50 protein-coding genes, 1 tRNA gene, 2 rRNA genes and 1 riboswitch are annotated in these 52,157 nt (G+C 49.8%); of the genes, 36 read left to right on the top strand and 17 right to left on the bottom strand.

Annotated features, from left to right (window positions below; all coding sequences use genetic code 11):
- From AC6R03_RS03200 to AC6R03_RS03210, 3 genes are all read left to right on the top strand, one after another.
- Positions 1-2,209 (top strand): 23S ribosomal RNA (locus AC6R03_RS03200); the annotation flags it as partial.
- An 85-nt stretch (positions 2,210-2,294) separates the two neighbouring features.
- Positions 2,295-2,410 (top strand): 5S ribosomal RNA (gene rrf, locus AC6R03_RS03205).
- A 56-nt stretch (positions 2,411-2,466) separates the two neighbouring features.
- Positions 2,467-2,543 (top strand) — tRNA-Asp (locus AC6R03_RS03210).
- A 566-nt stretch (positions 2,544-3,109) separates the two neighbouring features.
- Here AC6R03_RS03210 and AC6R03_RS03215 read toward each other — a convergent pair.
- Genes AC6R03_RS03215 through hemC form a run of 4 tightly spaced genes read right to left on the bottom strand, consistent with a single transcriptional unit; the run spans position 3,110 to position 7,206 of the window.
- Positions 3,110-4,288 carry a heme biosynthesis protein HemY gene (locus tag AC6R03_RS03215; protein ID WP_500632133.1) on the bottom strand — a complete coding sequence of 393 codons (1,179 nt, stop codon included), beginning with the start codon at positions 4,286-4,288 and terminating at the stop codon, positions 3,110-3,112.
- A complete protein-coding gene (locus AC6R03_RS03220) occupies positions 4,288-5,517 on the bottom strand; it encodes a uroporphyrinogen-III C-methyltransferase (protein WP_500632134.1) in 1,230 nt (409 codons plus the stop codon). The genes AC6R03_RS03215 and AC6R03_RS03220 overlap by 1 nt, the downstream gene beginning before the upstream one ends.
- Complete coding sequence (locus tag AC6R03_RS03225) at positions 5,517-6,263, bottom strand: uroporphyrinogen-III synthase (protein WP_500627796.1); 747 nt, start codon at positions 6,261-6,263, stop codon at positions 5,517-5,519. Before AC6R03_RS03225 ends, AC6R03_RS03220 begins: the two co-directional genes overlap by 1 nt.
- A gap of 4 nt (positions 6,264-6,267) precedes the next feature.
- A complete protein-coding gene (gene hemC, locus AC6R03_RS03230; protein WP_500632135.1) occupies positions 6,268-7,206 on the bottom strand; it encodes a hydroxymethylbilane synthase in 939 nt (312 codons plus the stop codon).
- Positions 7,207-7,562: 356 nt separating this feature from the next.
- Here hemC and AC6R03_RS03235 point away from each other — a divergent pair, with 356 nt between their 5' ends.
- Positions 7,563-10,091 (top strand): class I adenylate cyclase, encoded by a 2,529-nt coding sequence (locus AC6R03_RS03235; protein WP_500632136.1) that lies wholly within the window; start codon positions 7,563-7,565, stop codon positions 10,089-10,091.
- 61 nt (positions 10,092-10,152) lie between these two features.
- Here the strand turns inward: AC6R03_RS03235 and cyaY are convergent, their stop codons facing one another.
- Positions 10,153-10,467: an iron donor protein CyaY gene (cyaY, locus tag AC6R03_RS03240; RefSeq protein WP_334555618.1), complete on the bottom strand. Its 315-nt coding sequence runs from the start codon at positions 10,465-10,467 to the stop codon at positions 10,153-10,155.
- 75 nt (positions 10,468-10,542) lie between these two features.
- Here cyaY and lptM point away from each other — a divergent pair, with 75 nt between their 5' ends.
- The 6 genes from lptM (at position 10,543) to yigB (ending at position 15,209) form a co-directional block, all read left to right on the top strand.
- Entirely contained in the window at positions 10,543-10,659 is a 117-nt protein-coding gene (lptM, locus tag AC6R03_RS03245) for an LPS translocon maturation chaperone LptM (RefSeq protein WP_420378243.1), read from the top strand.
- Positions 10,660-10,726: 67 nt separating this feature from the next.
- On the top strand, positions 10,727-11,980 hold the full coding sequence (gene lysA, locus AC6R03_RS03250; protein ID WP_500632137.1) for a diaminopimelate decarboxylase: 1,254 nt from the start codon (positions 10,727-10,729) through the stop codon (positions 11,978-11,980).
- Between the two features lie 10 nt (positions 11,981-11,990).
- Complete coding sequence (dapF, locus tag AC6R03_RS03255; protein WP_500632138.1) at positions 11,991-12,821, top strand: diaminopimelate epimerase; 831 nt, start codon at positions 11,991-11,993, stop codon at positions 12,819-12,821.
- A gap of 42 nt (positions 12,822-12,863) precedes the next feature.
- Complete coding sequence (locus tag AC6R03_RS03260) at positions 12,864-13,574, top strand: DUF484 family protein (protein ID WP_500632139.1); 711 nt, start codon at positions 12,864-12,866, stop codon at positions 13,572-13,574.
- Entirely contained in the window at positions 13,546-14,493 is a 948-nt protein-coding gene (gene xerC / locus AC6R03_RS03265; protein WP_500628062.1) for a tyrosine recombinase XerC, read from the top strand. The genes AC6R03_RS03260 and xerC overlap by 29 nt, the downstream gene beginning before the upstream one ends.
- Positions 14,490-15,209: a 5-amino-6-(5-phospho-D-ribitylamino)uracil phosphatase YigB gene (yigB, locus tag AC6R03_RS03270; protein ID WP_500632140.1), complete on the top strand. Its 720-nt coding sequence runs from the start codon at positions 14,490-14,492 to the stop codon at positions 15,207-15,209. Before xerC ends, yigB begins: the two co-directional genes overlap by 4 nt.
- Before the next feature lie 21 nt (positions 15,210-15,230).
- Here the strand turns inward: yigB and AC6R03_RS03275 are convergent, their stop codons facing one another.
- Both AC6R03_RS03275 and AC6R03_RS03280 read right to left on the bottom strand, forming a co-directional pair.
- A complete protein-coding gene (locus AC6R03_RS03275; protein ID WP_500632141.1) occupies positions 15,231-15,830 on the bottom strand; it encodes a tRNA-uridine aminocarboxypropyltransferase in 600 nt (199 codons plus the stop codon).
- On the bottom strand, positions 15,827-17,380 hold the full coding sequence (locus tag AC6R03_RS03280; RefSeq protein ID WP_500632142.1) for a COG3650 family protein: 1,554 nt from the start codon (positions 17,378-17,380) through the stop codon (positions 15,827-15,829). The genes AC6R03_RS03275 and AC6R03_RS03280 overlap by 4 nt, the downstream gene beginning before the upstream one ends.
- Positions 17,381-17,418: 38 nt before the next feature.
- Here AC6R03_RS03280 and AC6R03_RS03285 point away from each other — a divergent pair, with 38 nt between their 5' ends.
- Positions 17,419-17,892: an EVE domain-containing protein gene (locus tag AC6R03_RS03285; protein ID WP_500632143.1), complete on the top strand. Its 474-nt coding sequence runs from the start codon at positions 17,419-17,421 to the stop codon at positions 17,890-17,892.
- Here AC6R03_RS03285 and AC6R03_RS03290 read toward each other — a convergent pair.
- Both AC6R03_RS03290 and AC6R03_RS03295 read right to left on the bottom strand, forming a co-directional pair.
- Complete coding sequence (locus AC6R03_RS03290; RefSeq protein ID WP_500632144.1) at positions 17,889-18,716, bottom strand: Cof-type HAD-IIB family hydrolase; 828 nt, start codon at positions 18,714-18,716, stop codon at positions 17,889-17,891. The genes AC6R03_RS03285 and AC6R03_RS03290 overlap by 4 nt on opposite strands.
- A gap of 183 nt (positions 18,717-18,899) precedes the next feature.
- Positions 18,900-19,910: an alpha/beta fold hydrolase gene (locus tag AC6R03_RS03295; protein WP_500632145.1), complete on the bottom strand. Its 1,011-nt coding sequence runs from the start codon at positions 19,908-19,910 to the stop codon at positions 18,900-18,902.
- A gap of 79 nt (positions 19,911-19,989) precedes the next feature.
- On the opposite strand from AC6R03_RS03295, the gene rhtB reads away from it, so the two are divergent.
- From rhtB to AC6R03_RS03330, 7 genes are all read left to right on the top strand, one after another.
- Complete coding sequence (rhtB, locus tag AC6R03_RS03300; RefSeq protein ID WP_334555606.1) at positions 19,990-20,607, top strand: homoserine/homoserine lactone efflux protein; 618 nt, start codon at positions 19,990-19,992, stop codon at positions 20,605-20,607.
- 23 nt (positions 20,608-20,630) lie between these two features.
- Complete coding sequence (locus AC6R03_RS03305; RefSeq protein WP_500632146.1) at positions 20,631-21,857, top strand: EAL and HDOD domain-containing protein; 1,227 nt, start codon at positions 20,631-20,633, stop codon at positions 21,855-21,857.
- A 150-nt stretch (positions 21,858-22,007) separates the two neighbouring features.
- Positions 22,008-22,349 carry a metalloregulator ArsR/SmtB family transcription factor gene (locus tag AC6R03_RS03310; RefSeq protein ID WP_487902831.1) on the top strand — a complete coding sequence of 114 codons (342 nt, stop codon included), beginning with the start codon at positions 22,008-22,010 and terminating at the stop codon, positions 22,347-22,349.
- 49 nt (positions 22,350-22,398) lie between these two features.
- On the top strand, positions 22,399-23,400 hold the full coding sequence (locus tag AC6R03_RS03315) for an ArsJ-associated glyceraldehyde-3-phosphate dehydrogenase (RefSeq protein ID WP_500632147.1): 1,002 nt from the start codon (positions 22,399-22,401) through the stop codon (positions 23,398-23,400).
- Positions 23,401-23,412: 12 nt separating this feature from the next.
- Positions 23,413-23,901 (top strand): cyclin-dependent kinase inhibitor 3 family protein, encoded by a 489-nt coding sequence (locus tag AC6R03_RS03320; protein ID WP_500632148.1) that lies wholly within the window; start codon positions 23,413-23,415, stop codon positions 23,899-23,901.
- Positions 23,902-23,965: 64 nt separating this feature from the next.
- On the top strand, positions 23,966-25,186 hold the full coding sequence (arsJ, locus tag AC6R03_RS03325) for an organoarsenical effux MFS transporter ArsJ (protein ID WP_500632149.1): 1,221 nt from the start codon (positions 23,966-23,968) through the stop codon (positions 25,184-25,186).
- A gap of 99 nt (positions 25,187-25,285) precedes the next feature.
- Positions 25,286-26,299, top strand: a complete 1,014-nt coding sequence (locus AC6R03_RS03330; protein ID WP_500632150.1) for an acyltransferase — start codon at positions 25,286-25,288, stop codon at positions 26,297-26,299.
- On the opposite strand, the gene AC6R03_RS03335 is transcribed toward AC6R03_RS03330, so the two are convergent.
- Positions 26,296-26,625, bottom strand: coding sequence for a DUF2500 domain-containing protein (locus AC6R03_RS03335; RefSeq protein ID WP_334555599.1), 330 nt, complete (start codon positions 26,623-26,625; stop codon positions 26,296-26,298). The genes AC6R03_RS03330 and AC6R03_RS03335 overlap by 4 nt on opposite strands.
- Before the next feature lie 260 nt (positions 26,626-26,885).
- Between AC6R03_RS03335 and AC6R03_RS03340 the strand changes: the two genes are divergently transcribed.
- The 3 genes from AC6R03_RS03340 to AC6R03_RS03350 all read left to right on the top strand — a co-directional run bounded on the left by AC6R03_RS03340 (position 26,886) and on the right by AC6R03_RS03350 (position 29,494).
- A complete protein-coding gene (locus AC6R03_RS03340; protein WP_487902836.1) occupies positions 26,886-27,254 on the top strand; it encodes a DUF4145 domain-containing protein in 369 nt (122 codons plus the stop codon).
- A gap of 938 nt (positions 27,255-28,192) precedes the next feature.
- The gene (locus tag AC6R03_RS03345; protein WP_500632151.1) at positions 28,193-28,816 is read left to right on the top strand and encodes a lysoplasmalogenase; all 624 of its coding nucleotides are present in this window, start codon (positions 28,193-28,195) and stop codon (positions 28,814-28,816) included.
- 93 nt (positions 28,817-28,909) lie between these two features.
- On the top strand, positions 28,910-29,494 hold the full coding sequence (locus AC6R03_RS03350; protein ID WP_334555596.1) for a YhgN family NAAT transporter: 585 nt from the start codon (positions 28,910-28,912) through the stop codon (positions 29,492-29,494).
- A gap of 94 nt (positions 29,495-29,588) precedes the next feature.
- Here the strand turns inward: AC6R03_RS03350 and AC6R03_RS03355 are convergent, their stop codons facing one another.
- The gene (locus AC6R03_RS03355) at positions 29,589-29,861 is read right to left on the bottom strand and encodes a DUF1145 domain-containing protein (protein ID WP_500632152.1); all 273 of its coding nucleotides are present in this window, start codon (positions 29,859-29,861) and stop codon (positions 29,589-29,591) included.
- A gap of 27 nt (positions 29,862-29,888) precedes the next feature.
- Positions 29,889-30,494, bottom strand: coding sequence for a 16S rRNA (guanine(966)-N(2))-methyltransferase RsmD (gene rsmD / locus AC6R03_RS03360; protein WP_487902837.1), 606 nt, complete (start codon positions 30,492-30,494; stop codon positions 29,889-29,891).
- Between the two features lie 207 nt (positions 30,495-30,701).
- Here rsmD and ftsY point away from each other — a divergent pair, with 207 nt between their 5' ends.
- From ftsY to glpG, 6 genes are all read left to right on the top strand, one after another.
- A complete protein-coding gene (gene ftsY / locus AC6R03_RS03365) occupies positions 30,702-31,889 on the top strand; it encodes a signal recognition particle-docking protein FtsY (RefSeq protein WP_500627813.1) in 1,188 nt (395 codons plus the stop codon).
- A 30-nt stretch (positions 31,890-31,919) separates the two neighbouring features.
- Positions 31,920-32,597 carry a cell division ATP-binding protein FtsE gene (gene ftsE / locus AC6R03_RS03370; protein WP_500632153.1) on the top strand — a complete coding sequence of 226 codons (678 nt, stop codon included), beginning with the start codon at positions 31,920-31,922 and terminating at the stop codon, positions 32,595-32,597.
- On the top strand, positions 32,584-33,552 hold the full coding sequence (gene ftsX, locus AC6R03_RS03375) for a permease-like cell division protein FtsX (RefSeq protein ID WP_500627814.1): 969 nt from the start codon (positions 32,584-32,586) through the stop codon (positions 33,550-33,552). Before ftsE ends, ftsX begins: the two co-directional genes overlap by 14 nt.
- Positions 33,553-33,719: 167 nt before the next feature.
- On the top strand, positions 33,720-34,577 hold the full coding sequence (gene rpoH / locus AC6R03_RS03380; RefSeq protein WP_500632154.1) for an RNA polymerase sigma factor RpoH: 858 nt from the start codon (positions 33,720-33,722) through the stop codon (positions 34,575-34,577).
- 419 nt (positions 34,578-34,996) lie between these two features.
- Positions 34,997-35,320 (top strand): thiosulfate sulfurtransferase GlpE, encoded by a 324-nt coding sequence (glpE, locus tag AC6R03_RS03385; protein ID WP_334555589.1) that lies wholly within the window; start codon positions 34,997-34,999, stop codon positions 35,318-35,320.
- A gap of 23 nt (positions 35,321-35,343) precedes the next feature.
- Positions 35,344-36,183, top strand: a complete 840-nt coding sequence (gene glpG, locus AC6R03_RS03390; protein WP_500632155.1) for a rhomboid family intramembrane serine protease GlpG — start codon at positions 35,344-35,346, stop codon at positions 36,181-36,183.
- A 69-nt stretch (positions 36,184-36,252) separates the two neighbouring features.
- Here glpG and AC6R03_RS03395 read toward each other — a convergent pair whose 3' ends face one another.
- Positions 36,253-36,660, bottom strand: coding sequence for a flagellar basal body-associated protein FliL (locus AC6R03_RS03395; protein WP_500632156.1), 408 nt, complete (start codon positions 36,658-36,660; stop codon positions 36,253-36,255).
- Between the two features lie 165 nt (positions 36,661-36,825).
- Here AC6R03_RS03395 and AC6R03_RS03400 point away from each other — a divergent pair, with 165 nt between their 5' ends.
- Both AC6R03_RS03400 and ubiA read left to right on the top strand, forming a co-directional pair.
- Complete coding sequence (locus AC6R03_RS03400; RefSeq protein ID WP_500632157.1) at positions 36,826-37,368, top strand: chorismate lyase; 543 nt, start codon at positions 36,826-36,828, stop codon at positions 37,366-37,368.
- Positions 37,365-38,219 (top strand): 4-hydroxybenzoate octaprenyltransferase, encoded by an 855-nt coding sequence (ubiA, locus tag AC6R03_RS03405; protein WP_500632158.1) that lies wholly within the window; start codon positions 37,365-37,367, stop codon positions 38,217-38,219. The genes AC6R03_RS03400 and ubiA overlap by 4 nt, the downstream gene beginning before the upstream one ends.
- Positions 38,220-38,309: 90 nt before the next feature.
- Here the strand turns inward: ubiA and plsB are convergent, their stop codons facing one another.
- On the bottom strand, positions 38,310-40,748 hold the full coding sequence (gene plsB / locus AC6R03_RS03410) for a glycerol-3-phosphate 1-O-acyltransferase PlsB (protein WP_334555584.1): 2,439 nt from the start codon (positions 40,746-40,748) through the stop codon (positions 38,310-38,312).
- Positions 40,749-41,055: 307 nt separating this feature from the next.
- Here plsB and lexA point away from each other — a divergent pair, with 307 nt between their 5' ends.
- The 3 genes from lexA to dinF all read left to right on the top strand — a co-directional run bounded on the left by lexA (position 41,056) and on the right by dinF (position 44,003).
- A complete protein-coding gene (lexA, locus tag AC6R03_RS03415; RefSeq protein ID WP_500632159.1) occupies positions 41,056-41,676 on the top strand; it encodes a transcriptional repressor LexA in 621 nt (206 codons plus the stop codon).
- 125 nt (positions 41,677-41,801) lie between these two features.
- Entirely contained in the window at positions 41,802-42,614 is an 813-nt protein-coding gene (locus AC6R03_RS03420) for a class I SAM-dependent methyltransferase (protein ID WP_500632164.1), read from the top strand.
- Between the two features lie 42 nt (positions 42,615-42,656).
- Positions 42,657-44,003, top strand: coding sequence for an MATE family efflux transporter DinF (gene dinF, locus AC6R03_RS03425; RefSeq protein WP_487902845.1), 1,347 nt, complete (start codon positions 42,657-42,659; stop codon positions 44,001-44,003).
- A gap of 80 nt (positions 44,004-44,083) precedes the next feature.
- Here the strand turns inward: dinF and sthA are convergent, their stop codons facing one another.
- A complete protein-coding gene (sthA, locus tag AC6R03_RS03430; protein WP_334555581.1) occupies positions 44,084-45,484 on the bottom strand; it encodes a Si-specific NAD(P)(+) transhydrogenase in 1,401 nt (466 codons plus the stop codon).
- Positions 45,485-45,776: 292 nt separating this feature from the next.
- On the opposite strand from sthA, the gene fabR reads away from it, so the two are divergent.
- Together fabR and AC6R03_RS03440 are read left to right on the top strand one after the other, a co-directional pair.
- Positions 45,777-46,418, top strand: a complete 642-nt coding sequence (gene fabR / locus AC6R03_RS03435; RefSeq protein WP_334555580.1) for an HTH-type transcriptional repressor FabR — start codon at positions 45,777-45,779, stop codon at positions 46,416-46,418.
- The gene (locus AC6R03_RS03440; RefSeq protein WP_500632160.1) at positions 46,418-46,789 is read left to right on the top strand and encodes a YijD family membrane protein; all 372 of its coding nucleotides are present in this window, start codon (positions 46,418-46,420) and stop codon (positions 46,787-46,789) included. Before fabR ends, AC6R03_RS03440 begins: the two co-directional genes overlap by 1 nt.
- Before the next feature lie 63 nt (positions 46,790-46,852).
- Here AC6R03_RS03440 and trmA read toward each other — a convergent pair whose 3' ends face one another.
- The gene (trmA, locus tag AC6R03_RS03445; RefSeq protein WP_500632161.1) at positions 46,853-47,962 is read right to left on the bottom strand and encodes a tRNA (uridine(54)-C5)-methyltransferase TrmA; all 1,110 of its coding nucleotides are present in this window, start codon (positions 47,960-47,962) and stop codon (positions 46,853-46,855) included.
- A gap of 166 nt (positions 47,963-48,128) precedes the next feature.
- Positions 48,129-48,325, top strand: a riboswitch (cobalamin riboswitch).
- 51 nt (positions 48,326-48,376) lie between these two features.
- Here trmA and AC6R03_RS03450 point away from each other — a divergent pair.
- Both AC6R03_RS03450 and murI read left to right on the top strand, forming a co-directional pair.
- Complete coding sequence (locus AC6R03_RS03450; protein WP_500632162.1) at positions 48,377-50,248, top strand: TonB-dependent receptor domain-containing protein; 1,872 nt, start codon at positions 48,377-48,379, stop codon at positions 50,246-50,248.
- A gap of 161 nt (positions 50,249-50,409) precedes the next feature.
- Entirely contained in the window at positions 50,410-51,210 is an 801-nt protein-coding gene (gene murI, locus AC6R03_RS03455) for a glutamate racemase (protein ID WP_500632163.1), read from the top strand.
- On the opposite strand, the gene AC6R03_RS03460 is transcribed toward murI, so the two are convergent.
- A complete protein-coding gene (locus AC6R03_RS03460; protein WP_334555558.1) occupies positions 51,167-51,631 on the bottom strand; it encodes an RNA recognition motif domain-containing protein in 465 nt (154 codons plus the stop codon). The two genes, murI and AC6R03_RS03460, sit on opposite strands and share 44 nt — an antisense overlap.
- Positions 51,632-52,157 lie beyond the last annotated feature (526 nt).

Here is a 52,157-nt window from a genome sequence, read left to right on the forward strand (position 1 = left end):
ATGGGCAGGTTGAAGGTTGAGTAACATCAACTGGAGGACCGAACCGACTAATGTTGAAAAATTAGCGGATGACTTGTGGCTAGGGGTGAAAGGCCAATCAAACCTGGAGATAGCTGGTTCTCCCCGAAAGCTATTTAGGTAGCGCCTCGGACGAATACTACTGGGGGTAGAGCACTGTTAAGGCTAGGGGGTCATCCCGACTTACCAACCCTTTGCAAACTCCGAATACCAGTAAGTACTATCCGGGAGACACACGGCGGGTGCTAACGTCCGTCGTGGAGAGGGAAACAACCCAGACCGCCAGCTAAGGTCCCAAATTATAGCTAAGTGGGAAACGATGTGGGAAGGCTTAGACAGCTAGGATGTTGGCTTAGAAGCAGCCATCATTTAAAGAAAGCGTAATAGCTCACTAGTCGAGTCGGCCTGCGCGGAAGATGTAACGGGGCTAAGCTATAAACCGAAGCTGCGGCAATACCTTTTAGGTATTGGGTAGGGGAGCGTTCTGTAAGCCGTTGAAGGTGTGTTGTAAAGCATGCTGGAGGTATCAGAAGTGCGAATGCTGACATGAGTAACGATAAAGGGGGTGAAAAACCTCCTCGCCGGAAGACCAAGGGTTCCTGTCCAACGTTAATCGGGGCAGGGTAAGTCGACCCCTAAGGCGAGGCCGAAAGGCGTAGTCGATGGGAAACGGGTTAATATTCCCGTACTTCAACTTATTGCGATGGGGGGACGGAGAAGGCTAGGTGGGCCTGGCGACGGTTGTCCAGGTTCAAGTGCGTAGGCTTGAGAGTTAGGTAAATCCGGCTCTCTTTAAGGCTGAGACACGACGTCGAGCGCCCAAGGGCGTGAAGTCATTGATGCCATGCTTCCAGGAAAAGCCTCTAAGCTTCAGATAAGTTGGAATCGTACCCCAAACCGACACAGGTGGTCGGGTAGAGAATACCAAGGCGCTTGAGAGAACTCGGGTGAAGGAACTAGGCAAAATGGTACCGTAACTTCGGGAGAAGGTACGCTCTTGACGGTGAAGTCCCTTGCGGATGGAGCTATTGAGAGTCGCAGATACCAGGTGGCTGCAACTGTTTATTAAAAACACAGCACTGTGCAAAATCGTAAGATGACGTATACGGTGTGACGCCTGCCCGGTGCCGGAAGGTTAATTGATGGGGTTAGACTTCGGTCGAAGCTCTTGATCGAAGCCCCGGTAAACGGCGGCCGTAACTATAACGGTCCTAAGGTAGCGAAATTCCTTGTCGGGTAAGTTCCGACCTGCACGAATGGCGTAATGATGGCCACGCTGTCTCCACCCGAGACTCAGTGAAATTGAAATCGCTGTGAAGATGCAGTGTACCCGCGGCTAGACGGAAAGACCCCGTGAACCTTTACTACAGCTTGGCACTGAACATTGAGCCTACATGTGTAGGATAGGTGGGAGGCTTTGAAGCAGGTACGCCAGTATCTGTGGAGCCGACCTTGAAATACCACCCTTGTATGTTTGATGTTCTAACTTAGCCCCGTTATCCGGGGTGAGGACAGTGCCTGGTGGGTAGTTTGACTGGGGCGGTCTCCTCCCAAAGAGTAACGGAGGAGCACGAAGGTGGGCTAATCACGGTTGGACATCGTGAGGTTAGTGCAATGGCATAAGCCCGCTTGACTGCGAGAATGACAATTCGAGCAGGTGCGAAAGCAGGTCATAGTGATCCGGTGGTTCTGAATGGAAGGGCCATCGCTCAACGGATAAAAGGTACTCCGGGGATAACAGGCTGATACCGCCCAAGAGTTCATATCGACGGCGGTGTTTGGCACCTCGATGTCGGCTCATCACATCCTGGGGCTGAAGTCGGTCCCAAGGGTATGGCTGTTCGCCATTTAAAGTGGTACGCGAGCTGGGTTTAGAACGTCGTGAGACAGTTCGGTCCCTATCTGCCGTGGGCGTTGGAAGATTGAAGGGGGCTGCTCCTAGTACGAGAGGACCGGAGTGGACGAACCTCTGGTGTTCGGGTTGTGTCGCCAGACGCATTGCCCGGTAGCTAAGTTCGGAATCGATAACCGCTGAAAGCATCTAAGCGGGAAGCGAGCCCTGAGATGAGTCTTCCCTGGCACTTTAAGTGCCCTTAAGGGTTGTTCGAGACTAGAACGTTGATAGGCAGGGTGTGTAAGCGCTGTGAGGCGTTGAGCTAACCTGTACTAATTGCCCGTGAGGCTTAACCATACAACACCCAAAGGGTTTTGATGGACTCAATGAAAGAACATTGAATGTGTAAGAACGTAAACAGCTTTCCGAATTAAAGAATTTGCTTGGCGACCATAGCGATTTGGACCCACCTGATTCCATGCCGAACTCAGAAGTGAAACGAATTAGCGCCGATGGTAGTGTGGGGCTTCCCCATGTGAGAGTAGGACATCGCCAGGCTTTGAACATTATCTATTTGAAGCACGATTGAGATAAGACTTTAAATAGACCACTGCGGAGTGGTAGTTCAGTTGGTTAGAATACCGGCCTGTCACGCCGGGGGTCGCGGGTTCGAGTCCCGTCCACTCCGCCACTTATTAGAAAGCCCAGTCGAAAGACTGGGCTTTTTTACGTTTAACGCTCCTAAAAGTGCTGGGCACTTTTTCGCGGGCCGGAATGCCGGACCATCGAGTCCTATCCACTCCGCCACTTATACTAAGCCTTAGTCGAGAGACTGAGGCTTTTTTACGTTTAGTGCTTCCAAAACGGGCTGGCTTCGAAGAGAGAGCAAGGCGAGATTAAAGAATAATGTCTCGCACTTCAGGGTCTTTGCGTTCTAGGTAGTGTGTCGATTTCATACGACGAATGGTGCGGCAACGTCCACGGATTATCTAGCACCCGCTGCTCGTAGTTTTCTCACACGTGCACCTTCCTCCATCAAACTTGATGTCGTTGCTCAAATCGTGTCGGATACTAGCGTGAATAAAGGGCAAGCCTTTGGTCTACGATAGGCTTTCAGTATCGCGTTTACCTTGTGGCCAATAGTCCCTTGTCACTATTCAGTAACCATGCTTTAAACGCATTCTTAAGGACAAAAAAACTGGCCGTGTTGGCCAGTTTTGGTATTGGGCTAATGACCCGCTTTATTCACGGTAGAAACTAGGACTGGATAATACTCAGCGCCTTTTTCGATACTTCCTGCGCTGCCTTGTTGAGGTTTTGTTTCTCCAGTACATCTGCCAAGTGTGCGTAGTCGGAAACGTTAGAGCGGATAGATAAGGCTTTTTCAAGATGTTGCTGCGCTTCTTGCCACTGTTCGTTTCTCATTTGCAATTGTGCTAAAGCGCTGTGTGCTTCGGCGTTATTGGCGTCTTTACGCACCATTTCCTCTAGCAGTAGTTTGCTTGGGTGGGTGTCGGACAATTTCATCTCTGGTAGCAAGGTGATCAGTGTGGAGTTCGGGTGCTTTTTCAATGTTTCTTTAATGACGGTGAAGGCTTCGTGATCGGCGTTGCGCGCAATCAACTGTTTCACAAAACACTCTACTAGATGGGCGTCTTGCTTGAGCTTTCTCGGTAGGCTGTTCCAGTGACCAATTAGGCCTTCACTGCCTTTGTTTTCGGCGACATCAGCCAATAAGCCGCATTGCGCTCTTTGGAGCAAGGTTTGTTGATCTTGTTCGCTAATCAAGCCAAGTTTGCCTAGCTGGGGCGTCAGATCAATCAGTGGCTGCCACTGTTTCAGTTCTACATAGACTTGCTTAAGTAGGTTAACGATCACCACGTTGTTGGGATGCTGGCCCTTGAGAAGATGTAAGGTTTCCAGTGCGCCAGCGTAGTTGGCCTCTCTCACCTGCTGCTTGGCACGTGTTAGCTCCACCGCTAAGTTAGAACCAGGCTGTTTACCTGCGAGCTCAAGGTAGTGATCGGCCTTTTTGTTGTCTCCGAGACCTATCGCCGCTTCTGAGGCAATAAGGTAACAAACCACAGGCATATCATGATAGTTTGCCCAGCGCGTGACCTTTTTTTCTGCGGTTTTAAAGTCGCCCTCAATCAGTTTAATTAAGCCTTCATTCGTCAATCTGCGAGAGTGGCGCATTTTACGTACGCTAAAGTAATTCCAAGTGGCAGAACTGGCATAGAGCATTTTCTTAACGAGGTACTCAAGAGCAAAGAGGGCGGCCAACGTCGCAATTAAGAAAATCACTAAGGTGGTGACGCTCATTTCAATCGTGGTGTTGGCGATAGAGACTAGGACATAACCTTGTTGCCCCGAGTATTGAGTGCCGACAAACAGCCCCGCACCTAAGATGACAAAGAGGAAAATCAGTCTAAACATTATTTCTCCTCCGTAATCAATGTGGTGACTTCGCGGCGTAGGCGATCGCGAATAACGTCAGACAGCACTTCTTGTGTGTCGAGTTTTACCGGGTAATCGACTTGGATGGTTTGTTGGCCTAGCATGCCTAGGGCTTGATTGAACTCACGAACATTATTGGCATCTTGGTTGAAGAACGCTTGAGACCAGTCACCTGCGGTGGCAAGCGCTGTGGTGTAGATCTCTTGTTGCTCGACATATACCGCTTTGATGGCGGTTTCTAGCTTCGCTTTAATGTTTTCTTTGAGATAGAAATGCTGCTCGGGAGAGAGCAGTGGGATGACATTGCCATCACGAGTTCGGAACGTAATAAAGTTCTCTGAGAACTCTTGTAACGAGGTCATCAGGTTGTCTTTCCAATCTGCCACGTCTTGCGAGACTTGACGAGCTTCCACCGCTTGCGCCTCTGGAAGAATGGCATTGGCGAGCGGTAAGCTATCGACTTGTTGCTGAAGAGCGGTAAGTCTTAGCACCAAGCCTTCTCGATCTACAAGGGGGACCCCTTTGAGTTTGGTGATGTCATTCGCCATGGATTTGCGCAGAGGTACAAGACTTGGGTCATTCAGTGCTGCGATGCGCTGGTCTGCACTTTCCATTAGTTTAGTGGCGCTGACCGCGTCGTGTTCTAAAAACAGTTTTCGTCCAGCGAGCTTGACGAGGTAGTCAGCCTCAGCCAGTAACCAATCATTGGGGCGACGGCCTTTTACGTCTGCCATGGCGAGCTGTAAGCTCTCGATGCTTTTTTGCTGCTGCTCTAGAACGGTATCTGCGCGATGGCTAAGCTCAGTGGCCTTCGATAAGATTTGCTGTTGGTTCTGATCCAACTGAGCCTGCATGGCCTGTTTGGCTTGATTGAGCTCTGATTGCAGCGCAGCGATTTGCGCTTGCTGCTGCTGATTCTTCTCTTGGATGTAAAAGGTGAGTCCGCCCCCAATCAGCACCGCGATAACGATGGCGATCGTAGCTAGCTTCACTCCGCGTTTGCCTTGTTTTTCTTCAAGCTCCCCACTTTGAGGCTTGCTATCGACTGGCGCTGTGTCGTCCGGGCTTGGCTCTGATGCGCTTTCAGGTGAAGTCACATCTTGAGATTCAGTGTCCACCGCGCTGTTTTCCTCGGTCATCGCTGCTTGGTTTGGCGCGGTTTTGTTTTCTTCGGGTTCAACATGTCCATTGTTTTTTTTACTTGTCATTATGTTTTGTCCTGTTGTTTTGGCTGGAGAGCGGCCAGTAAGTCCGAATTAGAGGCACTAGGGGTCGTGATGACATCGACAAAGCCCCATTGGTGTGCGTCTAGAGCGATACGCTCACTAGGAACGTATAGCGTTAATCCAAATAGCCAGGCTTGATAGCGCTTGCCGATTTGCGAGACAAGGTGTTCAAGCTGACCCGAGCTAGTAACGACTAGCTGATCAATGTGCTTATTTTGCCAGAGTGGGACGAGCAAATCTGAGCACAAAGCAATGTTTTCACGACGATAGACTTCTCGATACTCCACTAAGGCCCCTCGTGCCTGCAAGGTATCGAAAATCAAATCTCGGCCACCGTTTCCGCGTAGGATGACAATACGCCTATTGGTGACGTCATGAAGGGGTTCAAGCGCAAGTAGATGCTCGCTATCGCCCACTTGAGGATAGTCTACGTTTTGTTGCGTTTTTGTGCTTAAGATCTGTGCAGTTTTTTGACCAACGGCAATGTATCGCGCTGAATGTGGCCAGTGTTGCTGATGTTGGCGAAGGGTTTGATCGGTAAAGTGCACCGCATGTTGGCTCACGGCAATAATGAGGTCGGCGCGATGTAACGCATGTGCGATATCGCTAAGTTGTCTCCCCGGGTGAAGCGAGATGAGCGGTTGATGCTCACTCGCGACACCGAGGTGTTGCAATTGATGGCAGAGCGATTGGCCTTGCTGACCTGGCCGTGTCACCAATACTGCCATGGCATTACTCTTGTTCTGCGTATAGCTTAGTTAAAATGGTTTTGGCGCCATTATCGAGCAGTTGATTGGCCAGTGTGACTCCCAGTTGCTCCGCTTCGCTTCGAGGACCGCTGATCTCACCACGAACGATGGTGGATCCATCCGGTTCACCGACTAAGGCTCTAAGCCAGATTTGATCGCCATCCAGCAGTGCATAACTGCCGATAGGAACTTGGCAGCCTCCCTCAAGGGTGAGGTTCATGGCGCGTTCACACAACACGCGGTCGACCGTGTCTGGGTGATTGAGAGGCTCAAGTAACGCGATTAAACGCTCGTCATCAAGGCGACATTCGATGCCGACGGCACCTTGTCCAACCGCGGGTAGGGATTGCTCTGGCTCGATGTAACTCTGAATGCGCTCTTCAAGCTTGAGTCGTTTTAAGCCAGCCGCGGCCAAAATGATCGCATCGTACTCACCTGCATCGAGCTTAGAGAGTCGGGTGCCGACGTTGCCGCGTAGCTCTTTGATCACCAAATCGGGCCGATACTCTTTTATCTGACACTGACGACGCAAACTGCATGTGCCGACGACTGCGCCTTGTCGTAAATCGTCGATGTTGCTGTACTGATTCGAAACAAAGGCATCGCGCGGGTCTTCGCGCTCACAGATGGTGACGAGACCTAAGCCTTGGGGGAACTCCACCGGCACGTCTTTCATTGAGTGCACGGCGAGGTCCGCGCGACCTTCAAGCATCGCCACCTCTAGTTCTTTCACAAACAGCCCTTTTCCGCCGACTTTGGCGAGCGGTGTGTCTAAAATAATGTCGCCTTTCGTGACCATAGTCACCAGCTCGACTTCTAGACCAGGGTGAGCGGCTTGAAGGGCGTCTTTCACATAATGAGCTTGCCAAAGAGCAAGGGGGCTTTTGCGCGTTGCAATACGGATCGGAGTCGTTTGAGTCATGATAGAAACAGATAAACCAAATGATGGCTCCATCGTATCACTCTGAGATAAAAATGCTCAATGCAATATGAGTCCTAAGCGGCAATCCTCAATCCGTAGCAAAAAATCATCAAAAAAGTGTGATTGCAATCTCGTTTATGAGCTGCGCTATTGTTACTCATCACGTATCCGGACCACACTGTAGCGCGTAATAAAAAGAGAACGACTCGTCAGTCAAGAGACACAAAATAGTGTTGAATCGATCGTACAATTCTTTACCAGCCCAAAGAAAAGTGTTAAATTGATCACGTTTTGATAGTGCTTTAGAATAATTATTAAACACAGCACGCTGTAGATAATTAACCAAGGAACATCCCTTGCTGGCTTACACCCAATCGCTAATCCATAGACTTGATGATCTCAATCAGCAACGCATTGAACGTGCGTTAGCTCTTATGGATGCGCAGGCCCAGCATGTTTTCCATCTGATTCCTACTCTTCTGCACTACAACCATCCTTTAATTCCCGGCTACTACGCATCCAAAGTCCCCTACGGTATTCGCAATTTTGAATTGAGTGAACCTCAAAGTCAGTTTGTGTCGGACACCGAGCTCACGATCGGTCAACCGCTCGCCACCGCAGACAACCCAATGATTTTGGGGCTGTATACTATGGGCAGCACCTCTTCAATTGGCCAGAGTACCTCCAGTGATTTAGACATTTGGGTGTGCGTGTCCTCGAAGATGAGTGCTGACGAACGAGACAGCTTGACCAACAAATGTCTCTTGATCACCGAGTGGGCGCTGAGCCGTGGCGTTGAAGCCAACTTCTTCTTGATGGACGAAAGCCGTTTTCGCAGCAATAAGTGTGAAGAGATGACCGGGGATAACTGCGGGTCATCGCAGCACCTGTTGTTACTCGATGAGTTTTATCGCAGTGCGGTACGTTTAGCTGGCCAAAGGCTGCTGTGGCAAATCGTGCCACCAGAAATGGAAGAGTGTTACGACGAGTACGTGACGCATCTCTGTAGCCAGAATGTGATTAACTGCTCGGAGTGGATTGATTTTGGTAAATTGAACCGTATCCCGGCAGAAGAGTACTTTGGCTCAAACCTATGGCAACTCTATAAGAGCATCGATTCGCCCTACAAATCGGTATTGAAAGCGATTTTGCTTGAGGCGTACTCGTGGGAGTATCCGCACACCCAGCTGTTGAGCCTTGATACCAAACGCCGCTTCTTCGCGCACAAGCCCGATCTCTATGGGATGGACGCGTACTATTTGATGCTTGAGAAAGTGACGCGCTATTTAGAGCGTATCGGTGATCACACCCGCTTGGATTTGGTGCGTCGTTGTTTCTATCTCAAAACCCATGAAAAACTCTCTCGCCAGCCTGGCGCAGGTTCGGTGGCTTGGCGCCGTGAAGCGCTGTCTGACATGATCCAAAAATGGGACTGGTCACCGAGTGTGATCGCTGAATTGGATGATCGCCGCAACTGGAAAGTCGAGCAAGTGAAAGTGGTACACCACGCCTTGTTAGATGCTTTGATGCAGAGTTACCGAAACCTGATCCAATTTGCACGTCGTAACGACATCACCTCCGCGATTAGCCCACAAGATATCAGTATCTTGGCGCGCAAGTTGTACGCTGCGTTTGAGGTGTTGCCGGGTAAGGTGACGCTGCTGAATCCGCAAATTTCTCCGGATCTGCATGAACCTGATTTGAGCTTTATTGAGGTACGTCCGGGCAGAACGAACAAAGCGGGATGGTACTTGTATAAACAGCCGTTAGAGGCAGAGAAAATCATCGGTCGTGCGCCACTTGAGCACAACGAATACTTGAGTAAATTGGTGGCTTGGTCCTTCTTTAACGGTTTGATCACGGAATCCACCCGTTTGCACTCTGTGATTCGTGATGCCGATTTGGACATCGATAAGTTCTACCAAATGGTCAGCGATCTACGCAATACCTTCTCACTGCGCAAGCGTCGCCCTACGATGCAGGCGTTGGCGAGTCCGTGTGAGATCAGCCAGTTGGCCATGTTCATCAACTTTGAAAGTGACCCGACCTCAGAGCTGAGCGGCCGTGCGCTGAAGTTGGATCAAAAGAGCACAGACATCTTTAGCTTTGGCCCTGACCAAACCTGTCTTGTGGGTAGCGTGGACTTGGTCTATCGCAACTCATGGCATGAAGTGCGTACCTTGCACTTCAAAGGGGAGACCGCTATGTTGGATGCGCTCAAAACGGTACTTGGTAAGATGCACCAAGATGCGTTGCCACCGGAGTCGGTGGATGTGTTCTGCTACAGCAAGAACTTGCGCGGTGTGATGCGCAACATGGTCTACCAGTTATTGGCCGAATGCATTGATTTGCGTTTGAAGCCGGTTGAGCAAGAAAAACGTCGTCGTTTCAAAGCGCTTAAGATTGGTCAACAGACCTATGGTTTGTTCTTCGAACGCCGTGGGGTGTCGGTGCAAATGCTGGAAAACTCAGTCGATTTCTATCGCAGCATTTCAACCAACAAACTGAAAGGCTCGCCCTTGTTGATGCTCGATAAAGAGCAAGATTATCAAATGCCAGAGGTCATTGATGGTTTTGCCAGTGAAGGTTTGATTCAGTTCTTCTTTGAAGACACAGACAAAGGCTTCAACATCTATGTGCTGGATGAGTCAAACCAAGTTGAGGTGTATCACCAATTTAGCGGTGAAAAAGATGAGATGATCGCGAGCGTCAATGGCTTCTACTCATCCGTCAAAACCGAAAGCGAATTGGCGTCTAAATTCATTAACTTCAATTTGCCGCAGTATTATCAAATCGTGCATCCTGAAGAGGGCGACTCTTACATCGTCCCTTATCGCAATGATGGCTCAAACTACTCCAAGCCAAGCCGAGTTGTGAATGCTTGAACCCGCAAAGTAAAGAGATAAAAAAAGAGCACCGCGTGCTCTTTTTTTGATTCTGAATGGGTTAAACCCAGTCAATCTCTTCATTGGCGTGCTTTTCACACTCTTCTTTGACCATGGCGATCAACTCTTTGCCAGTTTTTGAGCAGATCCACTGCTGCTCGACCAAGGAGAAATGGAAACCTCCGGATTTCGATGCGAGCCAGATTTCTTTCATCGGCTCTTGTCGGTTAATGATGATCTGGCTGCGATCGTCAAATTCCAGTGTCATCACGTTACCTGTGACCTCGTAGTCGATGTCCGCGCCTGAGTCATCAATCATTTCTTCAATGATTTGCATTTGAACATCCACCAACTGATGAAATTCAGTCTCGTTCATCCTATCTATCCTATTGCTTTTCTTGGTTGTGGTGCGATTATAGGGGGCATTGAACAAATAATCACGATAGAACCCATGAAAAAATCAATCCTTGCTCTGTTTCTTCTTTCAGTGTTAGGTCTGGCAGGATGTGGTCAGACGGGCGGTTTGTACATGCCAGAAGAGACGCAAACGAACGAGCAATCCTCCTAATCGCCACGCGTCCATCGCCATTAACGGTGTTCATCGCAATTAAAACGACTATTTAAGGGAAAGTACTTTGGATTACTTCAATTATCAGGACGATGGCCAGCTCTGGGCCGAAAACGTACCGCTTAGTGATGTGGCTGAGCAGTTTGGTACGCCACTTTATGTCTACTCTCGAGCGACGTTAGAGCGCCATTGGAATGCCTTCGACAAATCGGTGGGTGAGCACCCTCATTTAGTGTGTTACGCCGTGAAAGCGAACTCCAACCTTGGGGTATTGAATACGTTGGCGCGTCTAGGGTCGGGTTTTGATATTGTTTCTGGTGGAGAATTGGAGCGCGTGATTGCTGCCGGTGGCGATCCGAGCAAGGTGGTCTTTTCTGGTGTGGGCAAAACGGCACAAGAGATGAAACGCGCACTTGAGCTTGGCATTAAGTGTTTTAACGTTGAATCTGAGCCGGAACTTGAGCGCTTGAACCAAGTCGCCGCAGAGATGGGGGTGAAAGCGCCTATTTCACTGCGCATTAACCCGGATGTGGATGCGAATACCCACCCTTACATTTCAACAGGTCTGCGTGACAACAAGTTTGGTATTGCATTTGAACGCGCCCCGGATGTCTACAAGTTTGCGCAAAGCTTGAGCAACTTGGAGATCAAAGGCATCGATTGTCACATTGGCTCACAGCTGACAGACATCGACCCATTTATCGACGCGACCGATCGCCTACTGGCATTGATCGATGACTTAAAAGCGCAAGGCATCAACATTGCTCACCTCGATGTCGGTGGTGGTTTAGGGGTCGTCTACCGTGATGAGTTACCACCGCAGCCTTCGGACTACGCCAAAGCGCTACTAGGTCGCTTGGACAATCATCAAGATTTGGAGCTGATTTTTGAGCCAGGTCGTGCGATTGCCGCGAACGCGGGTGTCTTGCTTACCAAGGTCGAGTTTTTGAAGCACACGGAGCACAAAAACTTTGCCATTATCGATGCGGCGATGAACGATTTGATGCGCCCTGCGCTATACCAAGCGTGGCAAAATATCGTTCCAGTGAAACCTCGCGAAGGGGAAGCGGTGACCTACGATTTGGTCGGACCTATCTGTGAAACCGGTGATTTCTTAGGTAAAGATCGCGCCTTGGTACTGAAAGAAAACGACCTGCTTGCGGTGCGCTCTGCCGGTGCATATGGCTTTGTGATGTCATCCAACTACAACACTCGCGCTCGTGTGGCGGAAGTGATGGTTGATGGTGATAAGCTGCATTTGGTTCGCCAGCGTGAAGAGCTGTCCAGTTTGTGGGCGCTAGAAAATATTCTTCCGGAGTAATTAAAGGGTTATGCATTTTCACTTTTCCAAGATGCACGGTTTAGGCAACGACTTTATGGTCGTTGACTGTATTACCCAAAACATCTTTTTCTCACCGGATCTGATCCGCCGTTTGGCGGATCGACATACTGGCGTGGGCTTTGACCAACTGTTGGTGGTCGAAGCGCCGTACGATCCGGAAACCGATTTTCACTACCGAATTTTCAATGCAGATGGCAGTGAGGTTGAGCAGTGCGGTAACGGCGCTCGTTGCTTTGCGCGTTTTGTCCGCATGAAAGGTTTGACCAACAAGTACAACATCAGTGTCAGCACTAAGAAAGGTAAGATGGTCCTCAATATTGAAGAGGACGATCAAGTGACGGTCAACATGGGCGTGCCAGAGTTTGAGCCGAGCAAGATCCCTTTTAAAGCCAAGCAAACCGAGAAAACGTACATCTTACGCGCCGCAGATAAAACGCTATTTTGTGGAGCGGTGAGCATGGGTAACCCTCATGTTGTGACGGTTGTCGATGACGTTCAAACCGCAGATGTGGATAATCTAGGCCCGCTGCTGGAGTCGCACGAGCGCTTTCCTGAACGCGTGAACGCTGGCTTTATGCAAGTGGTTAACCGCCAAGCGATCAACCTACGTGTGTACGAGCGTGGCGCTGGGGAAACGCAGGCGTGCGGCAGTGGCGCATGTGGCGCGGTGGCCGTCGGTATCGTCCAAGGCTTATTGGACGAGAATGTCAAAGTCTCTCTGCCCGGTGGCGAGCTCAACATTCGCTGGAAGGGGCCAGGTAAACCGCTTTACATGACAGGCCCAGCCACACATGTGTTTGATGGCCAGCTGAGCTGCTAGCTCAATCCACACCTCGATAGATAACAAGTAAAGGGATGAATTGTGTCTCAAATTGAAGCGGACGCACTGACCGCGGAAGTGGTTGCCGAGTACCTTAGTGACAACCCGGATTTTTTCGCCCAGCGTCAAGCGCTGGTGGACAGATTGGCTTTGCCTCACCAAGAGCAAGGCGCTGTCTCTCTCGTCCACGTTCAGCTGAACCGCCAACGTCAGCGTATTGAAGAGCTTGAAGAAGAGATCACGACATTGATGTCGCTGGCGAAAAATAACGATCGCACCTTTCATGAATTTATGGAGCTGCAAGAGCATATTCTGCGCAGCGATAGCTTAAGCTCGGTGCTCAAATCGATCGAAGACATGGCGATATCTCTGGGCTTAGTGGCGTATATTCGCTTGGTGGGTGTGCAGGGCGGACAAGATAAGTATCGCCTGAGCAAAGAGAGTTATCAACGCTTTGCCACCAACCACCTGAATGGCAAGAGTGCCTATCTTGGCCGTATGCGTTCGTGCGATCGTGAACTCTTGTTTGGCCCGCATAGCCCCGCGCCGGAAATGGGATCTTACGTGGTGATGCCACTGAATAAGACCTCGCTCCAAGGTATCTTGGCCTTTTCCAGCTCCGACGGTAGCCATTTTCAGCCACACATGGATACTCTCTTTTTGCGCCATCTGGCGCTCGTCCTTTCTCACCTGATTGATACCCTGCCTTGGCAGGCGCAAGATAATGAGCGACGCTCCACCACCTCTGCCTAATGGTTTGCAGCAGCCCTTACTACGCTTCTACGATTATTTAAGAAGTGAAAAAGGGCTGAGTTTGCATACTCAACGCAACTACAAACAGCAACTGGAAACCATGGCTGCGCACCTAGCGAGTTTGGGTATAAAAAAGTGGACCCAAGTGGACGCGGGTTGGGTTAGACAGGTGGCCGGTAAAGCAATGCGTGAAGGTATGAAAGGAAGCAGTATTGCGACACGTCTTTCTTGTTTGCGTAGCTTTTTTGACTTTTTAGTGCTGAGAGGTGATCTTGCGGCGAATCCAGCCAAAGGCGTCTCTGCGCCGCGCAAACAGCGGCCACTGCCTAAGAACCTTGATGTCGATGAAGTGGGGCAGCTGCTTGAAGTCAATGAAGATGATCCGTTGGCGATACGCGATCGCGCCATGATGGAGCTGATGTATGGTGCTGGCTTACGTTTGGCTGAAATGATCGCCGTGAATGTCAAAGACGTGGGTCTTTCGGACGGTGAAATTCGCGTCGTCGGTAAGGGAGACAAAGAGCGCAAAGTGCCGTTTTCGGGTATGGCTGCCGACTGGGTGGCGAAATGGCTCAAAGTGCGCGGACATTTAGCGCATCCCGATGAGCCTGGGTTATTTGTCTCCAAGCTGGGTGGTCGAATTTCTCATCGCAGCGTACAAAAACGCATGGCGGAGTGGGGGCAGAAGCAGGCCATTGCCAGTCATGTCAGTCCGCATAAATTGCGTCACTCGTTTGCGACGCATGTGCTGGAGTCGAGCAACAATTTGCGTGCCGTGCAGGAGCTCTTGGGACACGAAAACATTTCCACCACCCAAATCTATACGCACCTCGATTTTCAGCACTTGGCGCAGGTCTATGACCAAGCGCACCCAAGAGCGCGAAAAAAGGGCAGGCCGAAAAAAGAGGAGGATGAGTGAAATTTTATCGCCATCTCAAACCCATCAAGGCGATGACGTTCGATCTTGATGACACCCTGTATGACAATTGGCCGATCATTCGTACCTTAGAAGCGCGTATGGTCGAGTGGCTACACCATCACCACCCCGTCAGCGCGACGGTGCCACTGAGCTGGTGGCAGAGCCACAAGCGACGCTTGGCCGAGCGCGATCCTTGGTTGCCTAATGATGTCACCAAGTGGCGCTTTCAACAGATAGAGAGTGGCTTGGTGAGACTAGGTTATGATGAGCAACAAGCGCACAGCGCTGCTTCGAGCGCGATTGAGGAAGTGCTGAGACTGCGCAGTGATTTTAGCGTGCCAGAAGAGACCCATCGTGTGTTAACTCGGCTAGCAGCGCAGATGCCGCTGGTGGCCATCACTAACGGTAACGTTGATGTCGAGCGAATCGGCTTATCGGCGTATTTCACCCTGACGCTCAAAGCGGGGCCGGATGGCTACGCAAAACCGCATGGCGAAATGTTTCGCAAAGCGGCGCAGCATCTGGCGCTGGATGCCGGTAGCATTCTTCATGTCGGCGATCATCTCAATACCGATGTGCAAGGGGCAAAAGCCAGTGGTTTTCAAGCGTGCTGGTTTAATGATACCGCTATCAGCCCAAGGCAGGCTCGACATGCGCGGGTCCTGCCTGATGTAGAAATTAACCAATTGTCGGATTTGCTGTTACTGACCGATTAGTGTCACATGGTGTTTCGGTGCTCAAGTGCGCAGTGCATGGCCACTTTTATCCGCTTGAAAGGCCGCTAAGTAGTAGCTGAAAAACTCTCTCATGCACGTTGCCTCTTGGGGGGCGCCTAACGCGTGCACGATCTCAGCGCCCACCTCATAGGTGCACAGGTGCCCTTCCGATTGATTGCGTCGCAAGTCGTAGAGAGAAGCGGCTTGAGGCGAGAGCTGCACACAAGGCAGTGATGCGAGCCACGTACTCTTATTGAGCATTTTGCGCGCTTCTTGCCACGTGCCATCCAACACAATAAACAGCGGAGTTGCACCGTGCGTATCAGCGTCGGCGCTCGCTTGCTGAGGCGTTAGGCTTTGCTCACTTGGGTAAAGCAAAAACGGCCGATAGCGTGGGTTTTGCATCAGCGTTAGCAAGGTGTCGCAAGGCGAGGTTCGTTGCCACGTATGCACGCTACACGTTGACAGAGTGTGACTGAGCAGCCCTCCGGTATTGGTATCGCGCTGCTGCTCGTTTGGGTGCGTCAGCAGGGCAATGTGGGCCTTCAATTCAACGTGTGGTTGACGAACGCACACACATTGATGTCGCAGTTTACATCGCGGGCAAAGGGTGCTACTCATTTTAGTATTAGCCCTTCTTGATGCGGCGTGACCCCATCGGAGAAAAGCTGCACTGGGCTGAGCTCATCGTAATTGGCGACAGGTTCAACGCTGGGGTTAAGCGGGTAGCTGATACCATTGTGACGCAACACGTGTTGATTAGGCACGGCATCGCCGCCACTGACGAACATCACCAAATCTTGCCATTCACCATGGGCCTGAGTGCCGAGGTTAAACGGGGTTTGCACTAAGGTGATTTTACTGTTGAATCGCCACGCTTGTTGGTGCTGTTCAAAAATCAGCACTGTACAGCCGCCAGAGCCACACCAGTCCAGTTGTGCCAGAAGTTCCGGTTGACCATCGCCATTGAGATCATAGGTCAGCCAGCGGTATTTCGTCCCGTTTGGGGCGGTATTGTGCATGGCGAAATAGTCGCGAAGTGCTTTATCGACCTGTTCATCAAACTGGGCTGAAGAAGGAATGTCATTGCCTTGCGGTAGGCGGGTGAGTCTAGAGCCCTCAGCACCGGACTGCGTGCCCGTTTGCGTCAACGCCACCTTGGCTTTGTATAACGTTAGCCCGCCATCATTAATCGCATAAATCACGTCGCCAACACGCTCTTTCTTCGCATTCAACTGATGACCATCACGAGTAAAGATGCGTTCTGAGAGTAACGGTTGCTGCTGAAGATGAGTCATCACCACTTGCACCTGATCAGGATTAATCTGCTGCCAAAAGCCGTGTTCCACCGAATCGGCGTCGCCATTGTTATAGGCGTAGGTCGTCATGGCGGTATGGTCAGGGTTGAGTGCCATGGTCACGGTGAAGTGCTGTGCTTTGGTCGAGGCCGCGTGATAGTCATCGACCCAGTGTTGGGTGTTGTCTTGGTTAGCAAGCGTTGCGCAGCCTTGATACTGCTTATCACCGATCGTTAGGGTGGAGGTCCAACCATACAGGCTGTCACTCATGCCATCTACGCAACTGCGTTGATTGAGTTCGAGTGAGCCATCTTGCCAACTGTAACGGCGACGGGTTTGTTCAAGACGCTTGCGCTCGACGGTGAAGGATTGCGCTTCAAACCCCATACGCTGAAAGACCAATTGGTCTGACTCAAAATGGGCAGACCAAGACGGTTCATTACCAAATGCCCGGGTCGGTTTTAGCGCTTGTTGACAGCGTTTAGGATTTTCAGCGCTAAGAAGGTTAATGCTCTCAACCACAAACTTGGCGGCGTAATTGGCCGCAAACCCTTGTTGCCCTGTGGGCTCTAGGTGACCGACGATTTCACCATACAAAGGGCTGTATGGTGAGCGCACCAGTTTCATGCCTTGGGCAAATCGGTCATTGGAGAGATCCAGCCAGTACTGCTGATTGCTGCCGCAAGGGGAGAGGCTGCGTACTTCGTGGCCGAGCACCACTTCACCGCGTAGCATGAAGGTTTGGGTAGGTGTGGGCGTTTCGCTATCGAGCGTCACATGCGCAGGTTGTACACTGCTGGGTGATGGCTGAGAACTGCACGCTTGTAACAACAATATGATGGACAGAGCGACTGGGTTTCGAAGCGCCTTCATGCTATATCTTCCTTAGCGTAAACGTAATGGATTTTATTATGGCATATTGGTTATTTAAAACTGAACCAGACACCTTCTCTATTGACACTCTTCGTACACAAAAGGTGTCGTGTTGGGAAGGTGTTCGCAATTATCAAGCGCGAAATATGATGCGTGATGAGGTGAAGCTGGGCGATTTGGTGATGATTTACCACAGCTCGTGCAAGAAAGTCGGCGTCGCGGGGATTGCGAAGGTCGTCAAAGAGGCGTACCCCGATCACTTTGCCCATGACCCACAAAGCGCCTATTTTGATGCGAAATCGAGCCCAGACAACCCGCGCTGGTTTATGGTCGATATTGAATTTGTGCGCAAAACCGAACGCTTAATTTCGCTTGCGACGATGAAAGCCATGCCTGAGCTGGAAGCTATGCCCCTAGTGAAAAAGGGCAATCGCTTGTCGATCATGCCGGTCACGGAATCTCAATGGCAGGCTATTTTAGCCCGAGAGTCTCGGGCTGGCGGGAGCGCTTAAAACAGGTGGTCGTGCAAGTAATGCGCGACAGCATCGTCTGCGTTGCTGCCGATCACTTCGTTATTGGGCAGCGCGTTTTTCACTTTCTGGTGAGAGGTCGCCATGACCAATCCCTTGCCTGCCATCGAGAGCATTTCCACATCGTTCATGCCATCACCGAAGGCGATGCAGTTGTCGAGTGTCAGGTTAAGCGACTCGGCCACGACTTTCAGCGCTTCGCCTTTTGACACGTCTGCTGCCATCACTTCCAGACACCAAGGAGTGGAGAAAGCAATACTTAAGCTATCGCCAAATTTGGCGCGAAGTTGGGTTTCAAACTCCACCAAACGGTCATGATCTTTGTCTGGGTGGGTGCAGAAAATTTTTGCAATGCCCTCGGTTGGCGCGGCATTGGCGCTAAAACGTTGATAACGAAAGCCGGATTCACTGTGGAACTTGGCCAACTCTTCATCATCGCGATCAAGCAACCACTCTTCATTGCGGTACATGTGGATAAAGAGGTTGGGATCTTGCTTGATCACATCGATCACGGCTTGCACCTGATCACTGGGAATATTTTTGCTGTACATCAACTGATCATGCTGATCGTGAACACGCGCGCCATTTGAGGTGATCATGTACGCTGGGATGCCAGCAATTTCACGAATGCTCGCGACATCAACATGGTGGCGTCCGGTGGCGAAGATAAAGGTGTAACCTTTGGCGTGCAGGTCCTTCAATGTTTGTTTGGAGAACGCGCTCAGCTGGTGGTTGGGTGCCAGTAGCGTGCCATCGAGATCGGAAGCGACAATGCGAAAAGGCGTGTCGGTACGTGTGTCGGTCATATCACCCTCTTAATGATTGGTTGCCGTGTGCCATACTAGGAGAGCCAACATGTCGTTGGCCAATGGGCAAGAGTGGTTATTCTACGTCATGCATGGCAAGAAAAAGAGGGTAATTTTCTCTGTTGCCCTTTTCCTGTTTTCACACTGCCCATTGACCTGTTTCTGAGAGAGTGCATTGCGAGCTTACACGCTGCCATGTTGGTCAAAGAACGCCAAAATCTCATCTAGGGTGCGGTTGCGGTATTCGTCGCGTTCAAACAGCAGTTCATGGCGCGCTCCGTCAATGGTCACCAGTTTGCTGCGAGGGTTGGTTTTGATGAGTTTACGAGCGAGCTGAGTTTGCGCGTCGTTGGCGACAATCTGATCGTCGCCCGCCTGCAAAATCAGCAGAGGAGTTTTCAGGTGGCGGGTCATCAACAAACACTGTTTGCACGCCATTAAACTCTGCCAGACCCAGCGGGTGCTGGCGCCGCCAATTCTCAGTTGTGGCATCTCATCGTAGAGATTACGAAACCACTGGTAGCGCGCCTCACTTTGGCTGAGAAAGTTGCCATCAAACGGTTTGGGATAATACGCCACTTGGCCGGGGGCAAATCTAGGAGTGGGGTAGACGGCGGTGAGGAACTGGCCAATCATGGGCGCGAAAGGCTTGAGGTAGGGCGCAATATTGACGCCAAACATCGGCGCGCTCAGCGCGGCGGCGTGGAAAAAGGCCTCTTTGTTCTCAATACCTTGGGTCTGTAAGTAACGTGTCACCACATTGCCACCCATTGAGTGGCCGAGAATAAAGCGCTCGTTATAACGCTCTAAGTTAAAGTGCGTCACCATGCTATCTAGGTCAAGGACATAGTCGTCAAACTCCTGCACGAAGCCCATCTCAGTGTCATCGATTAACCGGTCTGACAACCCCTGCCCGCGGTGATCGTAAGAGTAAACATCAAAGCCTTGCTGATAGAGATCGTAAAACAGCTCTTGGTATTTGATTGCGCATTCAATGCGACCATTCACCACCACCACGGCTTTGTTGTGATGCTCTGACGTCAATGCGGCCCAATAGAGCTTCTTTTTATCGCGCATGGCCAAGTAGCCTTCTTGGCGGCTCTGCCATAATTGCGCAATATCGGCATGGATCGCTTGCTCAAAATTTGTCTCTTGAGTATAACGAGGTCTGATGGGTGAAGGAGAAGGATTCATGGTATGGAGACCTATTGCTGCACCAAAGTAGAAACTCAATTATGTTTGGCAAACGCACGTTAGTCGAGAGGAAAACAAAATGGATATGCACTTATGGTTGGCTTATGTGCTGACGGCGATTGTGTTTAGCTTAGCGCCTGGCTCAGGCACAGTGAACTCGATCAGTAATGGCCTTAGCTACGGCACGCGTAAGTCACTTGCGGCCATTGCGGGCTTGCAGCTTGGCCTCGCCATCCATATCACCTTAGTCGGGGCGGGCATTGGTGCGATTGTCGCTCAGTCTGCTCTGGCGTTTAGCATCATCAAATGGGTTGGTGTGGTGTATCTGGTGTGGCTAGGCATTCAAAAATGGCGCGACAAATCAACGCTTGCCACTGCCGAGGTCAGCGCGGCACTGACCAGTGGTCAGCTGCTTCGCAATGCCACTTTGATTAATCTCACCAATCCTAAATCTATCGTGTTTTTGGTCGCTTTGTTTCCCCAGTTTATCGATCCTAAGGGCGATCAGCTGACTCAGCTGTTGGTGTTGGGAGCGACGACAGTGGTGATCGATTCTGTCGTGATGCTGGGATACACCAGTTTGGCAGCTCAAATGGGAAAATTTATTCGTTCCGGTCATGTTATGAGTAAAATCAATAAGCTATTTGGTTCCATGTTTGTCGGTTGTGGGGCATTATTGGCCACTGCAAAAGCATAATAGACACCCGTTAGGTCGTAGTCATGCGTGACACGTATGTGGCCCGCCAGCCAATTTTTAACGCTAAAAGACAAACCGTCGGTTACGAGTTGTTGTTTCGTGATGGAGAAAACAACGCGTATCCGGCGCACATTACTTCCAATCGAGCGACTTATCGCTTGATTGTGGAGAACTTCCTCTCGCTCGGCACCAATCCGTCGTTAGCGAAATCGCGCTGCTTTATCAATTTCCCTTACCAGAGTCTCATCCGCCGTTTGCCCGAATCGCTGCCCAAAGAGCAGATTGTGGTCGAAGTGCTGGAAACCTGCGAGCCAACCGATGAGCTGTTTGATGCCATTAAAGATCTTAGCCGCCAAGGGTATGTGATCGCACTGGATGATTTTGTTTATACCCCGCAGTGGAAACGCTTTTTGCCGTATGTGCAGATCATCAAGTTGGATGTGTTGGCATTGGGTTTGGAGGCGGCGTGTCAAATCGTCAAAGAACAAAAAAATCGTGGTATTAAACGGCAATATTTAGCAGAAAAAGTAGAGACAGAGGCGGAATACGTCGCCGCGCGCTCGGCAGGTTTTAGCTTGTTTCAAGGCTACTTTTTCAGTAAGCCGATTCTCTCCCGGCAGAAATACGTCACACCGGAACACTTGATTGCGATGGAGCTGCTCAAAGAGGTGTGCCAGCCTCGTGTTGATTTTGACAAGGTCGAAGCGATCGTCGCGAAAGACATCGCGTTGTCTTATCAATTGCTGCGGTTCGTCAATACCATGTCGGAGCGGCTGTCGGTCACCATCTCTTCATTTCGCCAAGCCTTGGTTTACCTCGGTGAGGATAAGCTGCGTGTCTTTGTCTCGTTGGCGGTGGCGTCATACATCTCGACCAATAAACCCGCAGAGCTGTATAACTTGTCGTTGCAGCGCGCGCAATTCTGCTTACTGATGTCGTATGACAATCCGTTCCAGCCTTATCGCGATCAAGCCTTCTTAATTGGTTTATTCTCAGTTTTGGATGCGCTGCTGGACTTACCGCTTGAGGATCTGGTGAGTCAGTTGCCACTCAATCGTGCGATTAAATTGGCCCTATTGGAGCGCCAAGGCCCTTACGGCGACTTATTGCTGCTAGAGGAGTGCTACGAACGCTGCGACTGGCACGGTATGCAGCAAGTGTGTAGAAAACTCAACCTCAGCGTGGATGACGTCATGCCGCGTATCAACGAAGCGCAGCGCTGGAGCCAAGACGTCAACCGTCTAGTGTAAAGCGCCTAGTGCCAATCCCCTAGTGACAAGCGCATCCATTTACAGCGCGCCGCGCTTTTTGAAACTTTTATGACATCGCCACTCTCCCTCTTGATCTTCCTCTCCTGATAGATAAATATATTTGCATATCCATATATGAGAATGTAGACAATGTTACCTCACCAATTCTTCAAGTTGTTGTCGGACGAGACTCGCGTTCGTTGCTTAATGCTGATCGTGCGCGAAGAGTGTTTGTGTGTCGGTGAGTTAACCGAGGCGCTGCAAGAGAGCCAACCGAAAATTTCTCGTCATCTTGCGTTGCTACGCTCAAACGGCATTTTGGTCGATGTACGTCAGGGCCAGTGGGTCTTTTATCGACTGGCCGCCGATTTGCCGGGATGGATGAACAAATTGATCGATGATCTGGTGGCTTCAAACTGCTTAAAGACGCAGTACCAACAAGATCAACAAAGGTTACACGCGATTCAGGCTCGCCCTGTGTGCTGTGTGTAGCGGTCCAAATGAATGATGAAACAGATTGCCAATTGAGAGAGAGTGCAACATGACAATTAAAGTAGGGATTAACGGATTTGGTCGTATCGGCCGTTTGGCGCTGCGCGCTGCGTTTGATTGGGATGAGCTGGAGTTTGTTCAAATCAACGATGTGGCGGGCGATACCGCGACGTTAGCGCACTTGCTAGAGTTCGATTCCGTGCAAGGCCGTTGGCATCATGAAGTGGGCGTTGAGGGCGATAGCATGATCATCAATGGTCAGCGTATTAAGACCACTCAATCGCGCGACATCGATGCAGTTGATTGGTCAGGATGTGATGTCGTGATTGAATCAACGGGCGTGCATCGCAAAACGTCATTTTTGAACCAATACCTTGCGCAAGGCGTGAAGCGTGTTGTGGTCTCTGCACCTGTCAAAGAAGAGGGTGTAGCGAACATCGTAGTGGGCGTGAACGATCATATTTTCGACCCTGAGGTCCATCAAATTGTGACGGCAGCGTCATGTACCACCAACTGTATTGCCCCCGTGGTGAAAGTCATTCATGAAAAACTGGGTATTGAGCAATCTTCGTTCACGACCATTCATGATTTGACCAACACGCAAACCATCTTGGATGCGCCGCATAAAGATTTACGCCGCGCGCGCGCGTGTGGGATGAGCCTAATCCCAACCACTACCGGCTCAGCAAAAGCGATCGTCGAAATCTTCCCAGAGTTAGAAGGCAAGATTAACGGTCACGCCGTACGTGTGCCACTGGCTAACGCCTCGCTCACCGACATTATTTTCGATGTCAGCCGAGACACCACCGCTGAAGAAGTGAATGCGCTACTTAAAGAAGCGTCACAAGGCGAATTACAAGGCATTTTGGGCTTTGAAGAGCGTCCACTGGTCTCAATCGACTACAAGGGTGACCAACGCTCAACCATCGTAGATGCACTCTCGACTATGGTCGTTGGTGGCCGCATGGTCAAAATCTACGCTTGGTATGACAATGAAATGGGTTACGCCACTCGCACTGCTGAGTTGGTACGCAAAGTCGGTTTGGCATAAGGAGGATTGATCATGACACACCCAACATGGCAACTGGATTTAGAACAAGGTGCGTTGGTGCTGACGCCGTGTCCAGGTACAAAAGACGCAGACCTTGATGCCTCGCTTGAACAACTCAAAGCACAAGGTGTTGAAGCGATCGTCACTGCGCTCGACGATGCGGAATTAGCCAGTAAAGATGTCGCGGTGTTGGGCGAAAAAACCCAAGCGCTCGGTATGCAGTGGTTTCAAATTGAAATAGAAGACGACTGCGCCCCTAGCAGTGAATTTGCGGCTAAGTGGAAACTCGCTAGCCCAACGCTGCACCGTATTGTCGATAATGGCGGCAAAGTAGCGATGCACTGCATGGGCGGCTCGGGTCGTACCGGTCTATTCGCTGCCCATCTGTTGCTGGAAAAAAATTGGCCACTAGAGACCATCATTAAAGAAGTGCAGGCGCTGCGCCCGGGCGCATTCACTAAGCCTGTGCAAGTGGATTACATTCAATCCGTAGCTGGCTAACAACCGAAGAGCGCTTTTGGACTATGGCAACTCAAAAGCGCTCAAACATCGCGATAGGTGAATTATGTTCGCTAACCTGAGCAAAAGCGTCCGCCAATACATGTTGGTCACGTTTAATTACTGGAATTTCACCATCACCGATGGCGCCCTGCGTATGTTGGTGGTGCTTTACTTTCATGATCTGGGCTACAGCACGCTCGAAATTGCCTCATTGTTCTTGTTTTACGAGTTCTTTGGCGTCGTCACCAACTTGGTCGGCGGCTGGCTCGGTGCGCGTTTGGGCCTCAACAAGACCATGAATCTAGGGCTGGCGCTGCAAATCGGCGCGTTATTAATGTTGGCGGTGCCGAACGTTTGGCTGACCATCCCTTGGGTGATGGCGGCGCAGGCGTTATCGGGTATTGCTAAAGATCTGAACAAGATGAGCGCGAAAAGTTCGATCAAAACGTTAGTGCCGGATGAGCAGCAAGGTTCGCTGTATAAATGGGTCGCGATTTTAACCGGCTCCAAAAATGCCCTAAAAGGGGCGGGCTTTTTTATCGGTGGTTTACTGCTCTCGCTGGTGGGCTTTAAGTCCGCAGTATTGCTGATGGCAGGCGTGCTGACCTTGGTCTTTATTGGCAGTGTGCTGAGCTTAGACAGTGGTATGGGCAAAGCCAAAAACAAACCCAAGTTTACGCAGATTTTCTCTAAATCTGAGTCCATCAACATCCTCTCGGCAGCGCGCCTATTCTTGTTTGGCGCTCGTGATGTGTGGTTTGTGGTCGCCTTACCTATCTACCTAGGTTCTGTTTTTGGTTGGCAGCATTTGTGGGTGGGGGGATTTCTCGCTGCCTGGACCATCGCTTACGGCATAGTGCAAGGCTTGGCGCCGAAGATCACCGGCAAAGCGCAGGGCCGCGTGCCTGATGGTCATGCAGCGTTAGTCTGGGCCGGGGCACTCGCCGTCGTGACGGCGGCTATTGCCTATGCCGTGCAGATCGGTTGGCAACCGGAATGGGTGATTGTTGGTGGCTTAATGGTGTTTGGCGCGATATTCGCGGTCAACTCGTCACTGCACTCTTACCTGATTGTCAGTTATGCCAAGGGCGATGGTGTCTCACTGGATGTTGGCTTCTACTATATGGCCAATGCGATGGGGCGTTTGATCGGCACCATTCTTTCTGGCTGGGTATTTCAGGTGGCGGGCTTGGCGGCCTGCTTGTGGGTGTCGTTTGCGTTTTTGGCTCTAACGACGCTGATCTCATTGAAATTACCAAAAGTGAAACAGCCTGCCATTGCTTGATCGCTTGGTAGGAGTCTTCACAAAGCGCTGACGAAGTTTTCCCTTTTGTCAGCGCTTTTCTTGTTATAGTCGAGAGATCCCAGACAAGAGATCCATCCTATGCGCCAACGAGTCCTCTTTTTTGATTTGCTTCGCTGTGTTGCGGCTGTCGCTGTGATTGCCATTCATGTGCTCGCTCCTTACCGGCACGAATTGGGCGTTATTCCTTTTGAGCAATGGTGGACAGCGGTGGCAGTCAACGGGGTGACGCGTTGGGCCGTTCCGGTGTTCATTTTGATCAGTGGCGCCTTGATGCTGAGCGATACTCGCCCGTTTGATTTGCGCTATTACGTTCAGCGCCGTTTGGGTAAGGTGCTGATTCCGTTTGTCGTATGGTCGATTTTTTATGCCTATCTTTCAGGGTGGAGCGCGCAAGGTTTTGATGCTCAGACGGTCAAAGCGGTCCTGTTAGGTAGCGCCCAGCATGAAACTTACTATCACCTTGGCTTCTTCTATTACTTTATCCCGCTTTATTTTGTCATTCCTGTTTTTCAGTATGTGGTGAAGGAGTATGGCGATGGCGCGTTGTGGGCGTATGTCGCCATCTGGCTGCTTACCACGACCTTATATCTATTCCGAATTGATGGGCCATGGAGCCACGAGCTTTGGCTCTATAGTGGGTACTTACCTCTTGGCTACTTGCTCTATCAAAGAGTACCGCTCAACCGAACCTTGTTAGGGGTGAGCATGCTGCTTGGTGGTGTGGCCTTGTGGGTGACGGTGCACATGGTGGTGACGTACAGTGTTGCGTCGGGCGAATACACGGTCGGTCGCTGGCTCTCCTATAAAACCCTCAATGTGGTGTTGGCTGCCAGTATGGTGTTCATGCTGTGTCGAGGGCTGGGAGAACGCTTATCGCCGCAGGTGGCAAAAGGGGTAGGCGTGGTGAGTAAGCACAGTTTGGGGATCTACTTGTTGCATCCTATTTTTTTGTGGCCAATGAAAGAGTACGGTTGGTATCAAGGCCATCCTGCCTGGGTGATCCCATTGTGGATATTGCTTAGCGGCGCGGGCGCACTGCTCATGAGTCATTGCCTTTCTCTATCGAGTAAAACGCGCTGGCTACTCCCCTAACGCTGGCGTGCGAAGTGAAGAAAGGTGTCGCCCTGATAGGTCAGGGTGCCTTTGTCCCCTGGGTTTAGTGCGTGGTAGTAGTGGACGCCGACTTGAAATTCTCGCTTAGGCCCAAGCCGACCTTTTTGCACATAAATCCAGTATTCCAAATCATCTTCGCCGGGGGCGGCATGCTCGACCGGCACACTCTGTTTATCGAGTATCGTGACCTGCGCGCTCTGCTCCTGCGAGCCTTCGCCTTGCATGTGTTGGCGATAAAAGCGAACAAACAGTGCGCCGCTGATCAGCACAAACAGCACAATCGCGACAAACAGAGTAATAGGCATACAACGGGCTCCTCAAAAGTACCGCGTTAGTGTAATCCGCTTCAGGTGGGGATGTCAGATCCAGCCCACATATCTTAGTGACGTTTCAGTGGATTTCTCACATTTCTCGAGCGATATCACAGGCGGTGATGCCGTGTCCGTTCATGTTAGTTACTTGTTGATTCCTTTACACAAATTTACTCGAAACTGTGAAAAATTTGCCAAAACTGGATAGCGCATTGATTGAATTCTCCCTAAACTAACGGAGACGGAGGGAAATTATGTCTGATATTGAGAGTGTCATTACGAGAACTCGTAAAATCGAGAAGCTCCTTCGGACACAATATCACGCAGAGGGGAAAGGCTTGCATCAGCTTGTTACAAGTTGCGAAGAGCGTTTACCTCATGATGTGATTGGCAAGCTGCGTTATATCGCGACGATTCGGAACAAAGTGGTACACGAATACGATTACCAGCTTGAAGACCCAGCGAGTTTTCTCAACACGTGTGATGAGTGTGAAAAAGAACTGATCCCGCGAAGCAGTCGGTTTATTTGGCGAACGGCGATTGTGCTGATGACCATGGCGACCTTAGCGGCGCTGTTCTTCTATTATGCACATTGGGATGTTTTAACTAAGCACCTTGGTTAAAAGGCCATTAATCGATGTTTTGTGATTTGCGGATAAACAGCGCAGGTGTCGATAAGGTCGCCATAGATAGGTGGTAAAACAGGCAAAAACAAAAAAGGGACGCTACGGCGTCCCTTTTTTGTTTTTTACAATTCAGACTAGTACAACATCGGCAGTGTCATTAGGCCAACAACAACCGCGATCATTACAAGTCCTTGTTTTTGTGAAGAAGTAATCATAACACTGCTCCTTAATAGTGATGCTTAACTCTATGCCTTTTAGAATAGCAATAGTTTTGGGGGGTTATCAAGCTATTTTATCCCTATAGAGAAAAAGTGCTGTTAATTTTCTGTTAAAACTCCCGGTTTTTGCCTGTTTTTACCCGGTGAATGTTTGGTTTTTGTGTTGGTTTTTATTTGTTCTTGTGTGTGAATTTTAGTTTTAAGTGATTGTATTTTAATGTTTATGTATTCTGTTATTCGTTCTATTTTTCTGATTTTTGTGTTTTATGGGGCTTATTTTTGGCTGGTGGAATTATTTTGGTTAAAGTCGTAGTTTTGTCGTTATGATTATCATTTTTTGTCGTGAATGAGAGGGTGAAGGGTGGCAGCGCACAGTCTAGAAAAGAGATAATTTGTAAAGACGGTTTTTTGTACTCCAAGATTTTTGTTTAACTTATTAATATGATTGGATTTGTTTCTGTTTTTCTTATCTGTTCTCTGGGTTTTTGCTTAGAAATGATCGCTTCATTGTCACATCACTCAATAGGGGCTGAGTTCGTCTGTTTTTCAGATTATTCCTACAAGCTGGCGTTTGGCATTGCTTGGTTGCGTTAAGCTTGAGCGCCTTGCAGAGAAAATCGTTGAGAAGCCTAATCAAGATCGAAGTTTTGATGGCGCGATCTGGACATCCGCTATCCCCCGCCTACACTGGCACCTCAGTTTAAAAGAGGTGAACACATGTGGAGCTGGCTGTCGGTCGCATTATCGAGCTTTATTAGTATCTCTGCCGATGAAAGCAATAACCCAAGACAAGCGGCATTGTTTAAAACAATGTCGTTGTTGATGTTGGTCGTCTTATTATGGAGTGATGGCGGCGCTGCGCCAGTCATTGCTGGATGGATTACGTTGGGCCTTCTGGTTTCCGTCGCGGCAGATAGTCTCTATTTGCTCGGCCGGTGGCCAAAGTGGTGTTTTGCTGCGTTTATTGCCGCCCAACTTTGCTATAGCACATCATTTTGGTTACAGCTCTCGGGAGAGATGGTGTGGTGGTTACCGGCCATGCTGCTTGCTATCGGGATTGTTTCCTTCTTCCTTTTGTTACCGAAATTGGACCAACTGATTTTCCCGGTTGTTGTCATGGGCAGCGTGTTATTGCAGCTCAACTGGGCGGCGGGTGAAGTGTGGTTGTCTCAGCACTCGCTCTCCTCAGCGCTGGGTTTTGTTGGGACGCTCGTGCTGACGGTCTCCGCGGCGCTACTTGCCCTGCATGATTATCGTCATCCAGTGAAAGGGGGGCGTTACCTGATTTCGGGCAGTTATATTTTGGCTCACTCTCTGATTACTGCGGCGATGATCCTCTAGCTTCAACGGGCTGTAAGATCGAGGTTACCGCTTTACTGCCAATTTGATCGCGACATTGTTATACTTCGCCGACTTTTTATTTGGAGGTGAGTCATGGACATTTTATCTGCCGCGACCATGCTGTTTTTGATCATGGATCCGCTGGGCAATTTGCCGATTGTATTGTCGATTCTTAAGCACTTAGAGCCGAAACGTCGTCGTCGCGTCCTGATTCGTGAATTGCTGTTCGCGTTAGCGATTTTGCTGCTGTTCCTGTTTGCTGGTAAGGGCATCATGAACTTCCTTCACGTGCAGCCTGAAACCTTGAGTATCTCCGGCGGTATTATCCTCTTTATCATCGCAATCAAGATGATCTTCCCTAGTGCGGGTAGCATTACTGGCTTGGCGGCTGGGGAAGAGCCGTTTATTGTCCCGATGGCCATCCCTATGATTGCTGGCCCATCGGTGATCGCGGCGATTTTGCTGCTCTCTAGTCAGCACCCTGACAAACTACTGCAACTGTCGGGAGCGGTGATGCTCGCTTGGGGCGCGACCTTCTTTATCTTGATGTTCTATAACTTCTTCCACCGAATTTTGGGTGAGCGCGGTTTGAAAGCCGTTGAACGCCTGATGGGGCTGTTGCTGATCATGATTTCAACTCAGATGTTCTTAGATGGTGTTAAAGGCTATCTGGGGTAACTCACGCTCAGCATAAAGACGACTTCGCTGTAACGACACACGCCGCCCAATGGGCGGCGTGTGTCGTTACAGAAGATGATACCTGAAAACGCTATCAGGAGTTTTGCATGTATTTTTGACGAATATGCAGTAAGGCAAACACGCCAAAAAAGAGAAAAGACCACTTCTCCCAAGCGCTGAGGTTGTAGGGCTTAGCGAACGCGCGAATAAAAATCGCAGATTGGATCCCGTGCATGATCAGCATAAAGGCAAACATCGCGTACAGGGCATAAGAGGTGTTGCCAGGGAAGGGGGCGATGAGGTTCCACACCAGTACCAACCACACTAGGCTAAATAGGGCTTTTCCGGCCAGAATAAATAGAGGCATCGATCTCGTCCTTTTGTTCTCTGCTTGTTAGTTCTCGGTGTGCTGTCGCTCATACAGACGGTAACACACTTGACCGGCCACCTTTTCGCGGTGCAGGTGCCAATGAGCTGGAATGCAATCGAGCACCAACTCCTTCTCTGTTTCAATATAGATCATCGCATCGTCGGCCAACCAACCGTTTTGTTCAAGCAGGGTCACCACTTCATTCAACAAACCTTGGCGAAACGGCGGATCGATGAAGACAACATGGTGCGGTGTGCCGGGTTGGCGAAGGTACGCCAAGCTGTCGCCGTTGTGCACTTTGAGAGTGTCAGCCTTTAGCGCTTCAGCGTTCGCTTTCAGCTGCTTGAAAGCGGTAGGGTTGAGTTCAATCAGTGTCACCTCATCCGCCTGACGAGAAGCTGCCTCAAACCCTAAGCTGCCAGAGCCTGCGAACAGATCCAGACATTTGGCTCTTGGCACGTCGCGGGCGATCCAGTTAAACAAGGTTTCCTTAACGCGATCGGTGGTGGGGCGCAACCCTTGGGCATCGTGGACAGGCAGCTTTCGCCCGCGCCAAATACCGCCAATGATGCGAACAAAGCCAGTGGATGGCTTATTTTGTGATGTGTTTTGCTGGCGACGTCTTACCATAGATTTTTTGACCGCTAATAAAGTGATACTATATCCAGTCGCTCAAGCAATGAGCGCGGTAATATAGCCCAATTTTCAGTAAGGACAGAGTGTAACGCATCATCTGAATGCAGGGAAAGCGTCACTCGGTCGTTAGCGTGCATTTATACAGGGTATGCAGCCTGTAATGCACGCGAAGTTAATAGTTACTATCTAGGAATGCTCCAGATGTCGGAAAAAAAGAAGCGCGGTTTACTCTCTTGGTTAGGTTTTGGTGACGAAGAGCAGACACAAGCCGAGAGCCGTGAATCAGCACAACAACAAGAAGCGCAGCCTGTCGAGTCGCCCGCCCAAGAGACACAGCCTGATGCCGAGGTGTCGCCAGAGCCTCGTGAGTCAGCCAATGAGCCAGCCAGTGAGGTTGATGTCGCCCCTGAGGTTGACGCTACACCTGAGGTGGTGGCCCCTCGTGTGGTTGAACAAGAGAAACCGACCGAGAGCTTTTTCGCACGTTTAAAGCGTAGCCTTGCACGCACCAAAGCCAACATAGGTGCAGGCTTTTTTGGTTTGTTCAAAGGTAAGCAGATTGATGACGAGCTATTTGAAGAGCTTGAAGAGCAGCTCTTGATTGCTGATGTCGGCATGGATACCACAGTCAAAATCATTGATTCATTGACAGAAAAAGCCACTCGTCAGCAATTAAAAGATGGCGAAGCGTTGTACGATCTCCTTAAAGACGAAATGGCGGATATCTTGGCCAAAGTCGAGCAGCCATTGGTGGTGGACAGCAGTAAAACGCCGTACGTGATTTTGATGGTCGGCGTGAATGGCGTTGGTAAAACCACGACGATCGGCAAATTGGCCAAGCAGTTCCAAGCACAAGGCAAGAGTGTCATGCTGGCCGCTGGGGATACCTTCCGCGCCGCAGCCGTTGAGCAGCTGCAAGTATGGGGTGAGCGCAATAGCGTGCCCGTCGTCGCGCAGCACACCGGTGCAGACAGCGCCTCGGTCATCTATGATGCGATTGAATCTGCTAAAGCGAAAGGCGTGGATGTCGTCATTGCCGACACTGCAGGTCGCCTGCAAAACAAAGCCAACTTGATGGAAGAACTGCGCAAAATTGTGCGTGTCATGAAGAAAATCGATGATTCAGCGCCGCATGAAATTATGCTCACCCTAGATGCGGGTACTGGGCAAAACGCAATCAGCCAAGCCAAGCTATTTAGCGATGTGGCGCCATTAACCGGCATCACGCTGACTAAGTTGGATGGCACGGCCAAAGGTGGCGTTATTTTTGCGCTTGCGGATCAGTTCCAAATCCCGATTCGTTACATCGGTGTCGGGGAAGGCATTGACGATTTGCGCCCATTTGAAACACAAGAATTTATCAACGCACTGTTTAGCCGCGAAGATTAAGCTGACTGAGACCTGTGAGAGGACGTTCGGGTGATAAAATTTCAGCAAGTGAGTAAGGCGTACCGAGGCGGTCGTCAAGCGCTGCAAAAAGTAGACTTTTATTTGCGCCGAGGGGAGATGGCCTTTTTAGGTGGCCACTCCGGTGCAGGGAAAAGCACACTGTTAAAATTGATTTGTGCCATTGAACGTCCAACGGATGGAAAAATCAGTTTCAATGAGCATGACATCACTCGAATTCCAAGCAAAGACATTCCATTTTTACGCCGCAACATTGGCATTGTGTTTCAAGATCATCGTTTATTGATGGATCGCAGTGTCTTCGATAATGTGGCCTTGCCGATGCGTATTGAATCCATCTCGGAAAACGAAATTAAGCGCCGCGTCTCGGCGGCCTTAGACAAAACGGGATTACTGGATAAAGCCAAGTGCCTGCCGAGTCAACTCTCTGGTGGTGAGCAGCAGCGCGTCGGGATCGCTCGAGCGGTGGTCAATCGTCCGACGTTATTACTGGCGGATGAGCCGACCGGCAACCTCGACCCTGATCTCTCCAACCGAGTGGTGCGACTTTTTGAAGAGTTCAATCGTGCAGGCGTCACCATATTGCTTGCCACTCACGACATCGGGCTGGTCAACACTCGGCCGCAATATCGCCATTTGGAACTGAATCAAGGTTTTTTGAGTGAGGTCGAAGATTATGGCCGCGAATAAGCGAGTGAAGACAAAGCAAGGCCGCGCGAGCCAGAATCGAGTCCAGCGTGATGGCTTTTTGTCGGTGCACTTTAAGCAGGCGCGGTTAGCGTTTGCGGCGCTCTGGTTTCGACCACTGGCAAACTTTTTGACCCTAGCGGTGATCTCCATGGCGCTCGCCATGCCCTCCGCGCTCTATTTGCTCGGTAAAAATATCGCCGCTGCCTCTAGTGACGTGACCAGCCCTTCGCAAGTGAGTGCTTACATAAAGCAGCAGACGCCAGAGCCGAAGGTGATGGTGCTAAAAGATCAGTTAGAGAGCCGAACTGAAGTCGCCAAAGTCGATTACATCTCGCCGCAACAAGGTTTAGAAGACTTTAGCCAGTACTCTGGCTTTGAACAGGCGATCTCATTGCTTGATAACTACGCGCTGCCGGGCGTGCTTATTATTACCCCAAGCAGCGATGACCAAGCGATGATCAAGCGCCTTGCGGCAGAGGTTGCAGAGCAAGAAGACATCGCCGATGTGCGTTTGGACGAAGATTGGCTGACAAAGCTCGATGCGATTAAGACACTGGTCACCGGGATCATCATTACGCTGTCTGTACTGATGCTCTGCTCCGTGTTTTTGATTGTTGGCAACACGCTGCGCTTCAATGTGTTGGCAAATAAAGAAGAGATTCAAACCATGAAGTTGATTGGCGCGACAGACAGCTTTATTTTGCGCCCCTATCTCTACTCGGGGATGTGGTTTGGTTTACTCGGCGCATTGAGCGCATGGATACTGACGGCCATCATTACCATCGTCCTTAATCACAGCGTAGAGCAATTAGCGCTGCTCTATGACAGCCGTTTTCGTCTTATCGGGCTCAGTTGGGATGAGTCGCTTTTACTGATCATGCTTGGCATCTTTCTAGGCTGCTTGGCGGCGAAAGTGTCGGCGCGACGCCACTTAAAAGAAATTGAACCTGTTTAACAGGGCGTGGTCATAATAATGAAAAAAGTATACGGTAGCGTATACTTTCTATTGTGCCTGAGCGTGCTTTATGCATAATGGCAAATCCCAGCTTGAAACTTGTTCATTTTGAGTTCAAGATTGATGGGTTAAATTACACTCCAGATCAGAGATTGATGAGGATTTGAATGACTAACCAAGCGTATCCAATGGCGGTAGTAACTCAAGATAGCTTAGACAGCTACATCCGCTCCGTAAACAGCTACCCAATGCTGACCGCGGACGAAGAGCGTGAACTTGCCGAACGACTACACTATGACGGTGAAATTGAAGCCGCTAAAGGATTGATCCTTTCGCACCTTCGTTTCGTTGTGCATGTGGCTCGTGGTTATTCTGGTTACGGCCTACCCATGGCCGACTTAGTTCAAGAAGGCAATATCGGTTTGATGAAAGCGGTCAAACGCTTCAATCCCGAAGTCGGTGTACGTCTTGTCTCGTTCGCCGTGCACTGGATCAAAGCGGAGATCCATGAATACGTACTTCGCAACTGGCGTATCGTCAAGATCGCCACGACCAAAGCGCAGCGCAAACTCTTTTTCAACCTGCGTAAGTCGAAGAAACGCTTAGGCTGGTTCAACAACGGCGAGGTGGAAACCGTCGCAAGAGAGTTGGGTGTTGAGCCTTCAGAAGTGCGTGAGATGGAATCTCGTCTCGCTGCGCAAGACGCGACATTTGAGTTGTCTAGTGATGACGATGACACCGGTGCATCTTACTCGGCTCCGATGCTTTACCTTGAAGATAAAGCCTCTGACGTCGCAGAAAATATCGAAGCGGCCAACTGGGAAGCTCATACCAACAATCGCTTGAGCCTAGCGCTTTCAAGTCTTGATGAGCGTAGCCAACATATCGTTCGCTCTCGCTGGTTAGATGACAACAAAGCGACGTTGCAAGAGTTAGCTGATACCTACAGCGTATCTGCTGAGCGTATTCGCCAGCTTGAGAAAAACGCGATGAAGAAGCTCAAAGCCGCAGTCGGCGAGTTTTAATCCGCTAACGCAAAGCGCGAAACACAAACATGAAAAGCCGAGGTCTTGTGACCTCGGCTTTTTGTTTGGATCGTATAAAGCATTTTATATTAACCAGTTGGCGATCATTTCAACGCTCACTCCTGTGTATAACTCTGTGGGGAATTTCTTGGCTAGATGTCAGAAAGCAGGGTGAATAAAGGTCTAATGGCGGGTTTTTCTATGGGGATATGTTTTGAATCACTCACAGAATAGTTATGATCATCACTACATATTGTGGATCTTTTTTGATTCAAACACTTTATCAACGCAATCCACAACTTTATCCACAGATGACGTCATTTTGATCGCTGGTGGATAACCTTATTAACCGACAGTACTTGTCCTCCGTTGGATAGGTTACAATGAGCGCAGACAATAAAAGCATAAAGAGAAAGTAAATGGACCAGTTTCAGCACATCGATGTCGCCTCCGCGCAGCAAATGATTGAGCAGCAAGGCGCCCGCCTAGTGGATATTCGTGATCCACAATCCTTTGCCGTCGCGCATGCTACGCATGCGTATCATCTGACCAACGACACCATGGTGGCCTTTATGGACGAGGTGGAGTTTGACCAGCCGGTTTTGGTGATGTGTTATCACGGGATCAGCAGCCAAGGTGCGGCGCAATATTTAGTGAACCAAGGGTTTGAGCAGGTATACAGTGTGGATGGTGGTTTTGAAGCCTGGCATCGCGCTGGGCTACCCACAGTGCAGACGGCTTAACTTCCATATTTCAGGATAACCTAATGGTAAGAGTGACCACCATCAAGAACGCCAGAATGGGCCAGGCTTTTGTTGATTACATGGCGGCTCGTAGAATCACCGTTGGCATGATGCGCGATGAGGAGAGTGACGATTTTGTCTTATTCCTCAAAGAAAGTGAGCATTATGATCTGGTGATGCAGGAGCTTGAGCAATTTCTGGCTAACCCGAATGCAGATAAGTATCACGCTGCGTCGTGGGAGGTGGCGGATACCCGAGTCAATCCTTTCCATTACCGTTCACCCAGTTTCATCGCGATGATCAAAGCAAAAGCAGGGCCGATCACCTTAGCCGTCATGCTGCTATGTGTGGTGATTTTTGTGCTTCAGCAGATAGGTCAAGGTCGAGCGATTTTCCTCGCGCTTCACTTCCCTGCGGACGCTAGCCAACAATGGCAGCTCTGGCGCTGGCTCAGTCATGCGGTGTTGCATTTTTCGGCGTTGCACATCGTGTTCAATCTACTTTGGTGGTGGCAACTTGGCGGTGATATAGAGCAGCGACTGGGTCAAGGGAAGCTGTTGCAACTGTTTGTCCTGTCGGCGGCACTCTCAGGCGCTGGGCAGTATTGGGTTGAGGGCGCCAACTTTGGGGGGCTCTCTGGCGTGGTGTACGCGTTGGTCGGCTACATCTGGATGATGGGCTACAAGGCACCCGCGCTCGGTTTGATGATGCCAAAACAGGTGATTGGGTTTATGTTGGTTTGGTTGGTGCTTGGCTTTATGCAGCCCTTTATGGCCATTGCCAATACCGCTCACTTGGTGGGGCTGCTGTCTGGGGTTGGCTTAGGGTTACTCGATGCGAGTAAAGCCAAATACCAAGGGTAGGTAGGCTAAAAAATAGAAAACGCCGCGTTAGCGGCGTTAACAGACCTATCGAGATTGACGGGTACACGTTTACTGGTAGAGATATTTAGTAAACAGCAGATCCGCGATGACGGTTTTTCCGGTTTCCGGCAGTAAAATCGAGTTGAGCTCCTCGACTAGGCTTTTACGCAAGTCTTCGCGTCCTGCCAGCGAGGTGATGGTGTCTTTTGACTGCTGTCCGAGCAACTCGATCACGGCATCACGAATCAAAGGCTGGTGCAGCTCAATCACCGCCAAATCGGCTTGATTAGCAACCATGATGTCAATGCGTACCTGAACATAGCCCAAATCTTTACCCTTGGTATAAAAATTCGTGGTGAGATCCGGTTCTAGCGTGAAATACGCCAGTTGAGGCCCGCCTTCCTTTTCTGCCAAGGAGGGGAGGCTAACGAGCAGACTCGCAGCAACAAAAAGCTGCGCTAGGTAACGTTTCATCATAGTGGGCGATTTTCTTTCTTCTTTTCACGATACTCGAAAGGTCAGAGTCTTGTTACAATGTTGCCTCTGTCTGTGATTAAAAGAGGCGTTGAACACTCGATACCGTGGTTAACGTTGTTATTTAAGCTTTATTTTACGATATAAAGCTGATTATTGAATACTAGTATGAATCCATCAACTTCGCATTGTTTGTCTGCCCTACGAGAGGTCGAATGGCATGATCCCGACCAGTTTAGCTTTCCAACGCCGATCGCCAAAGATTGGTTGTTAGAACAGGGCTCATTGTCACGTTTATTGGAATCGTATTGCCAAACCTTAAGTGTCGATTTGCTGCACAACAGCATCGTGTCATCGGATCGTTTGAATGCCCAAGAGATCGCCTTGTTGAGCCACGAAGCGTGTTTGTTACGTAAAGTGGTATTGAAAGGCGATGAGACCGCTTGGGTGCTAGGGCGGACCTTAATTCCTCAATCCTCACTGCAAGAGCAGCATGTTGATTTGACCGCGCAAGGCGAGATCCCACTTGGACTGACCGTCTTTAGCGCCGACAACGTCAAACGTGATGCACTGCAAGTTGGCTGGGCACAGGTCGAGGGAGGCCGTTTATTGGCGCGCCGCTCCCGATTGTGGATGAACCATAAACCCATGCTGGTTGCCGAGCTGTTTCTGCCTACCGCCCCGATTTACACTAAGGAGAGTGTGCAATGAGCGCTTCAAAAGCCATCGCCTATTGGCAACTGATGCGAATGGACAAACCGATAGGGACGCTACTGCTGCTTTGGCCGACACTATGGGCGTTGATCATTGCCGGGCAAGGGCGCCCTGATCCTATGGTGCTCATTGTCTTTGTTCTGGGTGTCATCTTTATGCGCGCCGCAGGGTGCGTGATTAATGACTTTGCTGACCGTCGTGTTGATGGCCATGTTAAGCGCACGCAGCAGCGTCCGTTACCGTCTGGGCGCGTGTCTGCGAAAGAAGCGGTCGGTCTGTTTCTTATCTTGGCCGTGGCCTCATTTCTATTAGTGCTGACCATGAACCGGCTCACCATCCAACTGTCGTTTGTTGGGCTGTTTTTGGCGTTCATCTATCCATTTATGAAGCGCTACACCCATCTACCTCAGCTGTTTCTTGGCTTAGCGTTCAGTTGGTCCATTCCAATGGCTTGGGCTGCGCAGGCGAATACCTTGCCGATGATGGCGTGGTTTATTTTTGCCATTAACGCGCTGTGGACGATTGCTTATGACACGCAATACGCCATGGTTGATCGCGACGATGACTTGAAGATAGGCATTAAGTCGACTGCGATTCTCTTTGGTCGCCGTGATAAAACCATCATTGGCGCGCTGCAACTGACCACGCTCGCGATGCTGATTTATGTGGGTGTCTACTATGCGCTTGGCGCGAGCTACTACTGGAGCTTACTGGTGGTTGGGGCGCTGTTTGTTTTTCAGCAGCATTTGATTCGTCATCGTGAGCGAGACTTGTGCTTTCGCGCCTTCCTCAATAACAACTATGTGGGGTTGAGTGTCGCGATAGGACTGGCTATCGCGTTTTGGTAACCGTTTCGTCACTCTCCTATTTCGAGCGCTAAGGTTCTCTAGATAGGAGAGGGGATATGCAAAGGGCACGATCATCGTGCCCTTTGTGGTTTATCGCGTCGCATCCACCGACTGATAAATGCTTTCTTGAATGGTCAAACGCACTTCAGGGTAGAGCATCGAGTAGAGCAGTGATGCGTAGGCTTGGCTCTTGTCTAAATCGCAGTTGCCTTCCACATCGAGGTAGCCTTGCTGCTTGAGCGTCGTGAATAACGCCGCAAACACCCCTTTATCGAAGAACTCAGGTGCGTTAATGCCATGCAGTCGACCAAGGCGCTGTGCAATGTCTTGGCTCTGCTGCTCCAAATCGCTCTTGCCTAGTTCTGGGTTGGCCACCAACAAGTTGAGCGCAATCGCGTAGCGCTGCAATGTCTCGCTGATGGTGCGACCAAGCAGGACCAGCACTTGACTGTTGGCTTGGTTGATGGAGACCTGCTCTTTGTGGTCAATGTTCACCAGGCCTTGGCGCGCAATCTCTTCGATGTAGGACTCGGTGAGTTCATCGAGTCGAGACTCCTCAATACTCAAAAACAGCTCTTGCTTTAAGAATGGGTACACCAAGGCAACGTTTTGTTTGATCTGCTCTAGGCTCATCGCTTGGTGACGCACCAACATTTGGGCAATCAATGAAGGCAAGGCGAGCAGATGGATGATGTTGTTGCGGTAGTAGGTCATCAAAATCGATTGGTTGCGATCGAGTGACACAATCTCGCCCATCGAGTCGGTTTCTAGCACAAACTTATCCAACGTTTCAGCGTGTTGCACTAACGCTTCTGCGCTCTCTGTCGGTACCGTGTAGGTCGATGAGTAAGGCACATTGCGCAAAATCGAGAGATAACAATCGATTTGGCTGACGAGATTATCGCGCGATAACGCTCGCTGCCTTGATGCGAGCAGCGCCGTGGCACACAAGGTCAGCGCATTGGTAGCGGCCGCATCGTTAATGTGGGTCATCATTTTGGTTGCTAGTGTATTGACCACTGGGTTGAGCCACTGTGGCCTAGAAGCGCCCATAGGATCGATATCTTTCGTCCACTCCGGTGCCTGCTCATTGAGGAATTGGTTGAGTGGGATCGGCTCACCAAAGTTGACATAGCCTTGGCCGAAGTTACGCAGTTTACGGATGGTGCGCAGCACTAAGCTCGCGTTTTCCTTCTCTTTGCGCTTGCCGCGCAGCTCTTTAGCGTACGTCCCCACTTCCATCACGTGCTCGTAGCCGATGTAGACAGGCACAAGCGTCACCGGACGATTGAGTCCACGTAGCATCGCTTGGATGGTCATCGCAAGCATACCGGTTTTGGCTTGCAGCAAACGTCCGGTACGCGAACGCCCGCCCTCAGAGAAGTATTCAACCGAGTAGCCTTTGGCAAACAGTTCAGCAAGGTACTCGCGGAAAATCGTCGAGTAAAGTTTGTTGCCTTTAAAACTGCGGCGAATAAAGAAGGCGCCGCCGCGACGGAATATCGGTCCGGCGGGGAAAAAGTTCAGGTTGATACCAGCCGCGATGTGCGGCGGTACCATGCCCTCGTGATACAACACGTAAGAGAGCAATAGGTAATCCATATGGCTACGATGGCATGGCACGTAGACAATCTCGTGGCCATCTTGAGCGAGCTTGCGCACCGCTGCGGCATTGTTGATGTTCAAGCCTTGATAGATTCGGTTCCACAGCCAGCCCAAAATGCGATCGCCGCTTTTGACCAAGGAGTAAGAAAAGTCAGCCGCGATTTCATCCATGATGTCATGCGCCGCTTTGCGCGCTTTTTCAATGGAAATATCTTTGGCTTTCGCTTCATCCTCAATCGCTTTCTCAATCGCTTTGGATTTGAGTAAACGTTGAAATAGTGCTTGGCGACTCGGTAAGTTTGGCCCAGAGGCAGCCAGTTTCTGACGCGAGAAATGAATGCGCGCCACACGAGCGAGTTTGTGTGCAATGGACGAATCGGTCCCATGCGCATCCGCCATATAGCGTAGAGAGACCACAGGGCTGATGCGTACTAAACAATCTCGACCAGAAAATAGCACTGCTTTGGCTTTTTGTGGGCCATTTAGCGACTGCAAATAAGGCTTGTGCGAAGACTCTCGGCCTGGTTTTCGTCCCCACAGCACGGTGGCAGGGATCATCTGAACGTCCAGTTCGCTATCGAATTTGTGCAGTTCGAGCAGCTCAGAAAATAGCGCCACGGATTCGCGAGGCACATCATCGTCTCGGCTCACCACCGTATTGCGCGCCGAGGTGAATACGTAGCGATGGAAACATTTGCCGTTGATTTCTAGCGGCGTTAACGGATCCGGCAAGCCAAGTCTTTGCGTCTGCTTTTGCAGGGCGAGCAAGTCAACACTTGAGCGGTATGGCAATGCGTAGATAATCGGTTTGTCGACATCGATATTGTGATCAGCAATCGGATCGGAAGGAATCGCCGTCCCTTTGACTAAGACTGACAGTGGCAGCTTTAACAAAGATCGCGAGAAAGAGTGTCCAGAAGACATAAAGGTTCTTAGCCTCAAAAATCAAAAGTATGCCAAAGCGCATTTCCACTTCTGTCACGGCCGTTGGGTGTGAGCGTTTGACGCCTCTCACCGAGCCTCCTGAGAAGTGGAAATAAGCCCAAGCGGGTTTTCAGCTGGCAAGGATAGCAGAAACTGGTCAAACCTTTTAACGATAATTGAGCATGAAAGCATCAATGTGAGGTAAATAGCTTAAGCCCGACCAGAAAATAAAATCCGTCATTAGCCCTTTCCTTTTTCTCAATACTGGATATACTCACAGTTAACTGTATAAAAAGACAGGTGACTTATGAAGCCCTTAACGCCGCGCCAACAACAAGTTTTTGACCTCATCAGAAGTAAAATTGATGAGACCGGAATGCCGCCAACCCGCGCTGAAATTGCCCGTGAGCTCGGTTTTCGCTCTGCCAATGCAGCGGAAGAGCACTTGAAAGCGCTCGCACGTAAGCAAGTGATTGAAATTATTCCCGGTGCCTCAAGAGGTATTCGTGTGTTGTTGAACGATGCCGCTAATGACGACGAAGGGCTGCCACTGATTGGCCAAGTCGCTGCGGGCGAACCTATCTTGGCTCAGGAACATGTTGAGGCACACTACCAAGTGGACCCGAGTATGTTTAAGCCACAGGCTGACTTCCTACTGCGCGTTCACGGCGAGAGTATGAAAGACATCGGCATTATGGATGGCGATCTACTAGCAGTTCATAAGACACAAGACGTTCGTGATGGCCAAGTGATTGTCGCGCGTGTCGATGATGACGTGACGGTAAAGCGTTTGGAACGTAAAGGGTCAACGGTACTGCTTCACGCTGAAAATGAAGAATTTTCGCCAATCAAGGTCGATTTAACTAGCCAAAACCTGGCGATTGAAGGTCTAGCGGTTGGCATCATTCGCAATACCGACTGGATGTAATTCGACGTCGAGTCCTCTGAGTCAGTCTTGCCTTTGAGAGCAACATCAAGATGCGTTCGCTTGCGCTTGATGTTGCAATTGATATTCATTATCATTTCTTCATTCGCGATAGAGAGATAATGAGCATGGCTTCCCGGCACCACAACGCGCATTCGCGCTATCAAATCCCCGCCAATCTTTTGCAGCCCTTGTGGCTTCGCAGTCGTGAAAGCCTTGTCGATAATGGCTTGGTTTACGATCCTATCGCCGCTAACGCGTGCCGACATTGTGAGTTAGCGCCAGAGTGTTTATCGGGCGATATTCCTCAAAAACAGCTGCTCCATGCGACCATTACACAGCTGTGTGACCTGCAAGTGAAACACTTTATCCAACATAACCCAGACGGCTGGATTATTAATGTTGGCGCTGGGCTGGATACTCGGTTCTACCGAGTCGACAATGGCCGTTGCCATTGGCTCGAACTGGATGTCACCGAAAATCTATTGTGGCGGCAAAAGCTGTTTCATCGCAGTGAGCGCTACCACCATTTATGCGGCAGTGTTACCGATTTGAGTTGGATGTCGTCTCTACCTATCGGGGAAAAATCGCCAGTGATGATTGTGTGCGAATGTGCACTGCTTGATGGCAATGAACGACAAATTGCCCGTTTCATTCAAGCCATGGGGTGTCACTTTGACAGTGCCCGAGCGTGCTTGGTGTTGGCCGGAGACCTAACACCCAGTGCATTGGGGCAGAAAATGGGCTCATCACACTACGCGCACGGTTATAAGTCGGCCGATGAGATGGTTAAACGCGTACTACCTTGGGCAAGTTCAGTGAAACTCTTTTCGCCTTTAGATCAGCACTGTCATCGTTGGAAGCTGTGGCAACGATGGCTGAGAAAAATTCATCGCCTTAAGCATCGTTTAACGCCCGTGGTGGTTCAGCTGCGCTGGTGATAAGGTTACACTGGACACATCGTCCTTAAGTGAATTCCTCCCGTGCAGATCCTTGATACCCTTTCCAATCTCTCTCTTCATAAGAAAGTCTTGTGGCTCGCCATTCCTATGGTGCTGTCCAATATCACAGTGCCTCTGTTGGGGCTGGTTGATGCCGCGGTTATTGGTCATTTAGAACATGCGTGGTATTTAGGCGGTGTCGCGCTAGGCACCACCATGATCAGTGTGACTTTCTGGTTGCTCGGGTTTCTGCGCATGGCCACCACAGGTTTAGCGGCCCAAGCGTATGGCGGGAAGTCAGGGCATGGGTTGGCGCTTGTGTTGACGCAAGGGCTCGCGATGGCGTGGCTTTTTGCGCTGCTGTTTCTCATCGTGCATGCTTCAGTGGCCGATATCGTCTTTCAGTTCAGTGAGGCCAGCGAGCAAGTCAAATTTTATGGTGAACAATACTTTTCCATCCGTGTTTGGAGCGCCCCTGCGGCGTTAGCCAATTTTGTGCTGCTTGGCTGGCTGCTTGGAACACAAAACGCAAAAGCGCCCATGTGGATGGTGGTGATCACCAACGCGACCAATATTGCACTCGATCTGCTGTTTGTGATCGGGTTGGAGTGGCAAGTCGAAGGGGCGGCTTGGGCGTCGGTATTGGCCGATTACACTGGTATGAGTTTTGGTTTTTTCTGCGTATGGCGAACATGGCACCAGCAGAACCTACCGCCTATTGGTGATGTGTTGCGTGCCACCACCCGTGGGCTAAGCCGTTTTATCAGACTGAATCGAGATATCTTCCTTCGCTCGCTCTGCCTACAAGCGGTGTTTACCTTTATGACCTTTCAAGGCGCAAACTATGGCGATGAGATTGTCGCGGCCAATGCCGTCTTGATGAGTTTCTTGATGATGATCTCGTACGCAATGGATGGCTTTGCCTATGCAATGGAGGCAATGGTCGGTAAGGCCATCGGCGCAAAAGATCGTCATCAACTGACGCAGTCACTGCTAGGCACCTTTTTCTGGAGTCTGATCATTTGCTCCGCTCTGACATTGGCATTTGCTCAACTGGGATCGCCCTTGATCGCAATGATCACGGATATTGAGTCCGTCCAGCAGCAAGCGCTGCACTTTCTTCCTTGGCTGGTGGCCATGCCGTTGGTTTCTATGTGGTGTTTTCTACTCGACGGTATTTTTGTCGGCGCGACGAAAGGAAGAGAAATGAGAAACAGCATGTTTGTCGCCACCTGTGGGTTCTTCATTCTATTCTGGCTGTTTGAGGCGTTGCAAAACCACGCGCTTTGGTTATCGATGCTCTGTTTTATGGCCGCGCGAGGCATGGCATTAGGGTGGATTTTGTATCGCCAGTGGCGAGCGGGCGCGTTCTTTCCTGAGTCGATTTGAGAGCATGGCGGCGAAGAAAAAAGACGGCGCCAAGCAGAGCCTGACGCCGTGTCGAATGAGATGAAAGTCGCGAGTAAGGATTAAAACAAGCGATTCAAACCGTTGAGGGCGGCCACGCGGTAGGCCTCCGCCATGGTTGGGTAGTTAAAGGTGGTATTGACGAAATACTCGATGGTATTCGCTTCGCCTTTTTGTTCCATGATGGCTTGCCCGATGTGGATGATCTCAGCCGCTCGCTCACCAAAACAGTGAATGCCTAAAATCTCTTTAGTTTCACGGTGGAAAAGGATCTTCAAACTGCCAATATCTTTGCCTGCAATCTGGGCGCGAGCCAAATGTTTGAACGACGAGCGTCCAACCTCATACGGGACTTTCGCCGCTGTCAGTTCTTGTTCAGTTTTCCCCACAGAGCTGATTTCAGGGATGGTGTAAATGCCGGTTGGGATATCATCAATCAAGTAGCCATCCGCTTGACCTTTGGTAATGGCCTGCGCCACAAATCGGCCTTGGTCATACGCCGCACTGGCCAAACTTGGATAGCCAATCACATCACCGACCGCATAGATGTGCTCAACTGGCGTGCGGTAGTTGGTGTCCACTTTCAACTGACCGCGCGAGTCGGCTTCAAGCCCTACCGCGCTTAAGTTGAGCTTGTCGGTATTGCCGGTGCGGCCGTTGGCGTAGAGCAAACAGTCGGCGCGCATTTTCTTACCCGATTGGAGGTGGACGATCACGCCGTCTTCAGTGCCCTCGATCTTCTCGTAGGTTTCATCGTTGCGAATCACCACGCCGCTATTCCAGAAGTGGTAGGAGAGTGCGTCAGACACTTCGTTGTCCAAAAAGGACAGCAAGCGATCACGTGTATTGATGAGATCGGTTTTTACCCCAAGCCCACGGAAGATAGAGGCGTATTCACAGCCGATCACGCCTGCGCCGTAGATGATGATGTGGCGCGGGTCGTGTTTCAGGCTCAAAATAGAATCGCTGTCGTAAATACGCTCGTGGAGGAAATCGACATCCGCCGGTTGGTAGGGGCGTGAGCCTGTCGCAATCACAAATCGATCGGCGCTGTAGGTCTCTTCGGTGCCATCGCTTTGCATCACCGCGATGGTGTATTTATCCACAAAGCGCGCCGTACCAAAAATCAACGAGCATTGGTTGCGATCATAAAATCCCTGGCGCAATCGAGTTTGTTTGTCGATGACCGACTTAGCATGACCAAGAATGTTGGAAAAGGTCGAGTGTAAGCTGCTGTTATTGTGGCAAAACAGCGGATTGTTGTTGAATTCAATGATTCGGCTCACCGCGTGACGCAGCGCTTTGGAGGGGATGGTGCCCCAGTGTGTACACCCGCCACCGACACTGCTCTCTTTCTCTACTATCGCGACGTTGAGCCCCGCTTTGGTCAATCCCATAGCCGCCCCTTCACCACCAGGGCCACTACCTATTACGATCACATCAAAGTGGTTGCTCTGAGCCATAGTTTTATCCTTGTTATAGAGTGTTAACATTGCTGTAGCGAGATTTTAACTGATTCCAAGAGGCAAAGAAAAAAAAGCGACTGAGAGAGTCGATGAGATCACGAGAATAGAGTGCGAGAAGTGAATCTTCGGCCTGGCGCACAGGATAGGCGGGCAAGTGAGAGGGAATTTTGCCTTCAATTAAGCGGGCGTGTTTTAATAGCGATTCTTCACTAAACAACGAATTGAGGTTATCTCCGTAAGCCAATCGTTGTATATTGACTGGCATTGAGGTTAAACACAGATACCAACGATGAAATCCATGGGAATACGCGCACAACAAAAAGAGAAAACTCGTCGCTCATTGATTGATGCGGCCTTCAGTCAATTAAGTGCTGATCGCAGTTTCTCGAACCTGAGCTTGCGAGAAGTGGCACGAGAGGCCGGGATTGCACCGACGTCTTTTTATCGCCACTTCAAAGATATGGATGAGTTGGGGTTGACCATGGTTGATGAAGGCGGCTTGTTGCTACGTCAATTGATGCGCCAAGCGCGGCAGAGAATCGTCAAAGAAGGCAGTGTGATTCGCACCTCGGTCGAGACGTTTATGGAGTTTATCGCAAGTAGCCCCAACGTGTTTCGTTTGCTACTGCGTGAGCGCTCCGGAACGTCTTTTGAGTTTCGTACTGCGGTTGCCCGAGAGATGCAACACTTCTGCGCCGAATTGACCGAGTATTTAATCAGCTCAGGCATGTCTCGTGAAGAGGCGTTTACCCAGGCACAAGCGTCCGTGACGCTGGTATTTAGCTCTGGGGCCGAAGCGTTAGATCTAGACAGACGTGAACGCGATGAACTGGCCGAGCGTCTGATAATGCAGTTGCGAATGATAGCCAAAGGGGCTTATTGGTATCGCAAAGAACGTGAACGTAACCGATTAAAAGGTGGGATAAACTAATGTCGAACGAAACAAACCCAGTCGATCGTGGTTCTGAAAAGAAAACCCTCATTTTGGCATTAATCGCAGGTATGTGCGGTGATGCCATGTTGTCTTGGTTGACGATGAGTGAGGTCTCTTTCTCTATCTTTCCGTTGATCGCTTTGGTGCTCTCCTTACAGGCCTTGTACCAAGAGTATCTCCGTCATCCGGTATCCGAGGATATTCCTCTCGTCGGACTCGCGTGCTTTTTCGTCGGTGCGTTTGGTCACTCCGCATTTGTGAAAGCGCAATACCCAGAGGCCGGTTCAAACTTCTTTTCGATCATCGTCTCACTCTTGTTGCTGCTGTGGATCGGTAAAAAGCTCGGCTACATTGGCGCCGAGCGATAAGTACGCGACCACACATTCCTAAACAACAAACGAGCCCTAAGGCTCGTTTGTTCATTTAAGGGGCTAGTCTTTTTTCTCAAGCATCACACCCGCTTCCATATGGTGGGTGTAAGGGAATTGGTCAAACAGGGCGAATCGAGTGATTTTGTGCGTTTGTGATAACACGTCCAAATTCTCTTTGAGCGTATCAGGGTTGCATGAGATGTAGACGATGCGTTGATAGTTTTGCACCATCTTACAGGTATCGATATCCATGCCTGAGCGAGGCGGATCGACAAAAATGGTGTTGCAGTTATAGCTGCTTAAATCCACATTGGCGTCTTTTAAGCGGCGGAATTCTCGTTTGCCTTCGATCGCTTGAGTAAACTCCTCGGCTGACAATCTGAGGATCTGTACGTTGTCTATGTTGTTAGCGGCGATGTTGTACTGCGCAGACTCAACGGAAGGTTTGGCGAGTTCGGTCGCTAATACACGGTCGAAGTTTTGTGCCAGTGCCAGTGAAAAGTTGCCGTTACCGCAGTAGAGCTCAAGCAGATCGCCTTGGCTCTCTTGGGTGCAGTCGACGGCCCATTCCAGCATTTTTTCTGCCACTTTACCGTTAGGTTGCGTGAAGCTGTTTTCGACCTGCTGATAAACGTAAGGCTGGCCGTTCACATCCAGTTTCTCTACCACATAATCTCTATCGAGCACGATCTTCATTTTACGCGCACGGCCAATCAGGTTGAGGTTGAACCCTTCGTCATTTAAGCGTTGTTTCAGCGCTTTTGCTTCCACTGTCCAGGCATCATCGAGCTGCCGATGGTATAGCAGCGAGACCAAGATTTCGCCGCTCAGTGTCGAGAGAAAATCGACTTGAAAGAGCTTGCGGCGCAGTGTGTCGTTATCTTTCATTGCTTCGAGAAGCAGCGGCATTAAGTCATTGATAAGACGACTGGCCGCTGGAAACTGATCGACGCGGTACTTTTCACGAGTCTCTTGGTTAAACATGATGTAATAGAGATCATCCCCTTCGTGCCACACGCGAAATTCGGCGCGCATGCGATAGTGCTGCTCTGGAGATTTGAACACTTCCAACTCAGGCGCCTCGTAACTGGAAAACATCTCGGTCAAACGAGAGATTTTGTCATCGAGTTGCTGCTGGTAGTGCTGCGGGTTTACATCAAGAGTCGCCATGAATAGTACCTTTGGGGTGATTACCTGGGTGGTGTTTGCCATTTAAGAGCGCAGATTTTATTCAATCCCCGTCTGATGTCCAGTCTTGGTCGCGAAACGGGCGCAATGCGCACTGTAAAACTATAGCTTATAGCCATCTATCACTAGACAAATACCGTCAGGCTCAATACTATGCCTTCAAGCTGGTGCTATCTAGATGTATAGATGGCTGAAAAGGGAATCTGGTGTAAATCCAGAACTGACGCGCAGCGGTAAAAGAGAACGATCCCTCAACACGACACTGCACCACGGGAGGTGTGGGAAGTCGAGGCAGTAGGCCAACAGCTCTTAAGTCCGAATACCTGCCAGCAGCTGAGTTCCATCAACGGCATCCGCCAGAACTCAGTAGGATTTACGCGATTTAGGAACAATATAATGAACAAATCTATTCTAGCGATAGCAGTGGCATCGCTACTTCCTGCTACCTCGAGTTTGGCCCAAGAAGCCGCCGCTGATGAAACCATGGTGGTGACGGCGAATCGTTTTGAGCAGCGCGCTAGCGCAGCTACCACCCCAATAAACATTGTAACGAAAGAAGAAATTGCAGCGATTCAGGCGGTTTCTCTTGCAGAAGTGCTTCAACGACTACCTGGTATTCAAATTGTGGAAGGCGGTGGTTACGGTAAATCAACGGAGATTTATGTACGCGGTACTTCCAGTCGACATCAGTTGGTTATGGTCAATGGTGTACGTATCGGTAGTGCTACCTTGGGTAGTGCAGATATTAGTACGATTCCATTAACCGGTGTTGAACGTATTGAGGTCTTGCGAGGTCCTCGTGCAGCGGTATACGGTTCAGATGCAATTGGCGGTGTGATCAACATTATTACCACAGCGGGAGCAACGGGTAATAGTGGGGAAATCGGTGGCGGTATAGGTAGCAAAGGGTATTATCAAGCGAATGCTGCCGGCTCGGTTGATATTGGTGATACAGGTTGGGCACGTGTAGCTGTGAGCACCAAGGCCAATGAGGGATTTTCGGCGCTTCCAGAACCTTATGAGCAAGACAGAGATGGGTTTGAAGCGCATGATCTCACCGTAGAACTTGGCGCAAAAGCAAATGACCATTTAACGGCAAGTATATTTGGTTATTTACATGAGGGTAAATCGGACTACGATGCTGGTGGTTTCGCTGCGCCAACTTATACAGAATGGGAAAATTACCCTAATAGAGTATCTGAAGCGTCGAATTTCAATGTGGCAGGTAAGCTAGATTATCGTAAAGATCTATACGCTTCAGAGTTATCACTCGCGAAGAACCGAGACCGTTCAAAAAACTTGGATGATTCAGGCTACGAGAGCACTTTCCAAACAGAAAGGCTAATGCTTAACTGGATTCATAACTACCAACTGACAGAAGAGTTGAATCTTGGTGGTGGTTACGAGTACCAGGAAGAAGAGGTCTACACGAATGGTCAAGGCTACGATGTTGATAATCGTTCGAACAACGCACTGTATGCCTTAGCGCAATACAATGCGGCTAATTATGGCCTTGAAGGCAGTGTTCGTACTGACGACAGCAATGCGTTTGGGCGTGAAAATACTTGGCAGTTAGGTGGTTTCTATCAGTTTATTCCGGAGCTTTCTTGGTCAGTTAGTGGCGGTACGGCATTTAAAGCGCCAACATTCAACGATCTGTACTACCCAGATACGGGCTTCAGTAAAGGTAACCCTAACGTTCTTCCAGAAGAGTCAAAACATATTGAATCTTCTTTATACGGTGATATCCATTTGGTTAATTGGCGAGCAACAGGTTATCGAACAGAAATTGATAACCTTATCTCATGGGTCTACGATCCCCTAACATTTGTGTCTTCTCCAGAGAATGTTAATGAAGCACTTATCAAAGGCTTTGAGTTAGAGCTCGGTTTCAATACTGGTGAAATTAGTCACCAGCTAAGCTATGACTACACCGACGCAAAAGATACCGAAACCGGCAAGCAACTACAGCGCCGCGCAAAACATAGCGCTAAGTGGAACGCCTCGTATATTTTGGAGCAGTGGCAATTTGATTTATCGACGCTATACCGAGGTAAAAGCTTTGATGATGCGAGCAATACTAAAGAGCTTGAAGCGTACACCTTGGTTGACTTTGCGTTGAGCTATTATGTAACAAGTGATTTTGTGGTTCGTGGTAAAGTGAGTAACGTGTTTGATGAAGAGTATACAAACCGCCTAGATTTCTACGGGTATGGGTATAATACGTCGGGGCGTGAGTTTTATCTCAACGCGGCATATGAGTTTTAAGATAATGTAGGAAAACCGCCCTCGGGTGGTTTTCTTATTGTCGTACGCATTATGCATTGACCCATCGAGAGCGCTTCCTATATTAACGTTATCAAGCCTCGATATTGCCAATCGATGCAGAGCGAGTATGATCAGCGCATCTTATTGTGTGGAAGTCGCCTGTGTTCTCTCAGCCAAATGTTCTAATTTTTGATTCCGGTGTTGGTGGGCTTTCTGTCTATCAAGAAATCGAGGCGATCCTACCCCAATTCAACTACTACTACGTTTTTGATAACGAAGCGTACCCTTACGGTGAGCTAGAACACAGGGTGTTGATCGATCGCGTAAAGCAAATCGTGTCGCAATGCGTCGGTCGGTTTCGTATCGATCTAGTGGTGATTGCATGTAATACGGCGAGCACCATTGTGCTCCCCACACTTCGTGCCCAGCATACTATTCCTATTGTCGGTGTTGTGCCGGCGATTAAGCCGGCGTCAAACATGGCCAATACAGCCGTGGGGTTGATTGCGACGCCTGCGACGGTGACACGAGAATATACCCATGACCTCATTCGCAACTTCTCTCAGAGTAAACCCGTCGAAATGCTAGGATCGACAAGGCTGGTGGATATGGCTGAAGAGAAGCTACGTGGGCAAGCAGTAGTACTGGAAGAGTTAGAGGAAGTGCTGCTGCCGATCAAAGGTCACATTGATGTTGCCGTACTAGGCTGTACCCACTTTCCGCTCATCAAAGATGAGATCCAACAGGTGCTCGGTGATGGCGTAATCCTAGTGGACTCCGGTCAAGCTATTGCGAGACGCGTAAAACAGCTGCTGGGTCATGAATTAGCAGCGAGTGAGAAGGGCAAGCGGGAGATTTACTCCAGCGCTCCCCCTTGGCAGGAAGAAGCGCTGAACAGAAAACTGCAGAACTTAGGGTTTACTCCTGTTCAGAGTTCTCCGATTGAGATTTTGGATCGTTAGCAATCCTCACCTTTAAGGTACGCTGAAGATAGTCTTTATCATTCAGCGCATCGATTGCGGTTTGCGCGTCGTTGGTGGCCATTACCACAAAACCGAAGCCACGACGCTTTCCTGTCCTTTTATCCTTCATTAATCGAACGGCAAATACTTCACCATGTTGAGCAAACAACTCTTTGACGTGAGATTCGTTTGCTTTGTATGGAAGGTTACCAACATATAAGGTCTTGGTGGATGGATCGCTGACTGGTTCTGGCTCTGAATCGGTATTCGAAAATTTAAAAACAAAAGCGCAAGCAAAAACACCGATAACAAAAGTCAACGCAGAAGATAGCTCTTTTCCTTGTGATTCGATAAAGAGAAAGAGCATGCCACCCAATACCGCCAAGGCTACCATCAGAATGGTTGATTTATTTGAACTCATATTGGAATACAACTTTTTGGTTGAGAATAAGAAAATCTATTATTAACAAAATAGATACAGGCATATTACGTATAAGGTTATTGTTTTTCCAACCTATTGATGTGACGTGTCTCAAATGTTGAAATTTTATTCTATTTTCATCGGTTTGATTTAATTTTGAGCAAACGGAAAATAAATTGAAAATAGTGCTTGTCTTCCTTTCAGACCTCCCTATAATCCCGCCTCACCGACACGGAGTGAGACGAAAGTCACAAACCAAATCGGGTTCAGAAAAATTAAGCGAATAAAAAAGCTTGACTCTGAAAACGGGAAGCGTAAGATACGCACCCCTAGCAGCGAGACGCAAAAGCGACATCGCACTAGACGCTCTTTAACAATATAAACCTATCAATCTGTGTGGGCACTCGTTGATGATAATCCAATTAGAAATTTCTCTTAATAAAGAGCGGTTTCAAATTAGGTTTCAATGAACTGAGTGACCATTTGAATGACTTTCCTTTTTAAAGGATGGGCATTCGAGCACAGT

The organism is Vibrio sp. R10-SG-ISO4, assembly GCF_059834135.1.

Bases quoted from the DNA above. Each gene is read 5' to 3' on its own strand.
- AC6R03_RS03315 (WP_500632147.1), top strand. From the start codon at position 22,399: ATGACAATTAAAGTAGGGATTAACGGATTTGGTCGTATCGGCCGTTTG.
- AC6R03_RS03395 (WP_500632156.1), bottom strand. From the start codon at position 36,660: ATGATGAAACGTTACCTAGCGCAGCTTTTTGTTGCTGCGAGTCTGCTC.
- ubiA (WP_500632158.1), top strand. From the start codon at position 37,365: ATGAGCGCTTCAAAAGCCATCGCCTATTGGCAACTGATGCGAATGGAC.
- AC6R03_RS03330 (WP_500632150.1), top strand. From the start codon at position 25,286: ATGCGCCAACGAGTCCTCTTTTTTGATTTGCTTCGCTGTGTTGCGGCT.
- AC6R03_RS03215 (WP_500632133.1), bottom strand. From the start codon at position 4,288: ATGTTTAGACTGATTTTCCTCTTTGTCATCTTAGGTGCGGGGCTGTTT.
- lptM (WP_420378243.1), top strand. From the start codon at position 10,543: ATGAAAAAATCAATCCTTGCTCTGTTTCTTCTTTCAGTGTTAGGTCTG.
- xerC (WP_500628062.1), top strand. From the start codon at position 13,546: ATGAGCGACGCTCCACCACCTCTGCCTAATGGTTTGCAGCAGCCCTTA.
- fabR (WP_334555580.1), top strand. From the start codon at position 45,777: ATGAAATCCATGGGAATACGCGCACAACAAAAAGAGAAAACTCGTCGC.
- AC6R03_RS03345 (WP_500632151.1), top strand. From the start codon at position 28,193: ATGTGGAGCTGGCTGTCGGTCGCATTATCGAGCTTTATTAGTATCTCT.
- glpG (WP_500632155.1), top strand. From the start codon at position 35,344: ATGGTAAGAGTGACCACCATCAAGAACGCCAGAATGGGCCAGGCTTTT.
- AC6R03_RS03290 (WP_500632144.1), bottom strand. From the start codon at position 18,716: ATGACCGACACACGTACCGACACGCCTTTTCGCATTGTCGCTTCCGAT.
- rpoH (WP_500632154.1), top strand. From the start codon at position 33,720: ATGACTAACCAAGCGTATCCAATGGCGGTAGTAACTCAAGATAGCTTA.
- AC6R03_RS03350 (WP_334555596.1), top strand. From the start codon at position 28,910: ATGGACATTTTATCTGCCGCGACCATGCTGTTTTTGATCATGGATCCG.
- sthA (WP_334555581.1), bottom strand. From the start codon at position 45,484: ATGGCTCAGAGCAACCACTTTGATGTGATCGTAATAGGTAGTGGCCCT.
- AC6R03_RS03275 (WP_500632141.1), bottom strand. From the start codon at position 15,830: ATGAGTAGCACCCTTTGCCCGCGATGTAAACTGCGACATCAATGTGTG.
- AC6R03_RS03335 (WP_334555599.1), bottom strand. From the start codon at position 26,625: ATGCCTATTACTCTGTTTGTCGCGATTGTGCTGTTTGTGCTGATCAGC.
- AC6R03_RS03220 (WP_500632134.1), bottom strand. From the start codon at position 5,517: ATGACAAGTAAAAAAAACAATGGACATGTTGAACCCGAAGAAAACAAA.
- plsB (WP_334555584.1), bottom strand. From the start codon at position 40,748: ATGTCTTCTGGACACTCTTTCTCGCGATCTTTGTTAAAGCTGCCACTG.
- hemC (WP_500632135.1), bottom strand. From the start codon at position 7,206: ATGACTCAAACGACTCCGATCCGTATTGCAACGCGCAAAAGCCCCCTT.
- trmA (WP_500632161.1), bottom strand. From the start codon at position 47,962: ATGGCGACTCTTGATGTAAACCCGCAGCACTACCAGCAGCAACTCGAT.
- AC6R03_RS03420 (WP_500632164.1), top strand. From the start codon at position 41,802: ATGGCTTCCCGGCACCACAACGCGCATTCGCGCTATCAAATCCCCGCC.
- AC6R03_RS03305 (WP_500632146.1), top strand. From the start codon at position 20,631: ATGCGTGACACGTATGTGGCCCGCCAGCCAATTTTTAACGCTAAAAGA.
- dapF (WP_500632138.1), top strand. From the start codon at position 11,991: ATGCATTTTCACTTTTCCAAGATGCACGGTTTAGGCAACGACTTTATG.
- ftsX (WP_500627814.1), top strand. From the start codon at position 32,584: ATGGCCGCGAATAAGCGAGTGAAGACAAAGCAAGGCCGCGCGAGCCAG.
- lexA (WP_500632159.1), top strand. From the start codon at position 41,056: ATGAAGCCCTTAACGCCGCGCCAACAACAAGTTTTTGACCTCATCAGA.
- AC6R03_RS03310 (WP_487902831.1), top strand. From the start codon at position 22,008: ATGTTACCTCACCAATTCTTCAAGTTGTTGTCGGACGAGACTCGCGTT.
- AC6R03_RS03340 (WP_487902836.1), top strand. From the start codon at position 26,886: ATGTCTGATATTGAGAGTGTCATTACGAGAACTCGTAAAATCGAGAAG.
- AC6R03_RS03355 (WP_500632152.1), bottom strand. From the start codon at position 29,861: ATGCCTCTATTTATTCTGGCCGGAAAAGCCCTATTTAGCCTAGTGTGG.
- AC6R03_RS03285 (WP_500632143.1), top strand. From the start codon at position 17,419: ATGGCATATTGGTTATTTAAAACTGAACCAGACACCTTCTCTATTGAC.
- AC6R03_RS03460 (WP_334555558.1), bottom strand. From the start codon at position 51,631: ATGAGTTCAAATAAATCAACCATTCTGATGGTAGCCTTGGCGGTATTG.
- AC6R03_RS03320 (WP_500632148.1), top strand. From the start codon at position 23,413: ATGACACACCCAACATGGCAACTGGATTTAGAACAAGGTGCGTTGGTG.
- rhtB (WP_334555606.1), top strand. From the start codon at position 19,990: ATGGATATGCACTTATGGTTGGCTTATGTGCTGACGGCGATTGTGTTT.
- AC6R03_RS03295 (WP_500632145.1), bottom strand. From the start codon at position 19,910: ATGAATCCTTCTCCTTCACCCATCAGACCTCGTTATACTCAAGAGACA.
- AC6R03_RS03440 (WP_500632160.1), top strand. From the start codon at position 46,418: ATGTCGAACGAAACAAACCCAGTCGATCGTGGTTCTGAAAAGAAAACC.
- AC6R03_RS03400 (WP_500632157.1), top strand. From the start codon at position 36,826: ATGAATCCATCAACTTCGCATTGTTTGTCTGCCCTACGAGAGGTCGAA.
- AC6R03_RS03225 (WP_500627796.1), bottom strand. From the start codon at position 6,263: ATGGCAGTATTGGTGACACGGCCAGGTCAGCAAGGCCAATCGCTCTGC.
- ftsY (WP_500627813.1), top strand. From the start codon at position 30,702: ATGTCGGAAAAAAAGAAGCGCGGTTTACTCTCTTGGTTAGGTTTTGGT.
- AC6R03_RS03450 (WP_500632162.1), top strand. From the start codon at position 48,377: ATGAACAAATCTATTCTAGCGATAGCAGTGGCATCGCTACTTCCTGCT.
- AC6R03_RS03280 (WP_500632142.1), bottom strand. From the start codon at position 17,380: ATGAAGGCGCTTCGAAACCCAGTCGCTCTGTCCATCATATTGTTGTTA.
- cyaY (WP_334555618.1), bottom strand. From the start codon at position 10,467: ATGAACGAGACTGAATTTCATCAGTTGGTGGATGTTCAAATGCAAATC.
- glpE (WP_334555589.1), top strand. From the start codon at position 34,997: ATGGACCAGTTTCAGCACATCGATGTCGCCTCCGCGCAGCAAATGATT.
- rsmD (WP_487902837.1), bottom strand. From the start codon at position 30,494: ATGGTAAGACGTCGCCAGCAAAACACATCACAAAATAAGCCATCCACT.
- arsJ (WP_500632149.1), top strand. From the start codon at position 23,966: ATGTTCGCTAACCTGAGCAAAAGCGTCCGCCAATACATGTTGGTCACG.